The following is a 57671-nucleotide window of genomic DNA, read 5'->3' on the forward strand; positions in this document are numbered from 1 at the left end:
GCCGGAGGCGTGGCGACGGAATTTAAGTTTCAAACTGAAGCGAGGGTCTTTCAGTGGAGTTGTTATCTGGCGGCGAAATGATCGCACGTGCTTTGGAAGACGAAGGTGTTGAGTTCATCTTCGGCTACCCCGGCGGTGCGGTATTACATATTTACGATGCGCTTTTCAAAAGTTGTAAGGTGCCGCATATTCTGGTGCGCCATGAGCAGGCGGCCACCCATGCGGCAGACGGTTATGCCCGTGCCACGGGTAAACCCGGTGTGGTGCTGGTGACATCCGGTCCCGGAGCCACCAATGCCATTACCGGTATTGCCACGGCGTATATGGATTCTATTCCGATGGTGGTACTTTCCGGGCAGGTGATGAGTCACCTGATCGGTGAGGACGCCTTCCAGGAAACCGACATGCTCGGTATTTCGCGGCCGATTGTGAAGCACAGCTTCCAGGTGACGAAAACCGAAGAGATCCCCGAGATGATCAAGAAGGCGTTTTATATCGCCTCTAGCGGTCGCCCCGGGCCGGTTGTTGTGGATCTGCCGAAAGATCTCACCAACCCCCATGACAAGTACGAGTACAACTACCCGAAGAAGGTGAAGCTGCGGTCCTACACGCCAGCGAGCCGTGGGCACAGTGGGCAAATTAAAAAGGCGGCGAGCCTGCTGCTGGCGGCCAAGCGTCCGGTTATATACGCGGGTGGTGGTGTGGTGCAAGGCAATGCCTCACCGCAGCTGCGCGAGTTGGCCCAGGAGTTGAATTTCCCTGTTACCAATACGCTGATGGGCCTTGGTGCCTATCCTGGCAGTGATCGCCAGTTCCTGGGGATGCTCGGGATGCACGGCTTCTATGAAGCCAATAACGCCATGCATCACAGCGATGTGATTCTGGCGGTGGGCGCGCGCTTTGATGACCGGGTGACCAATACCACGAGCAAGTTTTGCCCGGGTGCCAAGATCATTCACATCGATATCGATCCAGCGGCGATCTCTAAAACAGTCAACGCCGATGTTCCCATCGTTGGCCCCGTCGATTCGGTGTTAACTGAATTGATTGCGCTGGTGCGTGAGCTGCGTGCCGAGGAACCAACGCTGCCGGATCAAGACGCGCTGGGTCACTGGTGGAAGCAGATCGACGAGTGGCGTGACCACCACGGCCTGTGGACGGCGCCGCGCTACGATACGACAACGCCCTACATCAAACCTCAGCAGGTTATCGAAACGTTGTGCAAGGTAACCGGTGGCAAGGCCTTTGTGACCTCGGACGTAGGTCAGCACCAAATGTTTGCCGCGCAGTACTACAAGTTCGACGAGCCGCGCCGCTGGATCAACTCCGGTGGTTTGGGAACGATGGGCTTTGGCCTGCCAGCCGCAATGGGTGTTAAGTTGGCCTTCCCGGATGCGGACGTTGCCTGCGTTACCGGCGAGGGCAGTATTCAGATGAATATTCAGGAGCTGTCTACCTGTGCGCAGTACAAGATTCCCGTGAAAATCCTGAACTTGTACAACGGCTACTTGGGCATGGTTAAGCAGTGGCAGGACATGCAGTACGACGGTCGCTACTCAGAAAGTGTCTATGAAGACTCATTGCCAGACTTTATCAAGCTGGCCGAGGCCTACCAGCACTCGGGGGTTAAGGTCACGCAGCTGAGTGATCTGGAAGAGGCGATGAAAGAAGTCTTCGCCCGCAAGAATGAGTTGGTATTCATGGATATTCATGTCGACCCGCACGAGCACGTGTACCCCATGCACGTGGCCCCGAATGGCTCGATGCGCGACATGTGGTTGAACAAAACGGAGCGAACCTAATGCGGCGGATTATTTCAGTACTTATGGAAAATGAGCCCGGCGCACTGTCGCGTGTTGTCGGGCTGTTCTCTCAGCGCGGCTACAACATCGAAACGCTGAATGTGGCGCCGACTGAAGACCCAACGATGTCGCGGCTGACGCTGACAACGATTGGCGACGATCACAAGATCGAACAGATCACCAAGCATCTCAATCGCTTGGTTGATGTGGTGAAGTTGGTCGATTTGTCAGAGGGTGCGCACATTGAGCGCGAGCTGATGTTGGTGAAAGTGCGGGCGACAGGTGCGCAGCGCGCCGAGATCAAGCGCTGCACTGACATCTTCCGCGGACAGATTGTCGACGTCGGCCCCAGTGTCTACACCATTCAGGTGACTGGCGCAGCGGACAAGCTGGACTCCTTCCTGGAGGCCGTTGGCGAAGCTGCCATTATGGAAGTAGTGCGCAGTGGTGTGTCGGGTATTGCCCGCGGCGAGAAAGTGTTGAGTTTGTAGTTGCGACTTGGCCAGTAAAAAAGGCGCCCTTGGGCGCCTTTTTTTCGGCTGGAATGATTAGCTGGCCATATTTTCCGGGCCCCAAAAGGCGCGCATAGACACGACTTTGCCTTCGGCGTTGAATTTGAAGACATCAATTACATCGATACTCATGCCTGGCCCCTTCACTTGAAAAGGGAAGGCCACTTCGCTGCCTGCACAGCGCGGCGTGCCGCTCAGTTGCAATTTAATCCCCGCGCTGAGTGCGCCCTCATAAAACGCCACAATCGCGTCGATACCATTGTGAATGTCGCTTCCCACGGGGTCTTCGACTGTCGCATCGGCGGCGTAGAGTTCTTTAATAATGTTGATGTCCGCCGTTTCAAAGGCATCGACATAGCGCTGCACGGCATTCAGTTTATCTTGGACTTCCATAGTGGGCTCCTGTCAGTGATACGCCCAGTATAGTGACGGCCACTCGGCACGGTAATGACGAATGCGGTCAAGGCATTGCCGATGGCGTGCCGCGTGTTTCAGGACAAGTGGCGCGCGATATATTCAGCCATATAGTCACGCAGGCACTTCGCCTTGGCGCTCAATAGGCGGCCGCTTGGCCACACCGCAAAGAGCTCCCGCGGCTCCCCCTGCCATTGGCGCAACACCTGCACCAGCTGTCCGGAGTCGAGCTCGGGTTTCACCTCGCTGAGCGGCAGCAATGTGATCCCCTGCGCGTCGACAGCCATGTATTTGGCGAAAGTGGTGTCGTTAAACTGTGCGACAAAACGCGGGAGGATCTCCTGAAGGCTCCCTGTCTCAACGTGGCGCAGTGCCCATTTGCTGGAAATGGTGGTGCCGACTAAACGGTGGTCTTTCAATTCGCTGGGGTGCTGTGGCTCGCCGGCTTTGTTCAGGTAGCTGGCTGCCGCCACTACCACCTTATCGATCTGCCCCAGCTTCTTTTGATACAGCGACGAGTCAGCTTGAGGGCCGATGCGCAGGGCGATATCTGCCTTGGTTTTAATCATATCCTGCAGCTGGTTGCTCAGTTGCAGCTCGAGCTGAATGTTGGGGTAGTCGCGGGTAAAGCCCAGCCACATGGGACGCAGTGTGCCGTGAGAAATATTGCTTGGCGCGAGGACCCGCAACTTTCCGCGCAGCTGTTGCATGTCACTGCGCAGCTGCTGACGTGTTTGGTCAAATTGTTCAATTAATTCGGCGTAGGCGTGGTATAGCGCCTCGCCATCGACGGTGAGCAAGCATTGGCGGGCTGAACGCTGCAGCAATTTATACCCCAGCTGGTATTCCAATTTTTGCAGTCGGCGAGTCACCGTGGCTGGCGGTAGCCCCAGATGCTTGGCTGCATTGCTGAGACCGCCCTGCTGAGCGATATGGATAAAAAGTGCGATATCGTCATACATATATAATTTCAAATATGAAATATAAGCTTATTAAACTTTGTATAGTTCCTTAAATGGTAGCTGTCTTATCATAGGCGTTATGCCCTTGTTGGGCAAAAAAATCTACGCTGAGCAACCTGCTCGCAAAGGAGGACGCCGTGATACCGCAACGATACGCTGGCTATGTATTTGCTTTTATCATGTCAGGGGTGATGTCGCTGTTTATTTCCCTGATCAATATTGGCGCGGTCGACGGTATTGTCGGTATTTGGCTGCGCGCCTGGGCGTTGGCATTTACGGTGGCTTTTCCCTTGGTTCGCCGCCTGGTGGTGATCTGTGTTGAAGCACCAAAGTCTGAGGCGAATCCCGGTGGTGTGCCGGGGTCAAATTGATAGCGCGGTAGTCGCCGCGCGTGTGGAAGGGGTAGGGAAATGGACGCGGAGTTTTGGCACAAAAAATGGGCGGATAAAGATATCGCTTTTCATACGTCGGGGGCGAACCCGATGCTGGAGCGTTATTTCTCTGCCTTGGCCCTGAGCAGAGGGGCGCGTATTTTTCTGCCCCTGTGCGGGAAAACACGTGATATTGCGTGGCTTCGACAGCAGGGGATGCACGTCGCTGGCGCTGAATTAAGTCGCATTGCCGTCGAAGAATTATTCAGTGAGCTAGGTGAAACCCCGGTGATCTCCGAGCTCGGTGAGCTCAGCGTCTATGCTGCCCCCGGGTTGGATATCTACTTGGGTGACATCTTTGCACTAACAGCGCCCCTACTCGGGGCAGTTGATGCCATCTATGATCGAGCCGCACTGGTCGCTCTGCCAACAGAAATGCGCGAGCACTATACCCAGCATCTCATTCAAATGACCGATGCGGCCCCGCAGTTATTGGTGAATTATGACTACCAGCAAAGCGCGATGCCGGGGCCGCCATTCGCCATTAGTGACGACGAGCTAAACAGGCACTACGCGCAGCGCTATACCCTTGAGCCATTGCACTGCGAGTCGGTGCCTGGAGGGCTCAAGGGGCAGTGCCCCGCACAGGAGAAAGTCTGGGTGTTGACTCCCTGAGGTTGGGGCGGAGTTTAAACGCTGCAACCAGAGGGTGATGGTCATGGCCGGCATGCGCCAGCAACGGGTCGAGGTTAACGGGATTCACTTACACATTCGGTGTCAGGGAGAAGGCCCCTGGGTAGTGCTTTGCCATGGTTATCCCGGTCATTGGTCAAACTGGCGCAGCCAAATGCAGGTTCTGGCCGATGCTGGTTATACCGCTGTGGTGCCCGATATGCGCGGCTACGGTCAGAGCAGCCGCCCAGATGATGTCTCGGCCTATAACATGAACCAGCAAATTGGCGATATGTGCGGCTTGCTGGATGCGTTTAGTATTCAACAAGCGGTGTTTGTCGGACAGGATTTTGGTGCATCACTGGTGTGGAATCTCGCCCTCCGGCAGCCCGAGCGCGTGCGGGCTGTGGTTGGTATTAGCGTGCCCTTTGATCACGATTATTACGGCCGCAGCTGTATGGGGCATTTGCCTGACGCACAACTGCAGGCGCTCAATGCCGACGGCCTGCTGGTGGCATCGCCACTACATCCGCCCAGTGTGGGTTTTGCTGCAATTGCAGAGCAGCAATTTTTACACGCGCAGTATTTCCAGCGCCCCGGTGTGGCCGATCGCGAGCTCGGCCATAATGCCGGCGAATTTTTACGTCGCATATACTGGGCGTTAAGCGCTGAGGGCAGCCTCGGCGATTGGGGGAGCTTCCCCTCCCATGGCACCGCGTATCTGGATGTGCTGCCACCGGCGCCGAGCCTGCCGTGGCCGTGGATGAGTGAGGACGATATGGCGGTCATCGTCGACGATTATTTGCGCGCCGGTGCCGATAACGCCTTCAGTGGTGCCTTGGCAAGCTACCGGGTGGCCGACGAAAATTGGCATATCGGCGCGGCCTACGCTGCGCAGAATATTACCGTACCTGCACTTTTTATTGCCGGTGAAGCCGACCCCGTGGTGGCCTCGTTAGATGATGAGATGGTCGCGAGAATGCGTCAGCGTATTCCCGATTTGCAGCCACTCGTTCTGGTGCCGGATGCCGGTCACTTCGTCCAATTGGAAAAGCCAGAGCCAGTAAACAGCGCCATTAGCGCGTTTTTAACCTTGCTAGCGGCAGCGGCGCGAGCCACTTGAAATCCGGTTTTTCGTCCCGATAACTACTGTTGTGGATGAAAGAGGAATTGTCGTGACGGCGAGCCAACAACTGCCATGCCCTGCGTGCGGGGCGATCAATCGTATACCCGACAGTCGTTTAGATGACGGCTCGGTATGCGGAAAATGCCGTGCGCCATTATTAGATGGACAGGTCGTCACGGCGGACAGTGCAACCCTGCAGCGCTTCCTACAGCACAGTAGCCAGCCGGTAGTTGTGGATTTTTGGGCGCCGTGGTGCGGCCCCTGCAAAAGTTTCGCGCCGGTGTATAGCAGCGTTGCCGCAGAAGAAGCGACGCGTGCGCGCTTTCTGAAGGTGGATACACAGGCCCAGCCGCAGGCAGCGGCAGCTTATCAAATTCGCTCCATTCCCACGTTGGTCGTGTTTCACCAGGGGCGAGAAATCGCTCGCCTGTCAGGCGCTTTGCCGAAGGCGCAATTTCAGCAGTGGCTGCGCCAGCATGTGCCTGCGGCGTAGCGTGGGCGACGACTTTTTCGCGGTAAATCAGTGGGCGCTGAAGGCCTGCACGCAATAGCCTTTGTTAATGGCCTCTTGAACTTGCGGGTCCTTCTCCAAGGCGGCGTCGACCTTAATCTGCCTGCGTTTAAGCACCTTTACGTCGCGAAAGCCCTCGCGCATCACAAATAGGGTAGCGAGCTGCTCTGCGCCAAACAGATCTTTAAAGTCGATGTAGACGATAAAGGGCACTTCCTCGTCTTTTTTAAACTCACCTTGGTCCTTGCGTGAGCTGGCGTTCATGGAAAAAAGAAACATCGGCGCTCTCCTGTCGGTGGCAACTTAGCTGATAATGGCCAGTCGCAGCGCGTGGGTATTTAGCCGCAAGGCCCCGAGATGAGTACGGCCCTGTTCGGTTTCACTATCGAAGCGCTGCACGGCCTGATCGTCAATGTCTGGATTGCGCTCGGCAAGTGCCAGTAGTCTCGCACGCTCACTGCTGCGCGCCTGCTCGTAGGCGGTTAGAGCCTGCTCACGCCACTCGCTTTCCAACTGTTTGGCAATGCCCTCCACGTTGTTTAGCAACGCGGTTAAGGGCTCGCGGATTTGCCGCATTAACGCCGGCACCAGGCCTTTCTTAACGTGTTGGCAGAGGCTGTTGAGTTGGGCGTGGCTGACCTTGTCACTGAGTTGCCGGCCCTGAGTATCCAGCAAAATCCGCTCACTCTGGGCGGGCAGGAAGCGATCGAGTGCCAATGCCGCAGGGGCTTGCAGCGAAGGGTTAAAGAAGGTTTCCAACAGCATACTGCCGGCGGGCAAGCCCTTCACCGCGAGTGTGCACATTGTGGCACTGCCGAAATCGCCGTTGGCGATCAGCTCCATGGCATCGCGCAGTAGCGGGTGCTCCCAGGTGAGAAACGCCATGTCCTCGCGGCTCAACGCGCGACGTCGGTCGAAAGTACCGGTCAGGCCTTCCTCGGGTAACTGTGGGAAAGCATCGCTGAGCATATGATCGCCGGGCCGAAGGATAATAGCCTGGTCACTGTGGTCTTCGTGCTCAAGGCCAAACTGGTCAGCCAGTTGTTCCAGGTAGGCGGCCAGCTCCTCGCTGCGTTGCTCTTCAGCCACTTGTGCTACCAGCGCGTCAGCCTGGTCGCGGCGGCAGGAATTTAATTCCAGCAGTTGATTGCGACCAGAGTGCAGCTCAGCGCGCAGGCTTGCTGCGGTGCTTGCCGCTTCTGACAGCAGGGCATCGACGGCTTCGGTGGAATCTTCCAGCGCCGCGACCAGCTGGTTTTCATAGCGCTGCATCATGGCGCTACCGATGGTGCACGGTTCGGTAAATATGGCCATGGCGTCGCGATACCAATTCAGCAGCGCTTGCTGGGCACTGCCGCTGTAGTAGGGCACATGAATATTGACATCCCCTTGGCGGCCAATGCGGTCCAGACGACCAATACGCTGCTCCAGCAGGTCCGGGTTCAGCGGGAGATCGAATAGAACGAGGTGTTCGGCAAACTGAAAGTTGCGGCCCTCGCTGCCGATTTCGCTGCATACCAAAAGCTGAGCGCCGTCGTCGGGATCGGCAAAGTAGGCCGCCGCGCGGTCGCGCTCCATCAGGCTCATTTCTTCGTGGAATACCGCACTGGCAATACCGCGGCGCAACCGCATGTAGAGCTCGAGCTCGCGGGCAGTATTGGTATCGGCGCAAATCAGCAAGCAGCGAGCGTCGGGCTGGCCGAGGAGGAATTTTTCCAGCCACTGCACGCGAGGGTCGGTGTCCGGCCAGTCATCTCCGAGCAGCGGTTCAGGGTGCAGGCGATCGTGCAGCGGCAGCTCATCGGCCGCTGCGGTATAGAGTGCAGGGGCCGACAACGGGTGCTCGTGCAGGGCCCGGGCGGGGAAACCACCCACTGAGGCGCGGCTGTTGCGAAACAAACTGCGGCCGGTGCCGAATCGATCAAGCAGTGCATCGACGACCGCCTGGCGATGGCTCTGCGGGTCATTGGCGAAAGCGGTGAGTAAGTCGCTATCCAGGTAGGAGCGCAACGCGTCTTGTAAGCCGCTGTCGGCATCATTGTCGCGCACCCGGTTAATCAGCTCGCTAATGTCTGTGTAGTCGCGCTGCTCGTCGCGAAAGGCCTGCAGGTCGTTGTAGCGCTCTGGGTCAAGCAGGCGCAGGCGCGCGAAGTGGCCGTCGATACCGGCGTTCTCTGGCGTTGCCGTCAGTAGCAGCACAGAGGGGGTGGCGCTGCAGAGGGTTTCCAGCATGGCGTAGCCCGGCGTTTGCTCGCCGGTCTCCTGCCATTGCAGGTGGTGGGCCTCGTCAACTATCAGCGTATCCCAACCCGCGGCTTCAAGTTGGCTCACCCGGCGAGGGTGGCTGGCCAGCCAGTCGATTGATGCGATCAGCAGCTGCTCGCTTTCAAAGGGGTTTTGCTCGCGGGCTTTTTCTTCTTCCTCGTCGAAAAACACGCTGTCGGCGTCGTCGCGATACGGGTCGATTTCCCGGCAGCGGGCCTCGTCAAAAATACTGAAGTTCAGATTAAAGCGGCGGCGCATTTCCACCAGCCACTGGTGAACCAGGCTGTCGGGCACCAAAATCAATACTCGCTGTATGCGCTCTTCCAGCAGCTGTTGGTGAAGAATAAGGCCAGCTTCGATGGTTTTGCCCAGGCCGACTTCGTCTGCCAGCAGCACGCGTGGCTGGTGTCGCTGGGCGACGTTGCGGGCAATATAAAACTGATGGGGCAGCAACTCGACGCGCGGGCCGAGCAGTCCGCGGCTGTGATTGGCGCGGGCGCGATTGCGTTGTTCAAGCGTGCTTACGCGCAACTCGTAGCGTTTGGTGTGGTCGAGCTGTCCGGCCAGTAGACGGTCACGCGCGCTGTGAAGTTGAATTTGTGCGCTGAGGATTTGCTCCGGAATGGGCTGCAGTTCGCCGTTGCTGTCGGCGGCAAAATATACCAGGCAGCCATTGTGTTCCTGAACGTCTTCAACCGTCATTGGCGGCAGTTCGGGCACATTGATTTCATCGCCAGGCTGAAACTGCACGCGCGACAGCGGCGCGCGATCCGCAGCGTAGGTACGCTCTTCCTCGGCGGCGGGGAAGGCGATCACCACCCGGCGGTTAGCTGCTTCAAGAATGATGCCGAGGCCAAGGTCTGGCTCGGGGGTACTAATCCAGCGTTGGCCGGGATAAAAAGTCTCTGGCATAACGGGCTTTGGTCTAGTCTCGTCGGGCGATTTTCGGGCAGGCATCTTACGCGTCGCAGCCGCTAAGGGGAAGGCTTGGCGCCCCGGGGAAGTTGGGAATAGGGCCACTTCTCGGCCATAGACTTTAGTCGCATGCACGGTTGTAAACGCTGGGGTAGACTGGGCCGTCGACAGCAATAACGAATAAGAGGCATACAGTGCCAGCAAATCAGTGGGTCATGCTACTGGCCTTTCTCTATTTTGGGGTGTTGTTTTTCATCGCTTGGTGGGCTGACCGCCGCGCCGAATGGCCGCGTCGTTTTCGACCGTTAATTTACAGCTTATCTCTCGCGGTATATTGCAGCTCCTGGACCTTTTTCGGTGCCGTGGGCGAGGCCGTGGAGAGTGGCTGGGGCTTTTTGCCAATTTACCTCGGGCCAATTTTGTTGTTTGTGGTTGGCTGGCCGTTTTTGCGTCGCCTGTCGGTGATGAGTACCCGCAATCGGGTAACGTCGATTGCCGACTTCATGGGCTCGCGCTACGGCAAGAACCAACTGTTGGCCGCGCTGGTGACCTTTCTGGCGGTATTGGGGAGCCTGCCGTATATCGCCCTGCAATTGAAGGCGATTACTCAGGCGTGGACCAGTGTAAAGCACTTGTGGGACCAGCGCGCCGAAGATGTGGGCTCGCAGAGCTTTACCGGCGAGATGTTTGGCACGGTGTCATTTGTCGACCCCGGGAGCACCAGCTTTATCGCGGCGTTAATACTTGTGCTGTTTACCGTTGCATTTGGTACGCGCGTTGTCGAGAAGCGGCAGCGACATCGCGGCTTAATGGCGGCGGTAGCGATTGAGTCCATCGTTAAGCTGGCGGCATTTGTCATGGTAGGGGTATTTGCGCTGGGCTTGCTGTGGAGCAGTGACTCGGCCCCATTACACTGGGGGCATTTTTCGCAATTACCGGATCTGACCAACTTTTTTACGCAGATGCTGTTGGCTGTGGCGGCAATTGTTTGCCTGCCCCGCCAGTTTCACGTGATGGTTGTCGAGCACCACAGCCGCCGTGATATGCGCCTGGCTCGGTGGATTTTTCCGCTGTATTTGCTCGCCTTTTGCGCAATGATCGCACCCATTGCGATCGCGGGAATGAGCTTGCTGCCCAGTGTGGGCACCGCCGACATGTTGGTGGTTTCGCTGCCATTGCATATGGGGAACAACCAGCTGGCGGTTATCGCCCTGCTAGGTGGGATGTCAGCCGCTACCGGCATGGTGATTGTCGCCTGTGTGACCTTGTCGGTAATGGTCTGTAATGAATGGCTGGTGCCGCTCTGGCAGCGCTTTCGTCAGGGGCACGAGATCAACGCCCGATGGTTACAGCAAGTGCGGCGCATAGCCATTGCGGCGGTACTGTTTGCTGCCTGGCTGCTGGAGCAGCAGCTCAGTGCTCACGGCGGCCTCGCCTCACTTGGTTTGTTGTCGTTCGCCGCCGCAGCGCAGCTGTTGCCCGGTATTATCGGCGCCTTGTACTGGAATCGGGGGCATGCCAAGGGGGTGGTAGTAGGCCTGCTAGCCGGTGGCTTTTTATGGGCCTACACGCTGCTACTGCCGGCGGTGCTGGGGCAGGGCCACAGTGTGGTGAGCAGCGGCCCGATGGGCTGGCAATGGCTGCGTCCGGAAGCGCTGATGGGCTTTGATTTTGGTGACGCGCTGAGTCACGGCGTGTTTTGGAGTCTGGCCGTCAACAGTTTGCTAATGGTGCTGATCTCCCGGCGCTGTCGTTTTAGCAGCATCGATATGCGTCAGGCGCGCAGTTTTACCGAGGTGCGGGTCGAGCGCCGCCAATTACAAGCGGAGTTGGAACTCACTGATATCGATGCCTGGCAGCTTCACCGCCTGTTAGTGCCGCTACTCGGAGACGGGCGCAGCGAGCGAATGTGGCAGCGCTTTGAGCAGCGACTGGGCCATCGCCTATTGCCGAGTGACCGCGTGCCGCGCTTTGTTATTAAAGATGTCGAAGAGTCGCTGGCTTCGATTGTCGGCGCGGTGTCGGCGCACCGAACACTGGAACTGCTGGCCAAGCGCAAGCCGCTGGATATCGATGAATTTGTGTCGCTGATCGGGACGACCTCGCGGCAAATTCAGTTTGGTCAGGATCTGCTGCAAATCACGTTAGAGACTATCCCACAAGGGGTTAGCGTGGTAGACGGTAACCTCAACCTGGTCGCGTGGAACCAGCGCTATGTCGACCTGTTTAATTTCCCTGAGCGCCTGCTTTATGTCGGTTGCCCAATTGCCAAGATCTACCAATACAATGCCGAGCGCGGTTATTTGCACGATGCCGATAGCGATGTTGATGCGGCCATTCGGCGGCGCCTGGGGCTGTTGCAGGGCGCAAAACCCTATCGCCTGGAGCGCTTGCTACCCAATGGTATGGTCATTGAAATTTGCGGCACCCCGATGGCCAATGGTGGCTATGTAACCACCTATACCGATATCAGCGAGTACCGGCGAATCTTTAACGAGCTGGAAGCTGCCAAGTCGCAATTGGAGGAAAGGGTGGCAGCTCGAACCTCCGAGCTAGAGACCGTGAATCAGTCCCTGGAAGAGGAAAACGCCACGCGAGCGCGCATTGAGCGGGAATTGAATACCGTTTACGCCAGTAAAAATCGCTTTTTGGCATCGGCCAGTCACGACCTATTGCAACCCATCAATGCTGCCAGGCTTTTCACCGCCGCACTGTCGGGCAAAGTGGAAGAGCAGGCGGCTGGCGCCAGTTCGTTAAGCAGCGATGTGAAACACATTGACGAGGCACTGGCCGGCGCGGAAACCCTGATTACCTCCCTGCGCGAAATTGCGCGCCTGGACTCCGGGAGAATGCAGCCCCAGCTTGAAAGCTTTGCGATACAGTCATTGCTTGACACCATGGGCCGTGAGTTTTCGGTGATTGCTCTGCGCAGCGGCCTGACATTGCGCGTTGCACCGTGTTCGCTTTGGGTTCGCAGTGACCGCCACTTACTGCGCCGGGTAGTGCAAAACCTGCTTAGTAATGCCCTGCGATACACCCCGCAGGGCACGGTGTTATTGGGTTGTCGGCGACAGGGAGCGCAACTGAGTATTCAGGTGCTCGATACCGGGCCGGGTATTGCTGAGCAGGATCAGCAACGTATTTTTGACGAGTTTGAGCGGGCAAACGACGCCGCTCACCGTGAAACCGAAGCTGGCCTGGGACTGGGTTTATCGATTGTTCGCCGTATCAGTAGCCTGCTAGGGCATGACTTAAGCATGGTTTCTGTTCCCGGGCGCGGCACGGTTTTCTCTATCACGGTACCTATCGTTAATGCGGTTGCTGCGAGCGAAGCTGCTACGGTCGCCGAAGAGACTCTGCAGTCAGAACTCGCGGGGCTAACGGTGCTGTGTGTGGACAATGAAGCGGCGATTCGCGCGGGAATGCAGAGCCTGCTGGCGCAGTGGCAGTGCCGCGTATTTGCCGGTGCATCGCTGAGCGATGTATTGAGTCAGTGGCCGTTGGATACGCCGCCCGATATTGTGCTGGCAGACTATCACTTGGACGGCGGTGAGACGGGGTTAGAGTTATTGCAAACCCTGAGCTATCACTGGGGCAAGTCGCTGCCGGCAATTGTTATCAGTGCCGACAACAGTGATGCGGTTCGCCGGTCGGTCATCGATGCGGGTTATCGCTTCCTTGCTAAGCCCGTTAAGCCGGCGGCGCTGCGTGGCTTAATGCGTAAAATGGCGCGGGGAGCATAGTTAATGCATTGCGAATATTTTATAAGCTGAACTGATCTTCGTATGCTAAAAGCATGACCAGAGCTTTTTGTTTTGAGTCACCTCTGGCAGTGTTTATTCCACTGCTGGGATGTTCACGTCTAACTGGCTCAGCATCAGTACGGCCTGTGTTCGCGAATGCACACTGAGTTTGCGAAAAATTTCAGTGATATGGGCTTTGATCGTGGCCTCGGTGACATTCAGCTCCCAGGCAATCTGCTTGTTCAGCAGTCCCTGCACCAAATAACTGGCAACGCGAAACTGCTGAGGCGTCAAGCTTGCCACGACCTCGGCGATCGATTTTTCATCGCTGCTGCTGGCTTGCTGATAACGCACATTTTCCGGCAGCCAGCGCTCTCCTTGTAGCACTTGTGCAATGGCGGTGCTGATTTGTTCTGGCGAACTACTCTTGGGCAAAAAACCGCTGGCGCCGTAATCAATGGCGCGGCACATCACTTCCTCGGTTTCAGAGGCAGACACCACCATAATCGGTATTTCCGGGTGCTGGGCCTCCAGGTGGACTAAGGCACTAAAGCCCTGTGCGCCGGGCATATGTAAGTCCAGCAGCAGTAGATCGATGTCGCTGTCTTCGTCGATGGCCTGTTGAAGGCTGCCGATATCGCCGACCTCGTCAATGCGTGCAGTCGGAAAGCTCGCGCTCAGGGCACCGCGCATGGCCGAGCGGAAAAGCGGGTGATCGTCGGCGATCAGAAATCGCTGGGTCATGGGGCCTCATTGTTCCGTTATTGTTTTTCGATTAGGCCAGTATAAAAAAGCCCCGCAGTGCGGGGCAAGCGCTTAGGAAAAGCCTGTGGTAAAGACCCGGCTTCTCGGGGTGGAGGAGAGAGTCGCCACCCCGCATCTGCACATTCAGTTTACGCAGCGTTTTCGTTGATGTGTTGATGTCCCTCAATAAGCCGTGCAACAACTGAGGGATCGGCAAGCGTGGAGATATCGCCCAGGGCGTCGTACTCGTTGGCCGCGATCTTGCGCAGAATTCGGCGCATGATCTTGCCGCTGCGCGTTTTAGGCAGGTCGTCGGCCCACTGAATCACGTCGGGAGAGGCAATCGGGCCGATTTCGCGGCGCAGCCATTGCTTCAACTCTTGCAACAGGGCGTCGTCGCCTTGCTCGCCCTGCTGCAGGCTAACGTAGATATAAATGCCTTCGCCTTTGATCTCATGCGGGAAGCCAACCACGGCGGCCTCGGTCACTTTCGGGTGGGCAACCAATGCACTTTCCAGCTCGGCAGTTCCCATGCGGTGACCAGAGACATTGAGCACATCGTCCACGCGGCCGGTGATCCAGTAGTCGCCATCAGCATCGCGGCGGGCACCGTCGCTGCTGAAATAGTAGCCGTTGAAGGTGGAGAAGTAGGTATCGATAAAGCGCTGGTGGTCGCCAAAGATGGTGCGCATTTGCCCGGGCCAGCTGTCGCAAATGACCAGGTTGCCATCGGTGGCGCCGTCCAATACGTTTCCGTCGTTGTCCAGCAGTGCTGGTTGTACACCGAAGAACGGCTGAGTGGCTGAGCCGGGCTTCAATTCTGTGGCGCCTGGCATCGGGGCAATCATCATGCCGCCGGTTTCGGTCTGCCACCATGTGTCCAGTATAGGGCAGCGGCCCTCGCCAAAGACGTCGTGGAACCAGCCCCAGGCCTCTGGATTGATTGGCTCTCCGGCGGTACCGAGCAGGCGCAGTGACGCACGGCTGTTGGTAGCGGTGGCTTCCTCGCTCTTGGCCATCAGTGCGCGGATCACTGTGGGTGCAGTGTACAAGGTGTTCACCTGATATTTATCGATAATCCGGCCCAGTCGGCCGCAATCGGGATAGTTGGGAACACCTTCGTACATGATGCAGCTGGCGCCGTTGCTGAGCGGGCCATATACCGCGTAGCTGTGCCCAGTGATCCAGCCGATATCGGCCATACACCAGTAGACTTCATCCGCTTTGTAGTCGAACACCGTATGGTGGCTCAGAGAGGTGTACACCATATAGCCGCCGGTGGTGTGTACCGCGCCTTTGGGTTTACCGGTTGAGCCAGAGGTATACAACAGGAACAGCGGATCTTCGGCGTTCATCGGCTCGGGAGGGCAAACGGGTGACTGTTGCTCAACGAGGCTGTGGTATTCCACGTCGCGGTTGGCGCGCCAGTGAATATCGGCGCCGGTGTGCTTAAGCACCAGAACTTTTTCAACGCAGGCCGGAGAGCACAGTTCTATGGCCTCGTCGACGTTTTGCTTCAGGGGAACCGCTTTGCCGCCGCGACGACCTTCATCGGCGGTGATTACCAATGCCGATTGACCATCGCTAATGCGTCCTGCCAGCGCTTCTGGCGAGAAGCCGGCAAAAACCACCGAGTGCATGGCGCCAATGCGTGCGCAGGCGAGCATCGCGAAAATGGCTTCCGGAACCATTGGCATATAAAGAGTAACCACATCACCTTTTTTAACGCCCAGGCTCTTCAGCCCGTTGGCGAGTTTGCAGACTTCTTGATGAAGTTCGTTATAGGTGAATTGTCGTGAGGCTTGGCCCTCTTCATCTGGCTCCCATTGCAGCGCGAGTTTTTCGCCGCGCTCACTGAGGTGTCGGTCTAAACAGTTTTCAGAGGCATTGAGTACGCCATCTTCAAACCACTTAATATAAAGATCGTTTTTATCAAAACTGCAGTTCTTTATTTTACTTGGTGCCTGGTGCCAGCTGATTCGCTCCGATACCTGCTTCCAGAACGCATCGGGGTCATTGACCGATTGTTCATACATGGCCTGGTAATCGTCTGCAGAGATGTAAGCATTCTCGCGAATCGACTCTTTGATGGGGTAGCGTTGCTCTGTCATGGCGTTGCCCTCGGTTCAAGGTGTGCGTTCTTGTTATGTCACACAGTATTCTCCGCGAGCGCCTTTTTCGCTATTAGACCTTGGTCGAGCGGCTGATCCCTCCCTTCTTAGACTTTCGTCGATATTTGACTAATGGCTAATACGCAGCTTTGCAAAGTCGGCCTATAACCTCTAGTGACACATAAAAACAACCGGGAGACACTCTTATGCAAAGCAATAAAAAGCGCACTTTCGCATCTCGATATCTACCTGCTCTTGCGGCACTGCCACTGGCTGTTGCGGCGGGTTCTGTTTCCGCTGAGTCGCTGGAGCAGCGCGTGCAGCGCTTAGAAGCAGCGCTGGCTGAATCCACGGCGCAGGCGGTAAGTAACACTACATATAAGTTTGGTGGTTTTATCAAGTTAGACGCAATGGTGAGTCAATACAGTGGTGGTGAGCGTGCTGTGGCAACAGTCGGTGACGACTTCTTGGTGCCCTCTGTTATACCCGTTGGCGGAGAGTCCGGTGATGCGCACTTCGATATGCAGGCCAAGTACTCGCGCATATGGTTTAAAACGGCGACGCAGACCGACGCCGGTACCATCTCCACCCATATAGAGATGGACTTCGGTGTTAACCAAATCGGCGATGAGCGGCTCAGTAATTCTGCGGTATCGCGCATTCGTCATGCCTTTGTAAGCTGGCAGTACGACAAAGACAGCTCCTTCCTTGCCGGTCAAACCTGGGGCACCTTCTTTAACGTGGCGAGCCTGCCGGAGACCCTCGACTTTGTTGGCCCGGTGGCCACGGTATTTGAGCGCCAGGCGCAATTGCGCTGGACCCACGGTATGGGGAACGGCAGTTCGTTGATGGTTGCTGTGGAAAACCCGTCCACTGGGCTCTATGGCGGCACTAGTGGCGCCGCGGGCGGCGGTGATTTTGACAACAATAGTCTGCCCGATGTCGTTGTTCGTTATAACGGTAAGTCAGGCGACCTGAGCTATAGCGTGGCAACGGTGCTGCGTGAGATTGCTTACAAAGAGAACTTTACCAATAACCTTGCGCAACCCATTGAAGGTGACGAAAGCGAGATCGGTTATGGGGTGAGCTTTTCGGGTAAATGGCAGCTGGGTCAAGATGATCTCAAGTTCCAGCTGAACGCCGGTAACCTAGGCCGCTACCTGGGTTTGCAGAGCTTCCGCGATGGTTACATTGAAAGCAATGGCGATATCGATCTGCTGGACACTGTGGGTGGCTTTGTTGCCTACCGCCACTTCTGGGCACCTAAGTGGCGCAGCAGCTTTGTGTTGTCAGCCAGCGAAGCCGACCAGCCCAGCAACGCGCCCGCTGGTACGCCAAGCGCTTACCGCAGTGCTCACGCCAACTTGCTGTATTCGCCGGTTAAGGCACTTACCCTGGGCGCTGAGCTGATCCACGGCGAAAAACACATTGAAGGCAGCATTAACGGCGACGACAGCGGTGAGCTGGATCGCTTGCAGTTTAGTGTGAAGTACGTGTTCTGAGCGTCCCGCTCTTGACTAAAGTCGAATGGTTTGCGGCGACAACAAAGCGCATAAAGAGTATGTCGCCGTGATTCAGACCAATAAAGGAGAATAACAATGGCGTTTCAATCGAAAGAAATGGCGAAAGCATACTGGCGTGAAAACCTCACGTTGATGCTCTGGCTGTCAGTGATCTGGTTCATCGTGTCTTATGGATGCGGAATCCTGTTTGTAGAGCAGCTCAATGCCATCCGCTTGGGTGGATTCAAATTGGGCTTTTGGTTTGCGCAACAGGGGTCAATTTACACCTTTGTGGCACTGACATTTATCTACGCAAAAAAAATGGGCGATCTCGACCGTAAATACGGCGTAGATGACGACGCATAATAAGAGGCAGCCATCATGGAACTTCAAACATTAACGTATATTGTGGTGGGGTTTACCTTCGCCATTTATATCGGCATCGCCATCTGGGCGCGCGCCGGTTCGACGAAAGACTTTTATGTAGCCGGCGGTGGTGTTCACCCCGTTGCTAACGGCATGGCAACTGCCGCTGACTGGATGAGCGCGGCGTCGTTTATCTCAATGGCCGGTCTGATCGCCTATATGGGCTACGGCGGCTCAGTTTTCCTAATGGGTTGGACGGGCGGCTTCGTGCTGCTGGCCATGTTCCTGGCGCCATACTTGCGTAAATACGGCAAGTTCACGGTACCTGAGTTCATTGGCGACCGCTTCTACTCAAGGACTGCGCGTATCGTTGCCGTTGTCTGCTTGATTATCTGTTCGGTGACGTACGTTATCGGCCAGATGAAAGGGGTAGGGGTTGCCTTCTCGCGCTTCCTGGAAGTGAGTTATGAAGTCGGCCTGCTGGTGGGTATGGCTATCGTCTTTGTCTACGCCGTTGTCGGTGGCATGAAGGGCATTACTTATACGCAGATTGCGCAGTACTGTGTGTTAATTCTGGCCTACACTATTCCCGCTTTTTTCATCTCCTTTAACTTAACCGGCAATCCCTTCCCGCAGCTCGGCTTGGGCAGTACGATCAGTGGTACCGACGTATACTTGCTCGACCGCTTGGACCAGGTGATTACCGAGTTGGGCTTTGCCGACTACACCAACAATGTTCGCGGCAGCACCTTGAATATGTTTGTGTACACCCTGTCGCTGATGATCGGTACGGCGGGCTTGCCCCACGTCATTATCCGCTTCTTCACGGTGCCTAAAGTAAAAGATGCGCGTACCTCAGCGGGTTGGGCACTGGTGTTTATTGCCATTCTCTACACAACTGCGCCGGCAGTGGCAGCCATGGCACGTTTGAACCTGCACAACACCATTTCGCCGCCAAGTGCTGAACAAAACCTTGCTTACGAAGAGCGCCCACAGTGGTTTAAAAACTGGGAAAAAACCGGTCTTCTTGAGTTCGAAGATAAAAACGGTGATGGCCGCATTCAATACACCGCGAGTGCGGAGACCAATGAAATGGTCAAAGTCGATCGCGACATCATGGTGTTGGCAAACCCGGAGATAGCCAAGCTACCCAACTGGGTTATTGCACTCGTGGCAGCGGGTGGTCTCGCAGCAGCATTGTCTACTGCGGCGGGTCTGTTGCTGGCAATTGCATCGGCGATCTCCCACGACCTGTTGAAGGGCGTATTAATGCCTGACATCTCCGAAAAAGCAGAGCTTAGAGCCAGCCGAATTGCCATGGCAGGTGCGATTGGCTTTGCGGGCTACCTCGGTTTCAACCCACCTGATTTCGCGGCGGGTACGGTAGCACTGGCCTTTGGCTTGGCGGCCTCCTCGATCTTCCCCGTGTTGATGATGGGTATCTTTAATCGCCGCATCAACAAAGAAGGCGCTATTGCCGGGATGATTGCAGGTATCGGTGTCACCCTGTTCTACGTGTTCCAGCACAAAGGCATTATGTTCGTGGCCAGCACCGCCTTCTTGGGCGATATGCCAGCGAACTGGTTCTTTGGCATTGAACCCAACGCGTTTGGTGCAGTGGGTGCCGTGGTGAACTTTGCGGTTGCCTTTGCGGTGTCTGCAGTGACCAAAGCACCGCCAGCAGAAGTGCAGGAACTTGTTGAGCACATCCGCGTTCCTGTTGGTGTTAGTGCGGCGCAGGATCACTAAGCCGACACTAGCGGTCGATACAAAGCAGGCACCGTCAGGGGCCTGCTTTTTTTTTTCCTCGACGAGTATGGAAATTCACTCGACCAAGGATGATAGTAAAAGTCGAACACACAATAACAAGGGATCTGCGCAATGAGTGCGACATCAATTCTTACCAGCAAACACACGATTACCGCATTAATTGTTACGCCGATTTTGGCGATCATCGCTTATTTTGGTGTCGATAGAATGGTGAGCGAGCGGCCCCATAAAGCCGAAGCAGGCGCTGTATATAAATTGGCTGCGATGTCTAAATGCCGATATCAGAGTGGCGAATGTACCCTCAAGAACGGCAACTTTGCACTGACGCTGCGGCCGGAGTTTCGCAGTGAGCACGTGATTAAGCTGCGTTTAGAATCTGCCTTCCCCTTGCAGGGCGCTAAAATTTCCATTGCCCCGGACAGTGCCGTGGATTACCCACCTATGGATATGGAAGCCGAATCTGCCGATGGCAAGGTCTGGTTAATTCGCACCTCAGTACCTGCGACCGAGGCGCCACAGCTGCGCGTCGTGGCGACCGCCGATGGCGCACAGTACTTTGGTCAAACAGGGCTGGAATTTACCGTCTATCAAACCAGCTTTGAGCGAGATTTTCGCGGCGGTCAGCAGTAGCACTTTCGATCCAGGGGGCGAAAATGAGTGATAAAGCAGAGCTGGCATTGGTGAGTGATTTTCTCGCCGAATGTTTGCCCTTTGATAGCCTTGACCCACAGAGACTGGAAGACGTTGCTCGTCAGCTCCGTATCAAATATGTGCGACGCCATCACCGCTTTAGTGCGATGGATGGTGACGGCCTGTATATCCTGCGTAGCGGCGTTGTTGATGAACAGCAAGAGAGCGGCTTATTGCAGCGCTTTGAGAGCGGTGAAAGTTTTTCCCTGAATGGCCACAGTCGCGACGGCGAAGTCACACAGTCGCGCTATTTCGTTGCCATAGAAGATTGCTTGATATACCGCCTGCCGGACGATGCGCTGCGCAGTTTGCGGCGTCAACACCGCCATATAGACCGCTTTTTCCATGCGCGCAGTGAGCGGCTATTGCGTCGCGCCGCGCGCTTTCGCGGCCAGCCGTCGTTTTTAATGCAGCCGGTTACCTCGGTAATGAGTCAACAGCCACTCGAAGTTGCCCCGGAGACATCGATAGCGCAAACCGCACAGGCAATGACCGAGCGCCGCGTGTCCTCGGCCTTTGTGACCCGCGATGAAACCCTACTGGGCATCGTCACCGACCGCGATTTGCGCAGCCGCGTATTGGCCCTGGGGCTATCGCCCGATCAAACCGTGGCCAGCATCATGACCGAGAACCCCAGCGCCCTGGCAAGTGATGCAACACTTTTCGATGCCGTGTTGGAGATGACCAATCGCGGCGTTCACCATCTGCCGGTATTGGGCGAGGCGCAACAGCTGCTCGGTGTGCTGACCACCTCCGATGTCAACGTGGCAAGGGAAGACGACCCGATCTACTTTGTGCAGCGAGTATCGCGGTTGAGCACTCTTACAGCGCTTCAGGAGCAACTAGCGCGCCTGCCGAACCTGTTCCGCCAATGGGTAGAGGCCGATACGCCGGTGACGCAGATTACGCAAATGACAACCGCGGTAAGTGATGCCTTGACGCGGCGGCTTATCGACCTTGCCGAACAATCGCTTGGCCCCGCTCCCTGCGATTACTGCTGGTTGGGCTTTGGCTCCCAGGCTCGGGGCGAGCAGTTACTCGGTGGTGATCAGGACAACGGTTTGCTGATTGATAATGCTGCAACCGACGACGACATGGCGTGGTTTGCGAAACTCGCCGACTTTGTCTGCGCTGGGCTTAATGACTGCGGCTATGATTACTGTCCGGGTGACGTGATGGCCAAGTCGGAAAAGTGGCGCAAGCGCGCCGCCGATTGGGAGGCGATGGTCGACGGCTGGATGACCAGCCCCAGCGCCAGTGCAGTGATGCACATCAGTATTTTCTTCGACCTGCGCGCCATTGCCGGCAGCCGCAGCCTGGCTGAGGCCTTGCAGCAACATATGTTGGCCCACAGCCAGCGCAATACCATTTTCCTCGCCGCGCTGGCAGAGAATGTTCTGGCAAGCTCGCCGCCGCTAAGCATGTTTGGCCGTTTTCTGCTGGAGCGTAGCGGCGAACACCAACACAGCCTCGACCTGAAAAAACGCGGCGTGCTGCCGGTGATAGAGCTCGCCCGGCTGCATTCGCTGGCCAACGGTATCCCCGCGGTAAATACCCATAAGCGCTTGCAGGCACTGGCGCGCGCCGGTCAGATGAGCTTGGCAGATAGTCGCAACCTTGAGGATGCATTTACTTTGATCAATGGCATCCGTTTGCAACAGCAGGCCGCGCAAATTGCCGCTGGCGACGAGCCCGATAATTACTGCGATCCCCGCCAGCTTACCCGGTTGCAGCGCAGCCACTTAAAGCAGGCATTCAGGGTGGTTCATCAGGCCGAGGATATTATCAAGCTGCGCTACCGAGCGGGTAACTGACATGTCGGCGTTCTGTCAGGCGTTGCGCCTGCAATTCAAACGCTACCAGTATCGCCGGCGTGCCGCGCGCGCGTTGCGCGACTGCTGGCAGTTGTCACCGCCCTGTTGGCAGTCGCCCGCCAGAGATGCCGCCTACCTCGCAATCGATCTGGAAATGACCTCGCTGGACCCAAGTACAGGGGAAGTCGTGAGTATTGGCTGGGTGCCGATTACTCATTGCGAGATCGACCTGTCGGCGGCGCGTCACCACCTTTTACGCGCTGAATCGCTGGTGGGCGAAAGTGCCGTTATCCACCAACTGCGCGATTGCGACCGGGTATGCGGTGAACCCCCGGCGGAGGTGTTGCAAGCCCTGCTCAAGGCCGCCTCCGGCCGAGTGTTGCTGTTTCACTGCGCTGAGCTGGATATCGCTTTTCTCAACGCACTTTGCCAAACGCACCTGGCGGCGCCTTTGCTGCTGCCCTATGTCGATACCCTGCAAATTGAGCACGGCCGCCGTGAGCGCGCTCATCAACCGGTTCGCAACGGCGAGCTGCGTTTGGCTGATTGCCGCGAACACTACCATTTGCCCGCTTATCCCGCTCACAATGCACTCAGTGATGCCCTGGCAACGGCCGAGTTGTTTTTGGCGATTAAGTCTCGGTAAACTGCCGCGCTGAATTGTAATGGGAGTTGGTATGGCTCTGGACCTTCAAGAGTTACGTCGCTTTGTGGATGTGGTACTGCAGTCGAACCCCGGCGATCATTTCACGACCTTGGGTATCGCTGTCGAGGCCGTAGAGCACCACCACGTGCAAATGAGTATGCCCTATCGAGAATCGCTAATTGGAGACCCCGATACAGGAGTGCTTCACGGCGGCGCTATTACCGCGCTGTTAGACACCTGCTGCGGGTTTGCCGCGGCCACTGCCCTTGATGACCTGGGCATGACGCCCACGATTGACCTGCGCATCGATTACATGCGTGCGGCGACGCCGGGCAAAAGCGTGATTGCCGATGCCGAGGTGTACCGCGTTAGTGAGAGCGTGATATTTACCCGCGCTCTTGCCCATCACGGTGATGTTCAACATCCGATTGCCTCTGCGGTAGGTAATTTCTTCCGAATGGAGTCAGCGCTGTTTGAGGAGATGCGTCGAGAGTTTCGACGTGCCGAAGCGACAGAGGGAGGGGCGTAAATGACAGACGATTTTCAAGCGCGTATCGACCGCGTGCCTTATGCGCGAACGCTGGGCATCCAAATGATCAACGAAGACGGCTGCTTCTTACTGCCAGCGCGGAAAAGCAATATTGGTAACCCGACTCTGCCTGCCTTGCACGGCGGTGCCATCGCCGGTTTTATGGAACTGTCAGCGATGATTCATGTGTTGAGTCAGGGAGGTAGCGACAGTACGCCTAAGATCGTCGATTTTGCGGTGGACTTCGTGCGTGCCGGAAAATTTGAAGAAACCTTCTGCCGGTGCGAGTTGGTATTTTTTGGGCGCAAAATGATCAATGTGAGTATCACTGCCTGGCAGGATGACCCAGGTCGTCCCATTGCCAAGGCGCGGGCGCAGTTCTTAGTAAAAGACTAACGCGCGTGAGTTTGAGGCGAGCCGGGCAAAAGCCAGGCCGCCGTTACCCGTGCAGCGTGCTATCGGCGATGCTACGCAACCTCGTTCAGCGCCCGGCTGACGTTGGCAATATCCCGGTGCAGGCTTTCCAGTGCGGCGCGGTCGGTGGTGCTAAAAGACAGGGTATTGTGGAAATTAACGGTAACCGATGCGCGACGGTTTTCCAGGGTAATGGTGTAGCCATCGATCCCTGAACTCACCTTGATGGGGCCGTATTCCCGCCCCCAGCCAACACTGCTCGCCACGCCGTATTGCTGAACCAATTCAAAGCTGCGTAACAGCTCGGCTGGCCTGAACTTGCGTTTTTCCATGGGAAGTCGCCCTTTCGTCGTTCAGTATTAATACGTCGCGAAGCGAAGGGCCGGATGTTACCGGCTTTGCTGCCCAACAGGCCGTGCCGCATCGCGTTGCTGGCGAGCAAACGCGGCGTCTGGCGTAGCGCTACTGGGCGGCATTGCTGCGCCGCTGGCGCTGGGTTTGCCACCAGAGGCGTATATCGCTGTCGATGGCCAGCATCAGCGGCACGGTATACAGGGTGGTGATCGCGCCGACAATCCCGCCCCAGAACATCACCATGATCATCGGCGTCTGGGTGGGGTGCGCACCGGCGATACCGTAGGCTGCAGGGCCGAGCCCGGCACTGGTGGTAAGGGCGGTAATTAAGATGGGGCGCAGCCTTACGGCGGCGGCTTCGGCAATGGCGCTGCGCTCAACAATCGCACCTGGCTGCCCACTTTGGTGGTGGAGCTTATTCACTTTATCCACCAGAACCAGTGAGCTGTTCACCAGCACGCCGGCCAAGCCAAGGAAGCCGACAATGGCCGAAACGCCCAGCACGAAACCGTGCAGGGTTAGCACGATCAGCACGGCGACAAAGGCCAGCGGGATGACCGCCATAATAATCAAAGGCTGACTGAGGGAATTGAACAGCAACACCATCAGGAAAAAGATGCTGACCAGTACAATCATCAGACCGGTGCCCATCGACTCAGCGGTTTCGGCCTGCGCGACCAGTTCGCCGCCCAACTCAACCCGGACTCCCGGGTATTTCGCTGCAAATTGTTTTTCATCTAACCAGGCTTGTAGGCGGTGATTGATGTCCACCACCGACAGTTGGTCGCGGTTCACCTCCGCGCGGATGGTTTCAGCGCGGCGACCGCCATAGTGGGCGATAACCGCTTGGCCCTGGCGTACCTGGAATTGGGCAATATTGCGCAGTGGCACTTGCTCGCCACTTGGGCTCAATACAGTGAGTGAGCGCAGCGCATTGATGTCGTTGCGGTACTTGTCCTGTAGCTCCAGGCGATAGCGAATGCGCTCCTCGACGGTTTGCAACTCTTCGACCAGCAGACCGTCGTAGGCAATGCGCAGTGCGCGGGTGACATCCGCGACTGCGATGCCGGCATTGGCGGTTGCGGCATAATCCAGTTTGAGTTCGATCAGGTTTTTGCCGGGGGTGTAGCTGGTCCATACCTCGGTAACACCGCGCTGTTCGCTCAGCCAGGCCATCAGCGCGTCGGCAATCTCACCGCGCACTTCATCGGAGTGGGCAATCACCCGCGCTTCAACCGGCGTACCCACCGGCGGCTGCTCATTATCAATCTCCACAACGAAACGAATCGCCTGTGTAAATTCCGGTCGTAGTTGCTTGAGGCGGTCGCGAATTTCGGCGGCGCTCAGCTCCCGGTGTCGTCCGGACACCAGGGTGAGTTGCACTTTACCCAGCGACGGAGATTTAACTTGAATCATATCGTTGCTGTTTGGGTCGCTCCATTCGCCAACAACAGAGAAGTGGCCGGTGATAATGCCATCGGGGATGGTCTCCAGCGCGCGTTGCTCAATGCGGTTGATCACGGCGGCCGTGGTATCGATAGTCGTGCCCGCGGGCATTTCAATGCCTATGACGATGTCGGTGGCATCGGTGTCGGGGTAGCTTTCAAACTGCAGGTAGTGTGAGAGCATGACGATGGACAGGAAAAAGAGTGTCAGCCCACCCGACATGGCGATCATGGGTCGCCTCAGCATGGGCGTCAGGGTGGCGGCATAGAAGTGTTGCACATGGCGAAACCAGCTTGCCTTGTCGCGCCCGGCCTCGGCGCGTTTCAGCGATTCGGCGATGTGGGAGGGCAGTAAAATCAAACACTCGAAAAGCGAGGCGAGAATAATCAGCACGACGGTTGCCGGGATCACCCACATAAACTTGGCGTCTTCCCCGCCGATCAGGAGCAGGGGCATCATGGCAAACACGGTGGTTAAGGCACCGGTAATAACCGGGCTGGAAACACTGTTTACCCCGTTCACGGCAGCGTCTCGAATCGACATGCCTGATTCAAAGTGGCTGTAGATGCTCTCGCTGGTGACAATGGCGTCATCCACGAGCAGGCCGAGCATCAGAATGATGGCGACGAAGGCGACGGTATTGTAGGTCACGCCAAAGATCGGCATCAGCGCGATGCCGAGCAGCACGGCGACGGGTATGCCGACGACAACCCAGAAGGTCGAGCGCCAGGGGAAGAAGAATAACAGCACTAAGGTGATCAGGATCGCGCCCAGCATGGCGTTGTCCAGCAGAGTCGAGATCACCACCTTGGTAATATCGGCGCCGTCGTCGACGACCGATAACTGCACGGTGCTGGGCAGGGTTTTCCTAAATGTATTGAGCAGGCTTTCAATATCTTCCGACAGCGTCAGGTCGTTGCTGTCTGCCTGCGCGCGAACGGTGAGCACAATGCCCTGCAAGCCGCCCTTGTAATACGAGACGGTGGCTTCGGAGAAGCCCTCGGTCACCTTTGCCAGGTCTTTTATTCGCAAGTGGTTGCCGTAGCCGTCGCTGCGGACGATCACCGAGGCGACTTCTTTGGGTTCGCTAAACTCGCCCACTGCAACGATGTCTTGTTCCCCGACAAAGGAGGCCAGCGAGCCGCCCGTTTCAGTGACATTGCGGCTTTTGATGGCGCGTTCTATTTCTGCGTAGGACACGCCAAGGCGGTCCAGTTTCAGCGGGTCGAGTTGAATATGGATTTCGCGGTCGCGATAGCCCAGGCGGTCGACACCGCGCACACCGCGAAGCGAGCGCAATTGATCTTGCAGCGAGCGCGCCAGTTTGCGCAGCGTGGCTTCCGGCGCTTGGCCGTACAGCATCACTATGGCCACAGGGAAGTCTGCTGACTTGGCTTCCACTAGCAAGGGTTTTTCCAGCAGGTCTGTCGGCAGTCGGGATTGGGCGCGGTCTATGGCGCGCTGCAGGTCTCTGGCCATTTCGGCCAGCTGTGCCTTATCCGCCTCGGGGTCGGCGTTGACCTGAATCAGCGACATGCCTTCGGCGCTATTCGAGCGCAGTTCGCGAATACCGTCGACAGACTCCAGCTCTTCCTCCAGCGGCACAGTAACGCTGAGCTCCATTTTCTCGGCGCTGGCGCCGGGCCGCAGCGTGGTGATGGAAAAGCGGCCGTTGGACAGGTCGGGGGCGCTTTTAATGGCGCCAGTTTGCAGGCTGTAAAAACCCAGCAAAATGCCCATAATCATCACCAGATTGACGATCAGGGGGCGGTCGATAAACCAAGCGTAAAAGGACTTCATGGCTGAGTCTCGACAGTAACGGCTAGCCCGTCGGTAATCAGTTCCAGGGGAGAAAGGATCAGCATTTCATCGGACTCGAGGCCAGACAACACCGGAATCTCGTCGCCACTGGGTAGGCCAAAGCGCGGCTCGCGGCGCTCGGCGATTCCTTGGTTGACCACAAAAACAACCGCCTTACGCTGTCTGTCGACCACGGCTGTGCGAGGAATAAAGAGCACTTTACGGTTGCTTTCAACATCTATGCGCACACTGGCTGACATGCCCTCTCTAAGCAGTACATCGGCGTCGGACAGGCGGCACTTTACTTCAAAGTTTCCCGTGCGGGGGTGGGCTGACTGGGCAATCGCCTCTACCCTGGCGCGGTACACCTTATTGCTGGCATCGCTGCGCACCTCCACGGGGGTCCCCAACTTTAGCTGATTCACTTCGGCCTGGTTGACCCATGTGATGACTTGCAGGGCTTCCTGGGCCTGAATCTCGATCAGTGCCTGCCCCGGTTGTACGCGCTCGCCTTGCTCGATGGGCTCGCCGTCAACCACACCCGCTATCGGACTGCGTATATCTCGGTCGGCGAGTTCACGCTGTGCCAGCTCTAACTCAGCTTGCGCAGACTGAAACCGTGCTTTCAGCGCGTCGTAGTGGGAGCGCGCATTGTCCAACTGGTCGTCAGAGACCGCGCCGGTTTCCCGTAATTGGCTGAATTTTTGCCATTGCCGCTGCGCCTGATCCATGTCGGCCTCACTGCTGGCGCGAATGGCGCGGGCGCGCTCGACACGCAAATTTTGCTTCTCGTTATCCAGGCGCATGAGCAGCTGGCCTTGCTGAACCGCTTGGCCTTCTTTGACGAGAACCTTAGTAACCACGCCGGCAGCCTCTGCGGCAATATCGACCGTTTCCGCTGACTGCAGCACACCGGAGGTTTCCAGTGGGTAAGACCAGGGGACGGCGGGGAAGCGTTTTACGTTGACGGATAGCTGCTCAACGGCAGCCTCGGGCACGGGCGGTGGCGGCTCGGAACAGGCGGATAGAAAATTGACGATTGCCAGCAGCAGCCACGGTTTTATATTCATTGTTCGTCCTCTTCCTCAAGGGGGAGAGGATACCTGTTTACTTCACAATATAAATTACCAGTGAATTAATTATCCGTTTGCAAACGGGGGCCATAAGGCCGGAAGGGGTGACGGGAAGCCGGAGAGCGGTTTCCGGCTATAGGGAATCGCTGTGCTTGAACTGCCGCCAACGACCGGGCATTGGCGGCAGCGGCGTTATTGTGGGTTGGCGAGCAGTAGCTGGCCGGTGCGAATGCGCTGGGGATGGTTGCCGACGGGAACACTGGCGACCTGCTCGGCGGTTTCGAAGTCGATGACGACCACGCGATCCTGCTCGCTACTGGATACATAGCAGTGTCTGCCGTCTTCGCTTTCTGTTGACCAATACGGCTTGGAGCCCAGCGGCTGCTCTGACAGGGTAACGGTCTTGTATTCGAAGGTTTCTCGGTCAACGATCGCGGCATAGCCGGACATGGTGGCCGCGACGCAGAGCTTGGTGCCAGCGTGATTCAGCGCCAGCCCGTGGTGGGCGGAATTAAGCTGGTATTTGCGCAGTGGCAGGGCGGCGATTTGTGGCGGCACTGGCAGGTCGATGTGACGGGTGATGCGGTGCGCCTTCAGGTCGTACTCGAAGAAGCCATGAAAGAAAGAGATTTGCAGGTAGGCGAAGCTCTCATCGGGCATTACCGCCATTGGCCGCACTGCTGAGTCCACCCAGTCCATGCCGTACTCTTCGAGCTTTTCGCGCATATCAATGGTGTTGAGCACCTCGTAGCTGTTGGCGTCGGCTATCACAAAGCGCCGCTCGCCCTTCAGCCAATCCAGCCAGTCAGACGTGGTGGGGACGAACACGCGGCCAATCGAAGCGTGATAAATGCGCTGGCCGTCTTTGGAGTAATTGCTTTCATGGGGCTGATCGCCGGGATAGAAATTGTCGACGATCTCGCCGGTGGCGGTATCAATGGCGTGTACAACGCCCCCGGTTGAGGCGGAAATCAGGAAAATACTGCCATCCGGCGACAGCGCTGCGTGATCGGAACGCACACCCTTCACTTTGGTGCGCCAGGCAATTTTCCCGGTCAGCACATCCAGGGCGATGGCATCGGCAAGGCTGGGGCGCGACACATAGAGGTAGCGGCCATCTTTAGATGGAAACAAGTCGTCGACCAACTGGTCGTTGCCTTCACCAATTACGTGGCGAATAAAACGCGCGGCAATGCGGCGGTACAGGCTGTCATTAATTTCGGCGAAGCGCTCGTCGATATCCGGCACTAGATTAAAACGCGCCAGCACGTCAAAGGTCTCCGGGTCGAAAACTTCGGCCGTTCCATCCCAGTTGCTGCCGACAACAACGGCGTTGCGCAGCGTGGTGGTGTCGGGGTCGATCGGCGTGTTTGCCGCCAGCTGCGGGCCTACGGGGCTCAACGGCCGGGAGAGAAGAAACAGTGCGATGGCAACCACCACCAGCAATGACAGCAGCAAAGTCTTAAACAGTCGCATGATGAAACCCTTTAGTTATTAGTCAGGCGCAGCAATCGCGCTTTCGGGCTGAATCATATCAAAAGGGGAGGTGTGTAATTGTCGCCTTGGTGACAGTTCGCCGAGTGTCGCTAGGGCATTAGGGCCTGTTAACTGGCCCTAGGTTGCTCCCGCTTGCTTCATGGCCTCAGGGTCGAGGCCCAGGCTGGATAGGATGTCGTGATTATCCGCCCCCAGTACATGGGCCTGGTGGGGCACGTCCGGCTGGGTGCGGCTAAAGCGGGGGGCGGGGGCAGGCTGCTGTACGCCGTCGATATCAAGCAACACCCCGCGCTCGCGAACATGCTGATGCTCCGCCACTTCAGACATTTTCAGCACTGGGGTTACACAGGCTTCCTTACCGCTGAATTGCTCGGCCCATTCGTCGCGGCTGCGGGTTGCCACCGCGGCAGCTATTTTGGCTTTCATCTCTGGCCAGTGTTTTTGGTCCATCTGGTGGGGGAGCGCTTCTTCACTAAGGCCGAGCCCGCTTAGCATCGCCGAATAAAATTGGGGTTCTATCGCGCCGATGGCAATGTACTCACCGTCTGAGCATTCATAGGTGTCGTAGAACGGCGCCCCGCCATCGAGGATGTTGCTGCCGCGCTGCTCCTGCCAGAAGCCGGTTTGCAGCGTCGAGAAGAAGGTGGCCATCAGTGTGGTGCTACCATCTAAGATCGAGGCGTCGACGACTTGCCCTTTCCCCGAGGTTTTGGCCTCCAGCAGCGCGCAAACCATGCCGTAGGCAAGCAGCATACCGCCGCCACCGAAGTCGCCGACTAGGGTGAGAGGCAATATCGGCTTACCTCCCTTTTCGCCTATTGAATACAGCGCACCTGAAATGGCGATGTAATTGATGTCGTGACCGGCCTCGCGCGCCCAGGGCCCCTGTTGTCCCCAGCCGGTCATACGGCCGTAAACCAATCGCTCATTGATTGCGGTTGCGTCTTCTGGGCCGATGCCCAGTTTTTCAGTAACGCCCGGGCGAAAGCCCTCAATCAGGCCGTCTGCCGACTCGCACAGCTTTAGCGCCGCATCGATGCCCTGGGGGTGTTTTAAGTTAAGGCTGATGCAACGTTTGCCGCGATTCATGAAGTCCAGTTTGGCGTCGAGCGGGAAGGTCGGCCCTGTTGGCCGTTCAATGCGTATGACCTCCGCACCCATGTCGGCCAGCAACATACCGGCAAAGGGCCCGGGGCCAATGCCGGCAATTTCTATTATTCGCAAGCCTTTGAGTGGTCCCATGAAATGGCTGACCTCGAGTAATCGTTATTATTTTTCGTGTCTAAAATGCGCTATACGCAGCGCTCAGCCTGTACCCTCATCGCCGGCTTAGCAAGTTACGAGGCATTAAAAATTCATAATAATATTGGTCAGTTTCCAGCCCAGGTTGCGCCGGCTTAATACGAAAATGCCTTGCTCTGCAGTGCCTTCATGCAGCGTGATATGAAAGGTGTCCCAGGCGGCGTATGCCAATTTGGCATCTTTAAACGTTTCTCTGAATTCTGCTTTTTGCGCCTCTTGTTGCTCGCGGCTTTTGGCTTGCTGGCCCTCGTTGGTGTCGAGCATGCGGCCAATGGCTTCCGGGGTGATGAACGCATCCACCATAGAATTGACGACCACCGAGCCAAATGCGGCACCCATGGCGGCAAAGGGGTTGTCATTGCCCGCGCTGGCGAGCTGCTGCGAAAGGGAGGCGTTTAACTGGCTTTTTACGTTTTCCCGCAGGATCGGGAATTCGATGTTTTCGGCCAGCGCCTCGGCATCCTTGTTTTCTGCAGACGTGAACAGTTGGTATGCAGTGAGGTAGGGCGATGCGGCGACATACGCAGCGAATACTATCGCAATGACGACAACTTTCTTCATGGGGGGCTCCATTAAAACACGCGGCGCTCGCATCAGTGCCTGGCCACTTCCTGCCTGGCTGATTTGCGCACGGGGCGCGCATTGTAAACAAAGATACGTTTCGGCACGACTTTGGCCAGTTCCCGGCAATGCCGTGAGAGTCGCGAAGATGGCGATGGCTGAACAGCCGTCGGGGAGGCGTCCTAGTCGTTTACCGGGCTGAGCAAGCGATAGCCCACGCCGCGCCGGGTCTCAATGATGGACGTCGCGCCCGCTGCGCTGAGCTTTCGGCGCAGTCGGCTGATATACACATCAACAACATTGGTTTCGGGCTCCGCTGTGCTGGGCCACACGCGGCTCATGATTCGTTCACGGGACCAAAAACGGTTGGGGTGGCGGGCTAACAATTTAAGAAGGTCGAATTCCAGGGCAGTGAGGGGCACGTCCACCCCGCGCAGCTGCGCAGTATGTTCCTCGGTGTTAATGGACAGGTCTCCGCATTGCAGCTTGGGGCTTTCAACCTGGGGGGCGGCTCGTCGCACCAGTGCTTCCACGCGCGCAAGCAGCTCCTCAAAGTCGAAGGGTTTTCCCAGGTAGTCATCGGCGCCGGCGCGCAGGCCGTCGATGCGCTCATCCACGTCGGCCAGCGCAGTGAGCATAATAATCGGCACGCGGTTGCCTTTGGCGCGCAGCTGACGGCAAAGTTCTACGCCATCACCACCGGGCAGCATGCGGTCGAGGATAATAAGGTCCACGTCTGTTGCGGCGGCGAGCCCACTTGCCACATTTTCCGCAATCGAGCAGGAATAGCCCTCCGAGGACATGCCTCGCGAGATCATTGCCGCCAGTCGTTTGTCGTCTTCAACAATTAACAGCTTCATGGTCGTATTGGTAAGGTGATGGTCATCGTCGTGCCGCTATCGGGGTGGCTGTCTGCCCGGATATCGCCGCCGTGGGCCAGTGCGATCGCTTTGGCAACTGCCAGGCCCAAGCCGAGCCCTGCACTTTCACTGTTGTCGCGACTATTGGCTGAGGTGCCGCGGAAAAACCGGTCGAAGATATAGGGCAATTCCTGGGGGTCGATGCCCGGCCCCTGATCTTCAACGGTGATTACAACGCCTTGATCTTCGCGTTTTGTTTGCAGGTGAATGCATCCCTGTGAGGGGCTAAAGCGTCGGGCATTGTCGATGAGAATTACCAACAGCTGACGAATTCTTGCCGGGTCGAGCAGTAAATCGTGAATGGCAGGGTCAAGGTCTGTGTGTATCGCGACGTGATTATCGGCCGTTAGCACACTCGACTCTTTGGCCACGCTTTCCAGTAGCGCATTAAGCGCCACGTTTTCGCGCATTAAGCGAATTCGCTCGGCGTCTGTTCGGGCGATAAATAACATGTCGTCAACCAGTCGGCTGAGGCCGATAGACTGCTCGAGCACAATGGCCAGGGCATCCTGATAGTCTGCTTTGGTTCTGGAGTCGCCACGCAGTGCAACCTGTGCCTCACCGCGAATGACGGTGAGTGGGGTTCGCAACTCATGGCTAACGTCGGCGAAAAATTGCCGCCGCACATTGTCCGAGCGCTCCAGCGCTTGGTTGGCCTCCATCAATTCTCGCGTTCTGGAATCCACGGCCTCCTGCAACTCGCGCTCGGTGCGTGCCTGCTGGGCGGTAAATCGCGCGAGGCGCTCAGCCATCGTGTTGAAATTGGTGCTGATCTGATTGAACTCCGCATCGGGGGTGGATGGAATGCGGTAGTCAAATTTGCCGTCAATCCAAAGGTTGGCCGCGTGGTTTAGGGTATCCAGCGGCCGCGCAATCCCTCGCACCAATACCCATGCCATTGCCAGACCCAGCACGGTAGTAATCAGTACCAGCCCAACGGCAACGCCCAGCGCTTGAGAGTGAACGCTTTGAATCCGGTTGTTCATCAGCGCAACGACCGAGCGCTGACGTGCCAGGGCTGCATTCACTTGTTCGCGAAATCCGACGTCAATGCGCTCCTCCAGGATCGCGTCAACGCGCTGTGAGCGTTCGGAGCTGGGCGGTAACTGCAGTGCCGACGTAAAGTCTCGAATGATCAGGTCGATAAGCTGTTCCAGTTCTACGGTGTCCTCTACCGCGCCGGGTGCAAATTCCTCGCCTATTGCGTCGCGCTGTTCTATCTCCAGTGCTTTAATTTTGCCCAGCGATTCCGCGATCGCTTGACGCTTGTTGCGCACCACACTCTGGTTGGCGGTGCTGCCCAGTAGCACTTCGTCGGTAAGTTGTTTGAAAAGCCGATATGTGTGAACAGAAAGCTGCAAGTGTTCGTTCAGTAAGTCTTGTGCGAGGTTGGCTTGATGGATGTGGCGGTCGGTGGCTTTAACCGACCAAATAGACAAGACCGCGGCCAGTAAAACCGCAAGCGTTGAAAACGCGACGACGACGCCAATTTTTGATCGATAAGTCATGAACACAACGATAGCACGTTCCCGGTGGCTTGGTGTTTTCATACGCGGCGCTGTTCATGTTCGGTTCATCTTCTGAACAGGCGCAGTTCATCGAACTCTCCTTAATATTCATCTCGAGGCGCGGCAATGACCGCCGAGCGTGTTACTAAACCATCCGGAGATGAATGATGAGAACCATGAAATCTAACAAACTGGGCAAAGGGCGCTTTACTGCCAAAGCGGCTACCGCGGTGATCGTTGGATCAGTCGCGCTGGGATTAACTGCCTGTAGCCAGACAGAGGCCGGTTATAAAAACTCGGCGGCAATTTCTAAAGCGGATGTTTTGGCCGCGCAAAAGGCCTGGGGTGACGGCATCGTAGCGATTGGCGATGTTTATGAAGAAGGTGGCGATTACGCTGCCCGCGCCAGTGAGCACATCAGCAGCCTGTACTCCTACGGCAAATCTGAAGTGCTGTTCAAGCCGACGCTCGCCAGCGATCAGCAGTTCCGCGATAGCTTCGGTGGTGCACTGTCTTACTTTGTAGGCGGTGAGATAGAAGAAGACAAAGGCTTCGCTATCAAGCCGTGGTCGAAGGTGCGCTTTGGCGAGCAGCAAATCATTACCGACTCCGACTCGGCGGTAGCGATGGGGAACTACTTCTTCACGCCCGAGGGTGCGAGCGACGAGGTGAAGGTGGAATTTACCTTTGGCTATGTTCGCGATGAAGACGGCAACCTGCGCATCAATGTGCATCACTCCTCGCTGCCTCACAGTGGCTAATGAGAGGCTAGCAACCCAGGCCACCCCGCATACTTGCTATGCGGGGTGTTTCAAGTAGCGAAACCGGTGACGTGATGAAGAGTAAACTCCCCCAACTTAGTTTTTTGCTCGTCAGTGCACTCGCGAGTACGTCGATATATGCCAACACCTCGTCGGTGTTTAGTCCCGATGTAAAGCGCGGTGACACCAGCGCCGAATACCGCGCCAGTCATGTACCCGCTGACGGTTCGCGTGGCGGTGAATTCAGCCAGCGCGTACACCTGCAGCATGCCTTTAACGACACTTGGCGGCTGCGCTTTATCAGCGCTCAAAGTAAAGATGCCGGTGAAGATTTCGCCTTCGACTACAGCAGGCTGGAGCTACAGCAGCAGTTGCTGGAAAGCGAGCATGCCGGTTGGGATGCCGCGCTGCGTTATGAGCTGCAATTGGGTGCCAATGGCAATGCGCCCGATCGCTTCCGCGTTGCCGCAACGGGAAAATGGGACTTTACCAGTGGCTGGCAGTTCAGAGCGAACCTGCTGCTGGGTAAGGAGTTTGGTAGCAATGCCGACGATGAAACGTTGCTGGAAGCGCGCAGCCAGATTACCGCGCCCTGGCAGGGCATGCGCGTGGGCGTAGAAGCCTTTAACGATTTTAACTACGACAGCGGCGTGATCGCCTACAACGAGCAAGACCACCAAATAGGCCCCATTCTTAAAGTCAAAGCGGCAGGCTTCTCCATTACCGCCAGCTATTTGATGAGCGCGTCAGACGCCGCGGATCAGCACAATTTTCGCCTGCATGTGTCCAGAGCAATTCACTAGCGTATTTGGGTGAGTCGCAAGCTTTAACAGGGCGCTCGTGTTCATGACGCCATAAGCTGGCCGGGCTGGTGCACTGAAGTTTGGCCATGTCCATACAGAAACATGGCTTGGCCTACGTCCCAGAGCTCTATACAGTTGCCAATCGAAATATATAGAAAAATAAATATGGAGATGAAAAGGCATACTTTCGCGATGGTTCTGGCGTATTTCCGAAGCCAGGCTCTGTCTGAGATATAAAATTCAGATTGCCAACGAAGGTACATGCCGGGGAGTATGAAGGTTGTGGAAGCTAATACAGTGAGATGAAGTCCTGAGATGAATTCGCTTTCACTGTAGGCAGCTCCAGCAACTCCAGTCGCGAAAAATCCCAGCATGAAAAGAAGATTTGATGGTCCCTTGAAGATGAACGTGACGTATTTTGCTGCGTTGTTAATTTCATTATGCTTTTCTGGATTTGCCGAATATAGATAGAAAAACACGAAGAATCCTAAACAAGCTACCGCAAGATCCAGAAGAATTTTATCAGCCAAAAAGTCTTCTACAGAAAATATTTCCGTCAATATTGGATGGACTTCCGAATACGTAATTAAACTGCTGATGAATGTTGTGTGGTATACCGGCATGAAGTACTTCAGGCCAATGATAAAGCAGATTAACCAAGAGGACGCATTTGAAGTTGAAAGGATTTTCTTTCGGTTGCTATAGAGCCACTGAAATATATTAAAAGTTCGATTGATGGAGTGCGAGCTTCTCATTTTCATCAAAGTGTTCGCATGGGAATCTTTAAGTTCCTGAGGTTTTGCAGCTTTTTGGGCTGTGGATATTAATCTGTGAATGCGCACTTGTCGAAGCCTAAGTCCAATATTGGTTAAATATTCGAAAGTGTGGTGTTCTAAATAATCCGGCAATCGTTTTCAAGCAGATACCTATTACTAATCAAGAGGGAAGTTTTCCTTTTCATAATTCTCGACTTCATCCATCAAAGAAATTAGTTTCTCTCTTTCAGATGAGCTTAGATCAGTATCATCTTTATCAAGGAGAAGGAATAGGGCTGCTAGAGCGGCTTTATAATCATCATCGCTGTTTATTTGTGATTTTTTCATGTCATAACCTTTAGTAATTATGGTTCGTAAAATTGAGAGAGTAAATTTTTCTATTACATTGTAAACCTCCTTAAATATATAGTGGCTTGTTTAAGCGATGACTTTTACTGCGATGGGACAATTGCGGTGCTTATCAACAGTGTGGAGTTCGACACTTACATATAGAATGTTGGCAAAACGCCATTTTATGTCAACAAAACGACCAGTTTTGTATCGGTAATCTATTGATATATATGAATTATACTTGATTATGCCTTTACTTTTAGGGTTCTCCGATTTAGTTTTAAATAAACCTGATCGGAGAAATATCTGTGACTCCTTTTGGTCATTTTATTGAAAGTCGCCGTCGATCACGCCGATTGAGACAATCGGATTTGGCTGAGATGATTGGTGTCAATCCAAGCTACATTTCCTCAATCGAATCGGGGCGGAAAGGCCCTCCTTCGAAAGCCCTTCTGCTAAAAATTATTGAAGCGCTTTCTTTGTCTTCTGAGGAAGTTACGAATCTCTATCTTTCCGTTGAGCAGTCTCAGCGCGTCATTCGATTGCCAGAAAACACAAGCGCGGAAGAGTGCCGCGTTTTATCCAGTTTTGTAAATCGGCTCGGTTCGTTGAGTCGGGAAGAGTTGACGATAATTGGAAATCTTCTCGTCTTGGGTGAGAAAACTGCTAAGGAGGTAACGCTATGAATTAGAAACAAAAAAACCGAAACCAATTGCTTGGCTTCGGCTTTCTTGGAAGGTGATACCTTCGGTCTCGTAGCCTCAGTATCCCTCCCTGAATGCCCCTCGTCAAGCCCTTCGAATCACGAATTTAGGTTCGCGGGTTAGTTGCGTCTGAACGCATCGAAAATCCGCGTAACTGAGGGGATAGCTATGCTTTCAGAAAATGAAATAAATGGGTACATCGACAATCATTCTCTTGCTGATACCGCTGTTCAGTACATGAGCGACGTTAGAGCTAGAGATGCTTCGAGGATGGTCGGCACCCATTCAAAACAAAACCTCTGTTCCTGGATACCGTCGAAGAAAATGGGGCACACCATATCTGTGGAAAGCCGCGGCCCCGAAAAAGCGTTTTTTCTTTTGTGCGAATACGATGATCGAGTTTTAGAGTATTGGGATCAGCCAGAACCAGTGAAGGTGAAGAGAACAGATAAGAACGGAAAGTTAAGTCGTGGTTACTACACGCCGGATGCGCTGATTCTTGGTGATAAGGGGCCGCGAGTGGTAGAAGTTAAGCCACTGGATTATGTTGAAAAGCTCGTAGCAGATTGTTCTCCAGATTGGGAATGCCTCCCTAGCGGGGCATACCGCTACAAGCCTGCTTACGAGGTATTTTCCGCTCTCGGTCTAAGGCATGAGGTTTTTGTCTACAGCAATGAGCTTGCCTACAAAGTGGCGAATATCGAATTGCTTTTGCAATCTCGCGATGTGGAAAGTTCTTGCGTTGATGCCGAGAAAAAGGTTGAAAAGGCATTTCAAAATGGATTTTTTTTCACCTTAGATGAGTTGCGTGAGCAGGGAGGCTTTGAGTCGTGCTTACCGATTATCCAGCTGATTGATGAGGGGAAGCTCTATGCGGACTTGAACGCCACACTCATTTCTTCCCCTGAAGGGTGTGTGGTCACTCGGCAAGAACAGACACTACCCCATGCATTAGATATTTTCGTGGCAGGAAAGATTGCCTCAGTAGGCAAGGTGTCGGCGCTAGGGGTGGGGAAAATGCCCAGCGAAATTGCCGCTGCTCGGGCATTGAAGAGACTTGAAAAATTACAGAGTGATGAAAACAGTCGCTCTCAGCGCCGGGATCGGGCGCTAGTCAAGCTTGGTAAGGCCAACGGCCTTTCAGAATTTCAGGCGCTAATTCCCCAATACCATAAGTCCGGTAATAGGCTCCCCAAAATATCGGGAGTAGTGAAGCGTACCCTTCTCAGTTATTTGCTGGATGACCATATTCATATGCAAGGTCTTTCGACCTACCGCAGTTACACCCGTTACCTAGTTGCAGCAAGAGAATCACACCCGGCATTTGAGCCTGTGTGCAGAACCACGTTCTTCAAGGAAATTAAAAAGATACCCTCACACAAAAGGGCGATGGCTACGGGAGGGCGAAGAAGTGCCAATGCGGCTGCGGCACCTTCTGATCCTCTGCAAAGATCACTGAAACCGCAGATGCCTTGGCAGGTTGCTGTAATAGATCATTATAAGGCGGATGTATATCTTGTGCTGGCCGATGCCAATGGCGTTCATTACGTTGCTCGTCCTTGGGTGTCGATGATGCTGGATCGGTATTCGGGAAAAGTGCTCGGTTTAGCCGTGTCGTTTACTGATCCATCAAGAAGAGCTGTTTGCAAAGTCATTCGCGACTGTGTGAGACGTCATGGACGTCTACCTTCGGAAATCATCAGTGATAGAGGAAGCGATTTCAAATCTGTGTACTACGAAGCCTTGCTTGCTCACTATCGGATTACTTACACGCTCAGGCCCACAGCTCACGGGCGATATGGGGGTGAAATAGAAGGCATCTTTGGTGAATTTAAGCGTCAGTGGCTTTGCCAACTTACTGGCAACCTTACCAATTTCCAAAATGCGAGGGCTGTGGACGGTGAAAAACGCCCTGATAGGTGTGCAGTTCTTCGCCCTCATGATTTTATTAGTCATCTTCAGAGGTTCGTGTCATGGAGAGACCGGAAAAATCGAGGGGTTTCTACAACCTCTGCACAGCTAAAATTTGAAAACCCAAGTTTGGGCGTACACCTCTACGGTAGGGAAATTTCATACGATGAAGATTTTATCTTGGCTACAGCGGTCGAGACTCAGAATTATAAAGTCGATTTTCAACGAGGCATCCACATCGACACCATGTGGTATTGGAATCCGGCTATCTTACACGTCGAGGGGCGGAAGTCTCATTTGGAAGTCAGGATAGATCCCGAAAATCCTCATGTGATTTATGCCTTGGTCTCGAAACAGTGGATGCCATGCTTTTCTTCCCAGGCCAATACTTATTCTTCCAAAGACCCCATTTCTCAACTGATTGACGGATTGCTAATTAGCGAGGGTCGAGCGGCTCGCCGCAGGGCATTTGAGGATGCCGATATCGAAGCTGTACATAAAATTGCTGAACTGGACGAGTGCGCGGGCGTTGAAGACAGTGTAGCGGTGGCTTGGGTAGAGGCGGCAAGCGATAAAGAAGAATCTGTATTTGATGCGCTCAGCGACGCCGACATTCAGGTATTCAGAGCGGAGAACTGGGGGGATTCGAAATGAATAGCAGAATTGCCTCTGTAGAGCGTCTCAATAATCTGAAAATCAGTCACCGGAACTGGAAATCAGCTCTTTCAGAATCGTTTACGTTACTGACAATGGCGAGTCCTGGCGATGTGATTGCGATAACTGGCCCGTCAAGGGCCGGGAAGTCGCGGCTGATAAGCGAACTATCAGGCTTGCTTGTTGAGCCTGGCTCCTTTGAAAAGCATGGCCACCTGCCTGTCGTAGTGGTGAATGCGGTTAATTCAGGCCCCAATGGTACATTTTCCACCAAGGCTTTTACTTTGAGGATGTTAGATGCTGTCCGCCATCCAACATTGTCTACCGGGGGGAGCCACTTCGATATCGACCCCACCGCTATGAAGGTTCATCGGGCCACCGAGGCCTCACTGCGCCTGGCTTTGGAAAGGGCTTTTCGAGCCAGAAAAACGCGTTATTTGTTTATTGATGAGGCTCAGCATGCGAAATATGCCAGCAAGACGGCACAAGGTAGCTATGCGATCCTCGACTCATGGAAATGCCTGGCCCACGATGCTGGGCTTATTCTTGTAATCGTCGGTGCGTATCCCGTCTTGCAGATCCTGCAAAAGTCACCCCATCTCCTGGGGCGTAAGTCTCAGGTACATTTGCCGAGATACTATGCTACTGAAGCGGATTTGCGGGAGTTCGGAGCAATTGTAGCTACCTATTTGCGGGCATTGCAGTTACAAGATGAGTTTCCAGCCGCAATGACGCATCTCGAAATTCTCTATCAAGGCTCATTTGGCTGTATAGGACTGCTCAGGAAGTGGTTGATCGAAGCTGTGGCGCTCTCTGCCGCGCGGGATGTACCAGTATCTATAGACCTGCTTCGTGAAGCACGTCCTTCAAAAAGCGACCTTGAGAAAATCGCCAGTGAAATCCGGGAAGGCGAAGCCTATTTCTCATTTGACATGGAGGTAGGTAGAGATCGAGCGCCTTCTTCGCGCCCATCGACTAGCGATTCAACTGCAAAGAAAAGAGTAGGTAAGCCCTTCCAGAAGAAACCTCGTCGTTTGAAACCCGGAAATCGCACTACGGGGGAGAACTTATGACACCCCTATTCAAAATCCCGCTCGGAGGCGCAGGTACTGTCGATACAGAATCCTTTGCTTCCTACCTCTACCGCATGTCGTTTGAGCATGGTCTATCTGTCGGGGAAATGCTCAAGCACTTATACCGTAATGCTGGGGAGGTTGTTGCACGAGAAATCAAGCTACCTAAGCGACCGTATGGGATTAATCCTTCCTTCTGGGCTAGGCCAAGCCGAGCGACCCGCTCTTATGTGCGAATGGCGGAAGTAATGACGGGCTTAAATTTGACGCCGGGAACCTTGTGGTTCATGGACAAACCTGTTGGGCGTTCCAGAAATGAGATTGTATGGGGATTTAGATGGTGCCCAGAATGTTTGCAGGAGATGCAGCAGGTTGGCCAGGAGCCGTATTTCAAGCTTGTTTGGCATCTCAGTGAGATCTCGCACTGCCCCCATCACCGAACTCCCTTCATGCGCCGGTGCGGGAGTTGTGGGAATGATCAGACTACATACAGAAGAAATAGACCAATTCATTTGTGCCAAGAATGCGGGGCAGAACTGTCCATGCGATCTCATGCACTTCTACCAGAAGATATAGCTTGCTCATGGATGGCAACCGGATCGGATATTGTACGACTACTTGATGATTTGTCAGGGCGTGAGACTTACTGCTTGCCGGACGACGGAATCATCCAATCGCTCAACCAGCTTTACTACTTCTATATGGTGATGGGCCGAAAAGAAGAGTTTGCGGGGATGTTCGATGTGGAAAAAGTCGTCGATATAATCGAAAAACGCCGAATGGTGAGTCTGAAGCTCGCCCGTCGCTTTGCATACCGCTTGGGTGTGTCGCTATACACGCTACTGAATGGGGATGTACTTCAAGGCTCAGAGGTGCTTTCTTCTAGCTGGGTATGTACGCTGCCTCGTGGGTTCGCCTCAATAGATCATAAAGTTTCACATGATCATGAGCGCCTCCTGGCTGACCTCAAAAAAATACTAGCTTCCAGAAGACCCTGTCCGTCCAAAAAGCAGCTTGCAGCAACACTAGGTGTTTCTATCGGCTATCTCGAATATCGGTTTCCGGCGCTCACCGCCGAAATCGTCGCGAAACACCATGAGTTGGCGGAGAAAGCGCGTCTAGACCGCAAGTTAAAAGCAAAACAAGCTGCGCTGAACTATTTTGTCTCGCCTTCATACACGGGCTTACCGAAGTCACGCAAGCAGGCATATAGGGTGCTAAGGCAAGAAACTGGTCTACCCAAATTTATGTTGAAAGCGGCCATCAGCGAAGCGCACGAAATTTTCCAGTAATTTCTAAATGAGATTTAGTCAAATTGTTCGCATATCGAGCTTAGCGTGGTATTTCTCCAGATTTTATCGAACTAAAAACTTATACTTTGAGTGAATGCATGAAGAATGGTGTCATTGTGCTTTTCCTTATCAAAAATTGCTGAGCCTGCTGAGGTTATTGTCAGAACAGACTCGCCCTCGTGCGAGAATAGCAAAAAAACGAGACGGTCGAGTTTGTATTTTTTTTCGCCATATACTCTTTTAAGCTCTCGATATGCATCGTTATCAGATATTATTTCTAATTTTGCTGTGCTCTTTTCACTGAATGGTATTGAACTTGCCTTTAAGCTGGATACTTTGGAACTTACTTGGTTGTTATTTTTAATTGTCATGTAAAACTTCTTTAGATCAAATTGATATTTCTCTACCGATAAGCTGTTGAATATCTTTCCCATATGATTTAGAAACGACTTAAGGGACGCGGGAGGATTCTCTATTTGAATAATATAAATAGATTCATTAAAATTTATGATTTCAAAATTTATATAAAGATACTTTATGCGCTCGATTTTTTCCGTTTCCCCATTAGGATAATCTATCTGCTCATACACTCTCTTTTTCTCAATGAAAGTGGCCGCAAAATGATCGTTGTTCAGGCAGCTAGATGTAATGCCAATGCCCTTGCTTTCTCTATAAGGAATATCGTTAACGGCACTTGCTATATCCTCAATGCTCATTTCGATACGAGTAATAAGGAATCTGATTCTAGTTTTCATCATCTGCCTCATTTTGCGCGTTGAATACTGCTTTTTTTGCAATCCTGGCTGACGCTTCAAGCTTTCTCAGCATTCGAGTTTCATCAAACGCTGATAGCGGAGACGGGTCCTTTGTGTGTTCTCCTCCTTCAATGTAGCGCCTAAATCCTCTTGCGATATACGCAAAGTTTGTGCAGGTCTCTGGGTCGTTAAATTGAGCTTGGAAGTGGTAAATGTCGGAGTTAGCGAGGTTGTCTTCGATCATTGACCAGGAAATCTTATACACAAAGAAACCTTTACGATAAAACTGCTTTAACTCTCCAGATCTAAGTATGCCTTCTCCATTTAGTGAAGCTTTCTTAACATGCACACCAACTTCACTGTCATCTCCCGTGTCGGGGTTGTAGACGGCGACATCGGATACGTCGTATAGCGCTAATCCTTCAAGTCCATTAATGAGTTTGTCAAAAAATTCAATTTTTGATTCAACATTCTCGATGCCACGCAAATTTATTGTTTCAATCTCTAAAGTATCATCGGATGAACTTTCAAGCTTAGAATTAATAATCTTTGTTATTTCCTCGACGTACGAGTTGTCAGGTGCTCGAATACTAATTCCTTCTTCATTTTCTTCGATAGCTATGAGTGCTGTCTTATTTACAAGTTGTTTGAATTCTGGTTTATTGTAGTCGTAATAACTGTATGATATTTCTATATTTATTGATTTTTCATGGGTGGTAAAGTCTATCGAGTTGTCAATGTCTTTTCGCTCTGAGATTAATTCTCGGATCGATTCTTCAATTTCTGATATTTTAATTTTTGATTTTGTAAACTCAGATCGGTTTCGTTCTCGGTGAGAGCCGGATGATATCCTTTCAGATATAAAATTGTGATCGAAGTAATCATGGTTAAGTCGGCTGAAGTATTTTGCAATGCTTTCCTTGTCAAGTTTATTTGGTTTTATTATTCCTCGAGTCCAAAATAAATCTTGTAAGGCTTGCTTAGACATTTTATGTTGGCACAAGGCATCGAACAACGCCTTGTCAGAGGCGCAATATAAACTCCCTTTTTTAATCATCTATCCTCCAAGCCAGAATCCCTGGGCTGTAATTTGGGGATGTTTGAGGTATTATTTCAAAATCTATTCGGTCGAGATCATTTTTTCTGTGACCATCTAATCCCCAGTCAGAAATGTATATGTTCTTTGCTCTTTCATAGTTGCTTCTTATTTTTTCATCATGATTAAGTGAGGCGGCGCGTAATTTAATTGTGAAGCCGCTACTTAGAATTTGTAATCTTGATAATATGTCGAATATATAAACAAATTCTTTGTCAGTTGAGCCGCTTTGGTTGTAGTAAATCACGTATCCAGGTGGCGTAGCGTCGTAAAGCTTCTCGGTTTCACTGCTGTAATGCTTTACAGGCCCATGTTTTAGAATCATGTATGGTGAGCAAAGCGTTTCAAGCGTTGCTGGGTATTTTTCAGAGTCGCCGTGTGCTTTGTGTAGAACTAAATCTGGGTAAAGAAAAGAATAGTCGTTTTTGGGTAATTCATCGTTGGCTATAAGTCCCTGTAGATCCCTAACTACGGAGTAGAGGTATGTGATTCGGGAGGGGTCTAATACATGAATAATACTGTCCGATGTAATAGGAATATCTCCTAGCTTTAACTTGGCTAGGGTTTCAAGAAGGTTGGAGTCGTAATTTTTATCCCAATTATAGATAAATAATAGAGACCTAATCTCATACGCCTCCTGATCAAGAACATATTTTCCCTTCCATTCAGCGCTTCCTTTCGCGCAATCTAGTGTTTTGGATAAAGATACCAAGGCCTTTCTAAGTTCTGCAGGTTTTATACTGTCTTTCTTGTAACTTTTAAGATCAGTATTCAGATATACGAAATGGTTTAAATATGGGTCGAAGTACCGAAAAACAGTATCAACGGGATGCTTATGATTCGGGGGCGCGTCTTTTGGCTGCTTGGTTTTATGTATTTCAGGTTTATGACATTTGAAGTTCTCATCCATAATTGGGATTTTTTCCCACTTGAACCAATCAAAAATCTCTTTAGAAACTTTGTTAGCGATTTCTGCGATATTTGCTGTTTCACCCGCCATGGTTCTTGGTGTCCATTCCTATAGTGTATGACTCAATTTGTCTGAACAGATATTCGAAGGTTTGCTACTCCCACCTCCGAGTCTTGTTTGGATATATGCTGGTTAAAAAGTGATCAGCTTGGGTTTTGCGTCTTAATAGTTATTTTACGCAATATAAACTGCTATTGATGTTCAATCAATTTGACTTAGATCGAATCTAGGTGGAATAGGCTCGTATTTGTGGTTTAGGGCTCCAGTCTGAATAGGGCTGCTAAATTAAAAAGGCGGTATTTGGTTGTAATGGCCAAGATATGCTGGCAGTGACACTATAGTTTGGCCATTCCGGCCAACTTATGGTTTCGCGAACAGCTCGCCTAAAGAGATTGGATGTGGATGGTGGGCCCGGACAGACTTGAACTGTCGACCTGCCGATTATGAGTCGGATGCTCTAACCAACTGAGCTACGGGCCCTGGGAAGGTGGTTGCCAAGCCGCCTTTGATGCCGGCTTTTGACCAAGCGCGCATTATAAAGAGGCCTTGTCTGCAATGCCAGCGACAGTCGTGCGCTGGCGTTATTCTCTGTGTAATTTTACAGCGGTGCTGCCATAATTGGCCTAACCACGCTGGCGCGGAGTCTATTTTGAAAGATCAACAACGCATAGAGAAGGCGTACCTGGACGATGTTCGCCAAAGCTTGTATGCCTCTTTGGCGGCGATGCGCAGCCGCTTGTCCTCGGTGGTTGCTGAGTTGCAGGGCCAGCCCGATGTGCTGGCAGATCTGGAGCGAGTGGTCGGTGCTCTGCAAGCGCTGGAGGCTTCCCTCAGCGCTGCTGGTGAACACGATGACGACACGGCACTGGCGAGGCTTCGTCATGACCAGCGCAATCATATCGGCGTGGTTGAAGGCTACCTTGAAATTGTATTGGATGACTTGGCCGACGATGCACCGCAGGCAGTGGCATTGCGAGAAATTGCTGACTTATCCCGACAATTCCATGTAGCGCTGGAAAAATTTCGCCGCCCCAACCAGCAAAGCGATGATACGGATCCGGTCTCGGCAATATTTAAGAGTTTTCGCCGAGGTTTATCGTCAGGGCCGCGCAGCGCCGAGCCGGCGACGATTTTGGTGGTCGATGATAACGACAGTGGGCGAGAGCTTATCGCGCAGCAATTGCAGCGCCAGGATTATCTGGTGGTGGAGGCGGCGAGTGGCGAGCGCTGCCTGGAGGTTATGCGCAGCGCCAGGCCCGACCTCGTGTTACTGGACCTGGTGATGCCGGGCTTGAATGGCTACGAGGTACTGCAGGCAATTCGCGATGATGAGGAGCTGCGACGCATTCCGGTGGTGGTGATCAGTGGTGTGCAGGATGAAGTTGGCGCGATTCATTGCATCGATGCTGGCGCCAGTGACTACCTGATCAAGCCCGTTAACGCCACGCTGCTGAACGCCAGGGTGTCGGCGCTGCTGGAGCGCAAGGCCTGGCAGGATCGCGAACGGGAGTATCTTGCCGAGCTGGAGAAGAGCCAGCGGTTTATCCGCAAAGTGTTTGGTCGCTACTTATCCGATGAGATCGTTCAGCGCCTGCTGGATGATAACGATGGGCTGACGCTGGGCGGCGAGCGTCGCCGTGTGACAGTGTTGATGGCTGACATTCGCGACTTTTCCACCATTAGTTTGCAGTTGGAGCCGGAGCGCTGTGTAAGCCTGCTGAACAACTATCTGGCGGTGATGACTGAGGTGATCCAAGCCTATCGTGGCACGGTGGATGAGTTTGTTGGCGATGGCATTCTGGCCGTTTTCGGCGCGCCGCTGCGGGAAGATGACGACGCCGACCGAGCGCTGGCCTGCGCAGTGGCCATGCAGCAGGGAATGGCTAAGGTGAATGCGCGCAATGTGGCCGAGGGCCTGCCCGCGATTGAAATTGGCATCGGCTTGAATACCGGCGATGTTATTGCGGGCAATATCGGTTCCGAGTTGCGCAGTAAGTACGGTGTGGTGGGGCACAATGTGAACCTGACCTCGCGTATTGAGTCGTGCACGGCTGCTGGCCAGATCCTCGCATCGCCCAGCACCCTGGCATTTAGCCGTGTTGAAGTACTGTGCGGCAAGCGCATTAGCGTATCGGTGAAGGGGCTCGATGAGCCGTTGGAGCTCAGCGAAGTGCTGGGTGTTGGCCTGCCTTATGACCTGTTGCTGGAGGGCAGAGACGAGCTGTGGCACCAGTATGCGCAACCGATAGCGATGCATATGAGCGTGCTGGTGGATAAGCGTTTGGGGTCTGAGCGCCTCCCGGTAAGCCTGCATGCATGTCGCGATAATGCGCTGTTAGTGGCCTGCGACACAGCGCTGCAATTGCCGGTCGATGTCTGCTTGTTTGGTCCCGACGATACGCTCTCTCTGTACGGCAAGATTGTCGGTAAAGAGGCGGGAAACTACGAATTGAGAATGACCGTTAACCCCAGTTTGCACGCGCAGTTGTTGGCGCTGGATAGCCGCGACGCTAAGTAAGCCGATTAAAGAGATGTGATATGGCCACCCTGTTGTTGGTAGAAGACAATGAAATGAACCGGGATATGCTGAGCCGGCGTTTGCAGCGTCGCGGATACGACGTGTTGCTTGCGGTAGATGGCCAGCAAGGTATTGATATGAGCCGGGAGCATGGGCCGGACCTGTTGCTGTTGGATATGAGCTTGCCGGTAAAAGATGGCTGGCAGGTGGCCAGAGAAATGAAGGCCGATCCGGCGCTGCAGGGCATTCCATTAATAGCGCTCACAGCTCATGCCATGGCCGACGACCGGATGCGGGCAATGGAGGCGGGTTGTGACGACTACGATACTAAGCCGGTCGACCTGCCTCGCTTACTCTCGAAGATTGATGCCTTACTCGGGTCCGGCGAATGAGTTTTACACGCCGCCTGACCTTTTCATTCGTCGCAATTTTGCTGCTGTCTCTTGGCAGCGTACTCGTGCAGGTGTGGGGCAACGATAGCCGCCGCCGCAATGTCTGGCTGCTGCAAAGCGTGATCAATACCCAGGCAGAAATGAATGCCTTCAGCCAGCAGCTCTACGGCCTGCAGCGAAAAATGCGCGTGGTCGAAGCGCTTAATCAGTCTGCAGCCAACCAGCAATTGAGCGAAAATGAGCGCAACGAGATTTTGCAGGCCCTTGAGCAATTGCGCGCTTTGCAGCGCCAGCTTAGTCGCGACCTGAAGGAATTTATGCGGCCTGAGGATTTTGCGCCGCTGCGCGTGGATACGCTGCTGGATGGGTGGCAGCGCTATGTGATGGCGACAGAGCGCGGTGACGGCGATGCCGAGGCCCTGCAGGCCCCCAGTGAGTTGGCGGAGTATTACCTGCGCATCAGCCGTCAGCTGAGCGAAAACGAACTCCTGCTCCTTATTCGCTCTGATGAGATCAATGCCAAATTGAAGGACATTGTCAGCCTCACTAACAAAGTGGCGCTGGCGGTGTTTTTGCTGGCACTGATCGTGACCTTCGTACTCGGGTATTACATGACGCGCTATACCCGTCGCTCTATCCGCCAATTGCAGAAAGGCACCGCTGAATGGGGTAGCGGCAACTTTAACTACCGCATTGCGGATATGGGGCATGACGAATTCGGCCAGTTGGCAACCTCCTTTAACGAGATGGCGTCCAACCTGCGCAATGCCATGGCGCGGGTGCGCGAGGCCAGCCGCCGCGCCGATGCTGCAAACCAGGCGAAAAGCGGTTTTCTGGCGAATATGAGTCACGAGCTTCGCACGCCGATGAACGCGATTATTGGCTATTCGGAGATGTTGCTTGAGGAGATCGAGGACGACCCTCAGCTCCCGGCCGAGCAGCTTCAAGCGGATTTAGAGAAGGTGCAGCTGGCCGGTAAGCACTTACTTACGTTGATCAACGATGTACTGGATATATCCAAGATCGAGTCCGGCCGCATGGCGGTGTTTTGGGAGACGGTGGAACTCACCTCGGTGCTGCGCGATGTTGAGGTAACCGCTCAGCCATTGGTCGCAAAAAATAATAACCGCCTTCACTGCAGTTATCACGTGGAGGAAACACCGCTGCGCACTGATGTCACGCGCTTGCGACAAGTGTTGCTGAATTTGCTGAGTAACGCTGCCAAGTTCACCCGCGGTGGCGATATTCGCTTGAAAGTCTGGGCGGAGCAAGAGGCGCCCGACGAGCTGTGCTTTGAAGTCTCTGACAGCGGCATTGGTATGAGCCAGGAGCAGTTGGAAAAAGTCTTCGACGCTTTTGTGCAGGCTGACTTGTCGACAACGAAACAATATGGCGGCTCAGGCCTGGGCTTAACCATTTCGCGCAAATTTGCCGAGCTGCTGGGCGGCAGCCTGAGCGCGGAGAGTCGCGAGGGGGAGGGCAGCCGCTTTTTGCTTAAACTGCCTGTTAACGGTGAGCAAAGCAGCGCGATGCAGGCCGCGGTGGTCGGCGAGGAATTGGCCGATGTGCTAGTTATTGATGACGACAGTAATACTCAGGAGATTGTTCGCCGCCACCTGCAGCGAGAGGGCTACGGTGTGCGCCTCGCTAGCTCCGGTGCAGATGGCTTGGCGCAGGCTCGCCAGCAGCGCCCGGACCTGATTGTACTCGATGTGATGATGCCGGTTATGGATGGCTGGCAAGTGCTGCATGCGCTGCGCAGTGACGTAGAGCTGAGCTCGGTGCCGGTGCTCATGCAGTCGATGTTGAACGAGCGCGACCTCGGCCTGTTGCTGGGGGCCAATGAGTATCTGGTGAAACCTGTGGAGCGCGACGAACTGACGGCGGCGGTGCGCGAGCTGATTCCTGCGGGCGCGGCCGGGAACCTTATGCTGTTGGAGCAGGGTGGAGTGCTGGCGAAGGTGATCGCCAAGTCGCCGGGTGCGCAATATTGGCGAGTGTATCAAGCGGAGTCGGTTGAACAGGCGCGCAGTATGCTGGCGGAGCGGCCGTGGCAGTTATTTGTGGTGGGGCCACATGCCGACGAGCAAGGCGTTGGTGAGTTTTTGTCAGAGCTGCGAGGCGGTCAGTGGCGGTCCGTGCCGATTATGCTTGCGCGAACCGAAGAAGACACCAGTGTACTTGAGCAGCAGTTGGCGCTTTATTTACGACGCGCGGGGCAGTAGGGCGTTATTGCAGCGACAGCTGGCGGAGCTTGTCCAAGGCCAATTGCAGGGCTTCAATTTCTTGCTCAAGCTGTTGCTGGCGCTGCTGAGAAATGTCTGCCTGCCGCTGGGCCTGCTCCAGCAAAATTCGAGCTTCAAGGGCATAGCCAAGTGCTTCAAACAATACGGTCTGTTCGTTCTGACGGCCGTTATGCAACACATTGAGCTGATCCAGGCTGCGGGTGGCGCGCGCGGTGCTGGCGCGTGGGTTGTCTTTGTTCAGGTAAAGCAGGGTTAGGTAACTCAGTGCTTGCTGGCGGATGCGGGTGGCGTTGCGCGGCTCGTGTGCGAGGGTGCTGAGTTGGTCTTCGGCCACGTAAAAATGACCTTTGTTGACGAAGTTGATTGCGGTTTGCAGGGCCTCTTCCAGCTGCTTTGCTTGCACTGCATGCTCATCCATAACTGGCGGAGCGGGTGCTTCTTCCGGCGTTGATCCGCAAGCGGTAATAGCGAGCGTCAGGCAAACGGTAACATGGCGTAATGTGCGAGCTAACAAGGTCGTTCTTCCGCTGTTTTCGGGGCTGACAAGGGCGGCTCGCAGGAGCCGCCGCTACAGAGCTTTACTCGTCGAGGAAGCTGCGCAGATGATCTGAGCGCGTAGGGTGACGCAGTTTACGCAGTGCCTTGGCTTCAATCTGACGAATCCGCTCACGGGTAACATCGAATTGTTTGCCAACCTCTTCCAGAGTGTGGTCGGTGTTCATATCGATACCGAAACGCATGCGCAGCACCTTGGCTTCGCGGGCGGTAAGCCCTGCCAATACATCTTTGGTTGCTTCGCGCAGGCCTTCACCCGTGGCCGAGTCTACCGGCGAGGAGATCGTGGTGTCCTCAATGAAATCGCCCAGATGCGAGTCTTCATCGTCGCCAATTGGCGTCTCCATGGAGATCGGCTCTTTGGCGATCTTCAGCACTTTGCGAACTTTATCCTCAGGCATTTCCATGCGCTCACCCAGCTCTTCTGGGGTCGGCTCACGGCCCATCTCTTGCAGCATCTGCCGAGAAATACGGTTCAGCTTGTTGATGGTTTCGATCATGTGCACAGGAATACGGATAGTGCGCGCTTGGTCGGCGATTGAACGGGTAATCGCCTGACGAATCCACCAGGTGGCGTAAGTTGAGAACTTATAGCCGCGGCGGTATTCGAATTTGTCTACGGCCTTCATCAAGCCGATATTGCCTTCCTGAATCAGATCCAGGAATTGCAGTCCGCGATTGGTGTATTTCTTCGCGATAGAGATAACCAAACGCAGGTTTGCCTCAACCATCTCTTTCTTCGCGCGACGCGCTCGCGCCTCGCCGATAGAGATGCGACGGTTGATCTCTTTAATGTCGGAAATTGTCAGGTCCTGGCGCTCTTCAATGGCCGCAATGCGCGACTGGATGCGCGCCAGCGTCGGCTTGTAGTCGGCCAGTGCCGGGTATTTGCTGCTGTGCTCGTCCACCCAGTCAGCATTGGCTTCGTTGCCCTGGAAGCTGCGGATAAACTCCTTGCGATCCATGCCGACGTTTTTCACGCAGATCAGCATAATTTCTTTTTCGAGCGCGCGAATTGAGCTGAGCGTGGTGCGCACTTCTTCAATCAGCGGGTCGAACATGGAGGGCGTCAGTTTGAAGAACTTAAACAGTTCGCCCAGTGCCGCCAGCTCTTTCGCGGTTTGCTTGCTGTAGCGACCGTGTTTGGCAATGCTCTTCTCGACTTTGTCTTGCTGTTTTTGCAAGGCAGTGAAGCGGACGCGAGCCTCTTCTGGGTCGGGGCCAGAGCTGGTTTCTTCATCGTCATCGCTGGACTCTGCTGCGGCAGCGGCCTGCGCCTGCGGCGAGGGCACGTTGTCGGCGGGGTCGAGGTAGCCGCTCATGATATCGCCCAAGCGGCGCTCTTCGGCGGCAACTTTGTCGTACTCAGCCAGTACGCTTGGGACGATGCCTGGGTAGTAGGCCAGTGCGGCCATCACATCGCGGATGCCTTCTTCGATGCGCTTGGCGATAACGATCTCGCCTTCGCGCGTCAGCAGCTCGACAGTGCCCATTTCGCGCATGTACATGCGAACAGGGTCGGTGGTGCGCCCCGTTTCAGTTTCCACTGCGGCCAGTGCGGCGGCAGCTTCGGCGGCGGCGATGTCGTCAGAGGAGTCGCCGCCGGTCATGATCAGTGTGTCTTCATCCGGCGCATGCTCAAAGACCTGGATGCCCATGTCGTTGATCATCTGGATGATTTCTTCAACCTGATCCGGATCGGAGATGTCCTCGGGAAGGTGGTCATTAACCTCGGAATAGGTCAGGTATCCCTGCTCCTTGCCTTTGGCAATGAGTTGTTTGAGGCGCGATTGATGAGTGGAATCATTCATTCTTGCAAAATACTCGTAGGTGCAGGTGAAAAAACAGCCGCGTATTATACCTCAGCTGTATGGTCTACGACCAGCAAAAACAGGCTCTGTTCAGAATTGCCTGTCTATTTCTACCGCCGTTGCTTAGCGCTGGTGTTTATTGGCCAGCAGTTGCTGTACGTGTTTGAGCTGAGCTTTGGTGTCATCACTGAGTTCAGCGTAGTTGCCGTCGGGGCCTTTGTCGACTTCGTCGCGCTCGCGAAGGCTCTCCAGGCGGGCTTTTAGGTCGCGATCGCGCTGGCGCTCCTCGAAGTAGTTGAGGGTGTCAAAAAAAGCCGTTTTGGCGCGCTGGTCATCCAGGGTGGCGCCCAGCAGTTCGATGGTTTTTAGCGCTTCGGTCAGCAGTAAATATTGCGGCTGGCCGTGCCAGTGGCCGAGCAGCATGGCCGTGGAGGACTCCGGGCGTTTTTGCAGCAGGGATAATATTTCTTCCAGCAGCTCGCTCGTGCGCGAGGGCGGCGCGGCCTTCAGTGCGGTGGTGGAGGCGGCGATGGTTCCCGGGGCGTACAGCAGCATAGCCAGTGCGAACAGCGCCGGGTCGCGCTTATTGTCTGGCAGGCTGCCGAGCAGGCGCTCAGTGTCCGTGTTTTTCGGTTGGCGCTGTTCGGGGGAGGGTGTTTCGTCAGCGGTACCGGGTTGCGCCGTGCTCTGGGCCTCTGCCTCGCTGCGCTCGCGCAATTTGTCGAGTGCGGCGCGGCTTAGACCGCTGCGTTTGGCCAGCTCATCGAACATAAGCTCGCGAAACACGCCGTCTGGCAATTGAACCAGCAGCGGTGTGGCGAGCTTGGCGAGTGCCGCTTTGCCCTCGAGGGTGGCGGGGTCAAGGTGGTCGTTGAAGGCGTCAAAAAAGTACTCCTCCAGCGGTGCGGCGCGGGCGATCAGTGCTTCAAAGCCAGGGCCGCCGACGCGTCTGACGGTGTCGTCGGGGTCTTCGCCCTCGGCGAGGAATAAAAAGCGAATGCGGCGGCCGTCTTCCATAGTGGGCAGCGCATTTTCCAGCGCGCGCGACGCCGCTCGGCGGCCGGCGTCGTCGCCGTCGAAGCAAAACACGATTTCACTGCAGTAGCGAAAGGCGGTGCGCAAATGGTCGCTATTGCTGGCGGTGCCCAGGGTCGCCACGCCGCAGCGAATGCCGTACTGCGCGAGGGCGACCACATCCATATAGCCTTCGACAATGATCACCCGCTCGAGCTGGCGGTTGTACTGTCTGGCTTCATAGAGGCCATAGAGCTCGCGGCCTTTGTGGAAGATGTCGGTTTCCGGAGAGTTCAGGTACTTGGGTTTGTCGTCGCCCAGTACGCGACCACCGAAGGCGACGACGCGGCCTCGGTTGTCGCGGATCGGGAACATAATGCGGTCGCGGAAGCGGTCGTAGACTTTGTCGCTGTCCTCTTTTTCCACCAGCATGCCGGCATCCAGCAGTTGTTGGCGTGACTCGTCGTTGCTGCCAAAGCTCTTTAGTACATTGTCCCAGCCCGGCGGTGCGAAGCCGATGCCAAAGTCGCGGGCGATTTGCCCGCTGAGGCCGCGTTGTTTTAGGTAGTCGACGGCGCGTTGGGCTTGAGGGTGCTGGCGCAGCTGGTTTTGGTAGAACGCGGCCAGCTGTTCCATGGCGTCGTAAATCGTTTTACGGCGCTGCTGGCGCTGTGCCTGCTGGGGGCTAAGCTCTTCGCGGGGGACTTCCAGGCCTGCACTGTGGGCGAGGCTGTCGATCGCCGAGGGGAAGTCCTGGCGGTCGTAGTCCATGATAAAGCCAATGGCATTGCCGGCCGCGCCGCAGCCAAAGCAGTAGTAGAACTGCTTGTCGGGGTTAACGCTGAAAGAGGGGGTTTTCTCTTCGTGAAACGGGCAGCGGGCAGTGTAGTTGCGGCCTGTCTTCTTTAGCGATACGCGCCGATTAATAACATCGACAATATCCACCCGCGACAACAGGTCGTCGATAAAAGATTGCGGGATGCGTCCTTTTGCGGCCACTGGCGTTATTCCGAAGGCGGAATGGCTAGCCTAGCAGGCACGTGCTCGGCTAGCCAGCTGGCGATTACTGGCTGAGCCGCTCTTTGATTTTGCGGCTCACGCTGCCCATGTCCGCGCGGCCTTGGGCGGCGGGCTTGACCAGTGCGACCACCTGGCCCATGGCTTTGACGGAGTCCGCGCCGCTGTCGGCAATAGCCTTATCGATCAGTGCGTCCAGCTCCTCGTTGCTGAGCGGCGCGGGCATGAATTCCTGAATGATGGCCATTTCAAAGCGCTCTTGCTCGGCAAGCTCTGTGCGTCCGGCTTCTTCATACTGGCTAATGGAGTCGCGACGCTGTTTGCACATTTTGTCGAGCACGGCCAGGCCGCGCGCGTCGTCGACCTCAATGCGCTCATCCACCTCTATACGCTTGAATTCAGCGAGTACCAAGCGAATAGCGCCCAGGCGCTCTTTCTCTTTCGCCCGCATAGCCGCTTTCATGGCGTCAGTCAGCGATTGCTTAAGGCTCATGGTGTCAGTCCTCTGCAGTGGGGCGGAATAGGTAAATGTGTCAGGCACAAAAACGGGCGGCTTTTAGCCGCCCATTTATGGTAGCGCGTTGTCGCACTGAAAGCAGGTGCTTGCCGCACCCGCTGAGCAACTTAGTAGAGGCGTTGCTGCTTTTTCATTTCGCGAGAGACTTTCTTCGCGTGGCGTTTAACCGCCGCCGCAGCCTGACGCTTACGAACCGCTGTGGGCTTCTCGTAGAATTCGCGACGGCGAACCTCAGCGAGTACACCGGCTTTTTCGCAAGAGCGCTTGAAGCGGCGCAGAGCGATATCAAAGGGCTCGTTTTCTTTGATCTTGACTGAAGGCATTCGTTAAACCTGTCCTGATAATATTTGGCAATGAATTCTAATCGGTCCACCCAATAACTAAAGGTGGCACTCCAAGGGCGCAGAATTCTAAACGCTCATTTGTGAAAATGCAAAGTAAAAAGCGCCTTATCTGGTGCCATTGTGTGGAAATCAGTATCATGCGCGCTCAATCGGTGGAGCAAATAGGTAGGCTGTGCGGGTACTGGGACTAGAAAGCTCCTGTGATGAAACAGGTGTGGCGATTTACGACAGTGAGCGGGGCTTGTTGGCCGATGCGCTCTATAGCCAGATTGCGCTGCATGCGGAATTTGGGGGTGTCGTCCCCGAATTGGCGTCCCGAGACCATGTTCGCAAATTGCTGCCGCTGGTGCGACAGGTGCTGGATAGCGCCAATTTGCGTGGCAGCGATATCGATGCTGTGGCGTATACCGCTGGCCCAGGGCTTGCCGGCGCACTGATGGTGGGCGCCTGCGCCGGGCGCGCAATGGCGTACGCCTGGGGCGTGCCGGCATTGGCGGTACACCATATGGAAGGGCATTTATTGGCGCCCATGCTAGAGGACACCGCGCCGGAGTTTCCTTTTATTGCGTTATTGGTGTCTGGTGGTCACACGCAACTTGTTCGTGTGGATGGCATTGGTAACTATCGCTTGTTAGGCGAGTCGCTGGACGATGCCGCCGGCGAAGCATTCGACAAGGCCGCGAAGATGCTCGGCCTTCCCTATCCCGGTGGCCCCCAGTTGGCGAAGGCCGCTGCTCAAGGTGATGTGTCCCGCTTTACCTTTCCCCGGCCAATGGTCAATCGCCCCGGTTTAGATTTCAGCTTTAGTGGCCTGAAAACCTACACCTTAAATACCGTGGCCGAGTGCCGGGCCGATGGGCAGCTAAGCGACGGCGATCGCAACGATATTGCTGCCGCTTTTCAGGAGGCTGTGGTCGACACGCTGACGATTAAATGCCTGCGCGCACTGAAGCAGGAGGGCTTGAAGCGCCTGGTGATTGCTGGCGGAGTGAGTGCCAACACCGCGCTGCGTGAGCGTTTGGAGGGGCGGCTGGCGACAATTGGCGCAGCTGTGTATTATCCGCGCCCTGCTTACTGTACCGATAATGGTGCAATGATCGCTTACGCCGGTTGTTGTCGCCTGTTGGCGGGGCAGAGCGAAACGCTGGCGGTGCAGGTTAAGCCGCGTTGGCCAATGAATGAATTGCCGGGTTTGGAGCGCTAGTCGTCATGGATACTGTGTATGTGCGTGGGTTGCAGGTGGATACCATTATTGGCATCCACGACTACGAGCGTGCGCACCGTCAGACCGTGATTCTGGACCTTGAACTGGGCTATGACATCCGCGCTGCCGCGGCCTCCGAAGATATTGCCTTGACGCTGGACTATCAGGCCATAAGCGAACGTCTGTGCGAGTTTATTCGCGGCAGTGAATTCAAACTTGTGGAAACCCTCGCTGAGCGCTGCGCCGCGCTGGTGCGCGAAGAATTTGGTGTGCCGTGGTTGCGCTTGCGGTTAGCCAAGCCCGACGCGCTGCACTACGCCGAGGAAGTTGGCATTGTGATCGAGCGCGGTGATCGCGCCTGATTAAGCCTCGTTGATAAGCTGCTGCAACTGGTCCAGTCGGGCGTTTCTCAGGGCGCTGCCCAATGCGGCGCCGGTTATCCCCTTAGCGATAAAGTCTTGAGCGTTAATTTTCGCCAACCTATCAGCCGCTTGAGTCAGTAAATTCAGGTAGTCACCGTTTTCGCCGCGCAGGTCGGCAAGCTGGCAAAATTCCATCAATATCTGTGGGCGTCGCAGATAGTCCAGC

Annotated in this window: 51 protein-coding genes and 1 tRNA gene (1 of these 52 cut by a window edge); 26 read left to right on the forward strand and 26 right to left on the reverse strand. The window is 54.8% G+C overall.

Features of this window, described 5'->3' with window-relative positions; all coding sequences use genetic code 11:
* The first annotated feature begins 53 nt into the window (after positions 1 to 53).
* Both AC2Q8J_RS14430 and ilvN read left to right on the forward strand, forming a co-directional pair.
* Entirely contained in the window at positions 54 to 1802 is a 1749-nt protein-coding gene (locus tag AC2Q8J_RS14430; RefSeq protein WP_027874222.1) for an acetolactate synthase 3 large subunit, read from the forward strand.
* Positions 1802 to 2293 carry an acetolactate synthase small subunit gene (ilvN, locus tag AC2Q8J_RS14435; RefSeq protein WP_022959484.1) on the forward strand — a complete coding sequence of 164 codons (492 nt, stop codon included), beginning with the start codon at positions 1802 to 1804 and terminating at the stop codon, positions 2291 to 2293. The genes AC2Q8J_RS14430 and ilvN overlap by 1 nt, the downstream gene beginning before the upstream one ends.
* A 57-nt stretch (positions 2294 to 2350) precedes the next feature.
* On the opposite strand, the gene AC2Q8J_RS14440 is transcribed toward ilvN, so the two are convergent.
* Positions 2351 to 2707: a nuclear transport factor 2 family protein gene (locus AC2Q8J_RS14440; RefSeq protein ID WP_027874224.1), complete on the reverse strand. Its 357-nt coding sequence runs from the start codon at positions 2705 to 2707 to the stop codon at positions 2351 to 2353.
* 98 nt (positions 2708 to 2805) lie between these two features.
* Positions 2806 to 3690, reverse strand: coding sequence for a LysR substrate-binding domain-containing protein (locus AC2Q8J_RS14445; protein ID WP_486451623.1), 885 nt, complete (start codon positions 3688 to 3690; stop codon positions 2806 to 2808).
* A gap of 137 nt (positions 3691 to 3827) precedes the next feature.
* On the opposite strand from AC2Q8J_RS14445, the gene AC2Q8J_RS14450 reads away from it, so the two are divergent.
* Genes AC2Q8J_RS14450 through trxC form a run of 4 tightly spaced genes read left to right on the forward strand, consistent with a single transcriptional unit; the run spans position 3828 to position 6352 of the window.
* Complete coding sequence (locus tag AC2Q8J_RS14450; protein ID WP_486451624.1) at positions 3828 to 4061, forward strand: DUF2798 domain-containing protein; 234 nt, start codon at positions 3828 to 3830, stop codon at positions 4059 to 4061.
* A 39-nt stretch (positions 4062 to 4100) separates the two neighbouring features.
* Positions 4101 to 4736 (forward strand): thiopurine S-methyltransferase, encoded by a 636-nt coding sequence (gene tmpT, locus AC2Q8J_RS14455; protein WP_486451625.1) that lies wholly within the window; start codon positions 4101 to 4103, stop codon positions 4734 to 4736.
* 43 nt (positions 4737 to 4779) lie between these two features.
* Positions 4780 to 5856: an alpha/beta fold hydrolase gene (locus AC2Q8J_RS14460; RefSeq protein ID WP_486451626.1), complete on the forward strand. Its 1077-nt coding sequence runs from the start codon at positions 4780 to 4782 to the stop codon at positions 5854 to 5856.
* Between the two features lie 52 nt (positions 5857 to 5908).
* Positions 5909 to 6352, forward strand: coding sequence for a thioredoxin TrxC (gene trxC / locus AC2Q8J_RS14465; protein ID WP_486451627.1), 444 nt, complete (start codon positions 5909 to 5911; stop codon positions 6350 to 6352).
* Between the two features lie 27 nt (positions 6353 to 6379).
* On the opposite strand, the gene AC2Q8J_RS14470 is transcribed toward trxC, so the two are convergent.
* Positions 6380 to 6649 (reverse strand): hypothetical protein, encoded by a 270-nt coding sequence (locus AC2Q8J_RS14470; protein ID WP_027874226.1) that lies wholly within the window; start codon positions 6647 to 6649, stop codon positions 6380 to 6382.
* Positions 6650 to 6673: 24 nt separating this feature from the next.
* On the reverse strand, positions 6674 to 9547 hold the full coding sequence (gene rapA / locus AC2Q8J_RS14475; protein ID WP_486451628.1) for an RNA polymerase-associated protein RapA: 2874 nt from the start codon (positions 9545 to 9547) through the stop codon (positions 6674 to 6676).
* A 197-nt stretch (positions 9548 to 9744) separates the two neighbouring features.
* Here rapA and AC2Q8J_RS14480 point away from each other — a divergent pair, with 197 nt between their 5' ends.
* The gene (locus AC2Q8J_RS14480) at positions 9745 to 13293 is read left to right on the forward strand and encodes a sensor histidine kinase (protein WP_486451629.1); all 3549 of its coding nucleotides are present in this window, start codon (positions 9745 to 9747) and stop codon (positions 13291 to 13293) included.
* A gap of 93 nt (positions 13294 to 13386) precedes the next feature.
* Here the strand turns inward: AC2Q8J_RS14480 and AC2Q8J_RS14485 are convergent, their stop codons facing one another.
* Positions 13387 to 14037, reverse strand: coding sequence for a response regulator (locus AC2Q8J_RS14485; RefSeq protein WP_204996635.1), 651 nt, complete (start codon positions 14035 to 14037; stop codon positions 13387 to 13389).
* 149 nt (positions 14038 to 14186) lie between these two features.
* On the reverse strand, positions 14187 to 16148 hold the full coding sequence (gene acs / locus AC2Q8J_RS14490; protein ID WP_486451630.1) for an acetate--CoA ligase: 1962 nt from the start codon (positions 16146 to 16148) through the stop codon (positions 14187 to 14189).
* Positions 16149 to 16354: 206 nt separating this feature from the next.
* On the opposite strand from acs, the gene AC2Q8J_RS14495 reads away from it, so the two are divergent.
* The 8 genes from AC2Q8J_RS14495 to AC2Q8J_RS14530 all read left to right on the forward strand — a co-directional run bounded on the left by AC2Q8J_RS14495 (position 16355) and on the right by AC2Q8J_RS14530 (position 23861).
* Positions 16355 to 17650 carry a DcaP family trimeric outer membrane transporter gene (locus AC2Q8J_RS14495; protein WP_486451631.1) on the forward strand — a complete coding sequence of 432 codons (1296 nt, stop codon included), beginning with the start codon at positions 16355 to 16357 and terminating at the stop codon, positions 17648 to 17650.
* Positions 17651 to 17746: 96 nt separating this feature from the next.
* Positions 17747 to 18016 carry a DUF4212 domain-containing protein gene (locus AC2Q8J_RS14500; RefSeq protein ID WP_204996638.1) on the forward strand — a complete coding sequence of 90 codons (270 nt, stop codon included), beginning with the start codon at positions 17747 to 17749 and terminating at the stop codon, positions 18014 to 18016.
* A 15-nt stretch (positions 18017 to 18031) separates the two neighbouring features.
* The gene (locus tag AC2Q8J_RS14505) at positions 18032 to 19765 is read left to right on the forward strand and encodes a sodium:solute symporter family protein (protein ID WP_486451632.1); all 1734 of its coding nucleotides are present in this window, start codon (positions 18032 to 18034) and stop codon (positions 19763 to 19765) included.
* 132 nt (positions 19766 to 19897) lie between these two features.
* Positions 19898 to 20416: a hypothetical protein gene (locus AC2Q8J_RS14510; protein WP_051171202.1), complete on the forward strand. Its 519-nt coding sequence runs from the start codon at positions 19898 to 19900 to the stop codon at positions 20414 to 20416.
* 23 nt (positions 20417 to 20439) lie between these two features.
* On the forward strand, positions 20440 to 22290 hold the full coding sequence (locus AC2Q8J_RS14515) for a putative nucleotidyltransferase substrate binding domain-containing protein (RefSeq protein ID WP_486451633.1): 1851 nt from the start codon (positions 20440 to 20442) through the stop codon (positions 22288 to 22290).
* A 1-nt stretch (position 22291) separates the two neighbouring features.
* Positions 22292 to 22936, forward strand: a complete 645-nt coding sequence (locus AC2Q8J_RS14520; protein ID WP_486451634.1) for an exonuclease domain-containing protein — start codon at positions 22292 to 22294, stop codon at positions 22934 to 22936.
* 31 nt (positions 22937 to 22967) lie between these two features.
* On the forward strand, positions 22968 to 23465 hold the full coding sequence (locus tag AC2Q8J_RS14525; RefSeq protein WP_051171204.1) for a PaaI family thioesterase: 498 nt from the start codon (positions 22968 to 22970) through the stop codon (positions 23463 to 23465).
* Entirely contained in the window at positions 23466 to 23861 is a 396-nt protein-coding gene (locus AC2Q8J_RS14530; RefSeq protein WP_027874239.1) for a PaaI family thioesterase, read from the forward strand.
* Between the two features lie 71 nt (positions 23862 to 23932).
* Here AC2Q8J_RS14530 and AC2Q8J_RS14535 read toward each other — a convergent pair whose 3' ends face one another.
* The 8 genes from AC2Q8J_RS14535 to AC2Q8J_RS14570 form a co-directional block, all read right to left on the reverse strand.
* Positions 23933 to 24211, reverse strand: coding sequence for a DUF3081 family protein (locus AC2Q8J_RS14535; RefSeq protein ID WP_204996642.1), 279 nt, complete (start codon positions 24209 to 24211; stop codon positions 23933 to 23935).
* Positions 24212 to 24341: 130 nt separating this feature from the next.
* Positions 24342 to 27479 (reverse strand): efflux RND transporter permease subunit, encoded by a 3138-nt coding sequence (locus tag AC2Q8J_RS14540; protein ID WP_288363963.1) that lies wholly within the window; start codon positions 27477 to 27479, stop codon positions 24342 to 24344.
* On the reverse strand, positions 27476 to 28549 hold the full coding sequence (locus AC2Q8J_RS14545) for an efflux RND transporter periplasmic adaptor subunit (RefSeq protein ID WP_374973762.1): 1074 nt from the start codon (positions 28547 to 28549) through the stop codon (positions 27476 to 27478). The genes AC2Q8J_RS14540 and AC2Q8J_RS14545 overlap by 4 nt, the downstream gene beginning before the upstream one ends.
* A 195-nt stretch (positions 28550 to 28744) precedes the next feature.
* Positions 28745 to 30028 carry a YncE family protein gene (locus AC2Q8J_RS14550; protein WP_286839699.1) on the reverse strand — a complete coding sequence of 428 codons (1284 nt, stop codon included), beginning with the start codon at positions 30026 to 30028 and terminating at the stop codon, positions 28745 to 28747.
* Between the two features lie 138 nt (positions 30029 to 30166).
* Positions 30167 to 31291 (reverse strand): CaiB/BaiF CoA transferase family protein, encoded by a 1125-nt coding sequence (locus AC2Q8J_RS14555; RefSeq protein WP_286696147.1) that lies wholly within the window; start codon positions 31289 to 31291, stop codon positions 30167 to 30169.
* A 105-nt stretch (positions 31292 to 31396) separates the two neighbouring features.
* Positions 31397 to 31912 carry a DUF2939 domain-containing protein gene (locus tag AC2Q8J_RS14560; protein ID WP_374973764.1) on the reverse strand — a complete coding sequence of 172 codons (516 nt, stop codon included), beginning with the start codon at positions 31910 to 31912 and terminating at the stop codon, positions 31397 to 31399.
* Positions 31913 to 32094: 182 nt separating this feature from the next.
* A complete protein-coding gene (locus AC2Q8J_RS14565) occupies positions 32095 to 32772 on the reverse strand; it encodes a response regulator transcription factor (RefSeq protein ID WP_286696145.1) in 678 nt (225 codons plus the stop codon).
* A complete protein-coding gene (locus AC2Q8J_RS14570) occupies positions 32769 to 34382 on the reverse strand; it encodes a sensor histidine kinase (protein WP_486451635.1) in 1614 nt (537 codons plus the stop codon). Before AC2Q8J_RS14570 ends, AC2Q8J_RS14565 begins: the two co-directional genes overlap by 4 nt.
* Before the next feature lie 134 nt (positions 34383 to 34516).
* On the opposite strand from AC2Q8J_RS14570, the gene AC2Q8J_RS14575 reads away from it, so the two are divergent.
* Positions 34517 to 35101 carry a hypothetical protein gene (locus AC2Q8J_RS14575; RefSeq protein WP_288364070.1) on the forward strand — a complete coding sequence of 195 codons (585 nt, stop codon included), beginning with the start codon at positions 34517 to 34519 and terminating at the stop codon, positions 35099 to 35101.
* 74 nt (positions 35102 to 35175) lie between these two features.
* Positions 35176 to 35904, forward strand: coding sequence for a hypothetical protein (locus AC2Q8J_RS14580; RefSeq protein WP_486451636.1), 729 nt, complete (start codon positions 35176 to 35178; stop codon positions 35902 to 35904).
* A 41-nt stretch (positions 35905 to 35945) separates the two neighbouring features.
* On the opposite strand, the gene AC2Q8J_RS14585 is transcribed toward AC2Q8J_RS14580, so the two are convergent.
* A complete protein-coding gene (locus AC2Q8J_RS14585; protein ID WP_486451637.1) occupies positions 35946 to 36746 on the reverse strand; it encodes a hypothetical protein in 801 nt (266 codons plus the stop codon).
* A gap of 90 nt (positions 36747 to 36836) precedes the next feature.
* Positions 36837 to 37007, reverse strand: coding sequence for a hypothetical protein (locus AC2Q8J_RS14590; RefSeq protein WP_486451638.1), 171 nt, complete (start codon positions 37005 to 37007; stop codon positions 36837 to 36839).
* A 311-nt stretch (positions 37008 to 37318) separates the two neighbouring features.
* Here AC2Q8J_RS14590 and AC2Q8J_RS14595 point away from each other — a divergent pair, with 311 nt between their 5' ends.
* From AC2Q8J_RS14595 to AC2Q8J_RS14610, 4 genes are all read left to right on the forward strand, one after another.
* Complete coding sequence (locus AC2Q8J_RS14595; protein ID WP_486451639.1) at positions 37319 to 37696, forward strand: helix-turn-helix transcriptional regulator; 378 nt, start codon at positions 37319 to 37321, stop codon at positions 37694 to 37696.
* 186 nt (positions 37697 to 37882) lie between these two features.
* Complete coding sequence (locus AC2Q8J_RS14600) at positions 37883 to 40279, forward strand: integrase catalytic domain-containing protein (protein ID WP_486451640.1); 2397 nt, start codon at positions 37883 to 37885, stop codon at positions 40277 to 40279.
* Positions 40276 to 41352 (forward strand): AAA family ATPase, encoded by a 1077-nt coding sequence (locus AC2Q8J_RS14605; protein WP_486451641.1) that lies wholly within the window; start codon positions 40276 to 40278, stop codon positions 41350 to 41352. The genes AC2Q8J_RS14600 and AC2Q8J_RS14605 overlap by 4 nt, the downstream gene beginning before the upstream one ends.
* Complete coding sequence (locus AC2Q8J_RS14610; protein WP_486451642.1) at positions 41349 to 42644, forward strand: TniQ family protein; 1296 nt, start codon at positions 41349 to 41351, stop codon at positions 42642 to 42644. The genes AC2Q8J_RS14605 and AC2Q8J_RS14610 overlap by 4 nt, the downstream gene beginning before the upstream one ends.
* A 71-nt stretch (positions 42645 to 42715) precedes the next feature.
* Here AC2Q8J_RS14610 and AC2Q8J_RS14615 read toward each other — a convergent pair whose 3' ends face one another.
* The 4 genes from AC2Q8J_RS14615 to AC2Q8J_RS14630 all read right to left on the reverse strand — a co-directional run bounded on the left by AC2Q8J_RS14615 (position 42716) and on the right by AC2Q8J_RS14630 (position 45945).
* On the reverse strand, positions 42716 to 43360 hold the full coding sequence (locus AC2Q8J_RS14615) for a hypothetical protein (RefSeq protein ID WP_486451643.1): 645 nt from the start codon (positions 43358 to 43360) through the stop codon (positions 42716 to 42718).
* Positions 43361 to 43388: 28 nt separating this feature from the next.
* Entirely contained in the window at positions 43389 to 44456 is a 1068-nt protein-coding gene (locus AC2Q8J_RS14620) for a hypothetical protein (protein WP_486451644.1), read from the reverse strand.
* Positions 44449 to 45495, reverse strand: a complete 1047-nt coding sequence (locus tag AC2Q8J_RS14625) for a PD-(D/E)XK nuclease domain-containing protein (RefSeq protein WP_486451645.1) — start codon at positions 45493 to 45495, stop codon at positions 44449 to 44451. Before AC2Q8J_RS14625 ends, AC2Q8J_RS14620 begins: the two co-directional genes overlap by 8 nt.
* Before the next feature lie 373 nt (positions 45496 to 45868).
* Positions 45869 to 45945: transfer RNA gene (locus AC2Q8J_RS14630), tRNA-Ile, on the reverse strand.
* 169 nt (positions 45946 to 46114) lie between these two features.
* Here AC2Q8J_RS14630 and AC2Q8J_RS14635 point away from each other — a divergent pair.
* From AC2Q8J_RS14635 to AC2Q8J_RS14645, 3 genes are read left to right on the forward strand one after another with little or no spacing between them, the layout of a single operon-like run.
* Positions 46115 to 47983, forward strand: a complete 1869-nt coding sequence (locus AC2Q8J_RS14635; RefSeq protein ID WP_486451646.1) for an adenylate/guanylate cyclase domain-containing protein — start codon at positions 46115 to 46117, stop codon at positions 47981 to 47983.
* Positions 47984 to 48003: 20 nt separating this feature from the next.
* Positions 48004 to 48375 (forward strand): response regulator, encoded by a 372-nt coding sequence (locus tag AC2Q8J_RS14640; protein ID WP_204996664.1) that lies wholly within the window; start codon positions 48004 to 48006, stop codon positions 48373 to 48375.
* The gene (locus tag AC2Q8J_RS14645; RefSeq protein ID WP_486451647.1) at positions 48372 to 50600 is read left to right on the forward strand and encodes an ATP-binding protein; all 2229 of its coding nucleotides are present in this window, start codon (positions 48372 to 48374) and stop codon (positions 50598 to 50600) included. Before AC2Q8J_RS14640 ends, AC2Q8J_RS14645 begins: the two co-directional genes overlap by 4 nt.
* A 4-nt stretch (positions 50601 to 50604) precedes the next feature.
* On the opposite strand, the gene AC2Q8J_RS14650 is transcribed toward AC2Q8J_RS14645, so the two are convergent.
* The 5 genes from AC2Q8J_RS14650 to rpsU form a co-directional block, all read right to left on the reverse strand.
* Positions 50605 to 51024, reverse strand: a complete 420-nt coding sequence (locus tag AC2Q8J_RS14650; RefSeq protein WP_486451648.1) for a hypothetical protein — start codon at positions 51022 to 51024, stop codon at positions 50605 to 50607.
* Between the two features lie 175 nt (positions 51025 to 51199).
* Complete coding sequence (gene rpoD / locus AC2Q8J_RS14655) at positions 51200 to 52987, reverse strand: RNA polymerase sigma factor RpoD (protein ID WP_204996667.1); 1788 nt, start codon at positions 52985 to 52987, stop codon at positions 51200 to 51202.
* Between the two features lie 123 nt (positions 52988 to 53110).
* Positions 53111 to 55000, reverse strand: coding sequence for a DNA primase (gene dnaG / locus AC2Q8J_RS14660; protein WP_486451649.1), 1890 nt, complete (start codon positions 54998 to 55000; stop codon positions 53111 to 53113).
* Between the two features lie 64 nt (positions 55001 to 55064).
* Entirely contained in the window at positions 55065 to 55511 is a 447-nt protein-coding gene (locus AC2Q8J_RS14665; RefSeq protein ID WP_486451650.1) for a GatB/YqeY domain-containing protein, read from the reverse strand.
* A gap of 131 nt (positions 55512 to 55642) precedes the next feature.
* On the reverse strand, positions 55643 to 55858 hold the full coding sequence (gene rpsU, locus AC2Q8J_RS14670; protein ID WP_027874250.1) for a 30S ribosomal protein S21: 216 nt from the start codon (positions 55856 to 55858) through the stop codon (positions 55643 to 55645).
* A gap of 193 nt (positions 55859 to 56051) precedes the next feature.
* Here rpsU and tsaD point away from each other — a divergent pair, with 193 nt between their 5' ends.
* Positions 56052 to 57083, forward strand: coding sequence for a tRNA (adenosine(37)-N6)-threonylcarbamoyltransferase complex transferase subunit TsaD (gene tsaD, locus AC2Q8J_RS14675; RefSeq protein WP_286696138.1), 1032 nt, complete (start codon positions 56052 to 56054; stop codon positions 57081 to 57083).
* 5 nt (positions 57084 to 57088) lie between these two features.
* Entirely contained in the window at positions 57089 to 57445 is a 357-nt protein-coding gene (gene folB / locus AC2Q8J_RS14680; RefSeq protein WP_204996671.1) for a dihydroneopterin aldolase, read from the forward strand.
* Here the strand turns inward: folB and AC2Q8J_RS14685 are convergent, their stop codons facing one another.
* On the reverse strand, positions 57446 to 57671 hold the final stretch of the coding sequence (locus AC2Q8J_RS14685) for a tRNA nucleotidyltransferase/poly(A) polymerase-related protein (protein ID WP_486451651.1). The gene runs 881 nt beyond the window's last position; the window shows 226 of its 1107 coding nt (coding positions 882–1107); its start codon lies beyond the right edge, outside the window — the gene reads right to left on this strand; its stop codon occupies positions 57446 to 57448.

The sequence above is a fragment of the Spongiibacter sp. C9W genome, assembly GCF_057370015.1.

What these genes read in the sequence shown, in the direction of transcription:
- ilvN (WP_022959484.1), top strand. Translation starts at nt 1,802, where the DNA reads ATGCGGCGGATTATTTCAGTACTTATGGAAAATGAGCCCGGCGCACTG.
- AC2Q8J_RS14440 (WP_027874224.1), bottom strand. Translation starts at nt 2,707, where the DNA reads ATGGAAGTCCAAGATAAACTGAATGCCGTGCAGCGCTATGTCGATGCC.
- AC2Q8J_RS14445 (WP_486451623.1), bottom strand. Translation starts at nt 3,690, where the DNA reads ATGTATGACGATATCGCACTTTTTATCCATATCGCTCAGCAGGGCGGT.
- tmpT (WP_486451625.1), top strand. Translation starts at nt 4,101, where the DNA reads ATGGACGCGGAGTTTTGGCACAAAAAATGGGCGGATAAAGATATCGCT.
- AC2Q8J_RS14460 (WP_486451626.1), top strand. Translation starts at nt 4,780, where the DNA reads ATGGCCGGCATGCGCCAGCAACGGGTCGAGGTTAACGGGATTCACTTA.
- AC2Q8J_RS14470 (WP_027874226.1), bottom strand. Translation starts at nt 6,649, where the DNA reads ATGTTTCTTTTTTCCATGAACGCCAGCTCACGCAAGGACCAAGGTGAG.
- rapA (WP_486451628.1), bottom strand. Translation starts at nt 9,547, where the DNA reads ATGCCAGAGACTTTTTATCCCGGCCAACGCTGGATTAGTACCCCCGAG.
- AC2Q8J_RS14485 (WP_204996635.1), bottom strand. Translation starts at nt 14,037, where the DNA reads ATGACCCAGCGATTTCTGATCGCCGACGATCACCCGCTTTTCCGCTCG.
- acs (WP_486451630.1), bottom strand. Translation starts at nt 16,148, where the DNA reads ATGACAGAGCAACGCTACCCCATCAAAGAGTCGATTCGCGAGAATGCT.
- AC2Q8J_RS14495 (WP_486451631.1), top strand. Translation starts at nt 16,355, where the DNA reads ATGCAAAGCAATAAAAAGCGCACTTTCGCATCTCGATATCTACCTGCT.
- AC2Q8J_RS14500 (WP_204996638.1), top strand. Translation starts at nt 17,747, where the DNA reads ATGGCGTTTCAATCGAAAGAAATGGCGAAAGCATACTGGCGTGAAAAC.
- AC2Q8J_RS14505 (WP_486451632.1), top strand. Translation starts at nt 18,032, where the DNA reads ATGGAACTTCAAACATTAACGTATATTGTGGTGGGGTTTACCTTCGCC.
- AC2Q8J_RS14510 (WP_051171202.1), top strand. Translation starts at nt 19,898, where the DNA reads ATGAGTGCGACATCAATTCTTACCAGCAAACACACGATTACCGCATTA.
- AC2Q8J_RS14515 (WP_486451633.1), top strand. Translation starts at nt 20,440, where the DNA reads ATGAGTGATAAAGCAGAGCTGGCATTGGTGAGTGATTTTCTCGCCGAA.
- AC2Q8J_RS14520 (WP_486451634.1), top strand. Translation starts at nt 22,292, where the DNA reads ATGTCGGCGTTCTGTCAGGCGTTGCGCCTGCAATTCAAACGCTACCAG.
- AC2Q8J_RS14525 (WP_051171204.1), top strand. Translation starts at nt 22,968, where the DNA reads ATGGCTCTGGACCTTCAAGAGTTACGTCGCTTTGTGGATGTGGTACTG.
- AC2Q8J_RS14530 (WP_027874239.1), top strand. Translation starts at nt 23,466, where the DNA reads ATGACAGACGATTTTCAAGCGCGTATCGACCGCGTGCCTTATGCGCGA.
- AC2Q8J_RS14535 (WP_204996642.1), bottom strand. Translation starts at nt 24,211, where the DNA reads ATGGAAAAACGCAAGTTCAGGCCAGCCGAGCTGTTACGCAGCTTTGAA.
- AC2Q8J_RS14540 (WP_288363963.1), bottom strand. Translation starts at nt 27,479, where the DNA reads ATGAAGTCCTTTTACGCTTGGTTTATCGACCGCCCCCTGATCGTCAAT.
- AC2Q8J_RS14545 (WP_374973762.1), bottom strand. Translation starts at nt 28,549, where the DNA reads ATGAATATAAAACCGTGGCTGCTGCTGGCAATCGTCAATTTTCTATCC.
- AC2Q8J_RS14550 (WP_286839699.1), bottom strand. Translation starts at nt 30,028, where the DNA reads ATGCGACTGTTTAAGACTTTGCTGCTGTCATTGCTGGTGGTGGTTGCC.
- AC2Q8J_RS14555 (WP_286696147.1), bottom strand. Translation starts at nt 31,291, where the DNA reads ATGGGACCACTCAAAGGCTTGCGAATAATAGAAATTGCCGGCATTGGC.
- AC2Q8J_RS14560 (WP_374973764.1), bottom strand. Translation starts at nt 31,912, where the DNA reads ATGAAGAAAGTTGTCGTCATTGCGATAGTATTCGCTGCGTATGTCGCC.
- AC2Q8J_RS14565 (WP_286696145.1), bottom strand. Translation starts at nt 32,772, where the DNA reads ATGAAGCTGTTAATTGTTGAAGACGACAAACGACTGGCGGCAATGATC.
- AC2Q8J_RS14570 (WP_486451635.1), bottom strand. Translation starts at nt 34,382, where the DNA reads ATGAAAACACCAAGCCACCGGGAACGTGCTATCGTTGTGTTCATGACT.
- AC2Q8J_RS14575 (WP_288364070.1), top strand. Translation starts at nt 34,517, where the DNA reads ATGAAATCTAACAAACTGGGCAAAGGGCGCTTTACTGCCAAAGCGGCT.
- AC2Q8J_RS14580 (WP_486451636.1), top strand. Translation starts at nt 35,176, where the DNA reads ATGAAGAGTAAACTCCCCCAACTTAGTTTTTTGCTCGTCAGTGCACTC.
- AC2Q8J_RS14590 (WP_486451638.1), bottom strand. Translation starts at nt 37,007, where the DNA reads ATGAAAAAATCACAAATAAACAGCGATGATGATTATAAAGCCGCTCTA.
- AC2Q8J_RS14600 (WP_486451640.1), top strand. Translation starts at nt 37,883, where the DNA reads ATGCTTTCAGAAAATGAAATAAATGGGTACATCGACAATCATTCTCTT.
- AC2Q8J_RS14605 (WP_486451641.1), top strand. Translation starts at nt 40,276, where the DNA reads ATGAATAGCAGAATTGCCTCTGTAGAGCGTCTCAATAATCTGAAAATC.
- AC2Q8J_RS14610 (WP_486451642.1), top strand. Translation starts at nt 41,349, where the DNA reads ATGACACCCCTATTCAAAATCCCGCTCGGAGGCGCAGGTACTGTCGAT.
- AC2Q8J_RS14615 (WP_486451643.1), bottom strand. Translation starts at nt 43,360, where the DNA reads ATGAGCATTGAGGATATAGCAAGTGCCGTTAACGATATTCCTTATAGA.
- AC2Q8J_RS14620 (WP_486451644.1), bottom strand. Translation starts at nt 44,456, where the DNA reads ATGATTAAAAAAGGGAGTTTATATTGCGCCTCTGACAAGGCGTTGTTC.
- AC2Q8J_RS14625 (WP_486451645.1), bottom strand. Translation starts at nt 45,495, where the DNA reads ATGGCGGGTGAAACAGCAAATATCGCAGAAATCGCTAACAAAGTTTCT.
- AC2Q8J_RS14640 (WP_204996664.1), top strand. Translation starts at nt 48,004, where the DNA reads ATGGCCACCCTGTTGTTGGTAGAAGACAATGAAATGAACCGGGATATG.
- AC2Q8J_RS14645 (WP_486451647.1), top strand. Translation starts at nt 48,372, where the DNA reads ATGAGTTTTACACGCCGCCTGACCTTTTCATTCGTCGCAATTTTGCTG.
- rpoD (WP_204996667.1), bottom strand. Translation starts at nt 52,987, where the DNA reads ATGAATGATTCCACTCATCAATCGCGCCTCAAACAACTCATTGCCAAA.
- AC2Q8J_RS14665 (WP_486451650.1), bottom strand. Translation starts at nt 55,511, where the DNA reads ATGAGCCTTAAGCAATCGCTGACTGACGCCATGAAAGCGGCTATGCGG.
- rpsU (WP_027874250.1), bottom strand. Translation starts at nt 55,858, where the DNA reads ATGCCTTCAGTCAAGATCAAAGAAAACGAGCCCTTTGATATCGCTCTG.
- folB (WP_204996671.1), top strand. Translation starts at nt 57,089, where the DNA reads ATGGATACTGTGTATGTGCGTGGGTTGCAGGTGGATACCATTATTGGC.